The sequence below is a fragment of the Acinetobacter sp. FDAARGOS_515 genome (assembly GCF_003938865.1).
Lineage (GTDB): Bacteria > Pseudomonadota > Gammaproteobacteria > Pseudomonadales > Moraxellaceae > Acinetobacter > Acinetobacter ursingii.
Genome location: NZ_RKIX01000003.1, coordinates 1,326,067 through 1,383,737, shown reverse-complemented (window position 1 = coordinate 1,383,737; position 57,671 = coordinate 1,326,067). Strand labels below are relative to the sequence as shown.

Annotated in this window: 49 protein-coding genes, 3 pseudogenes and 1 riboswitch (2 of these 53 only partly in view); of the genes and pseudogenes, 16 read left to right on the top strand and 36 right to left on the bottom strand. The window is 41.2% G+C overall.

The features are described 5' to 3' along the window. Positions 1-393, top strand: a pseudogene (locus EGS47_RS07985) (ATP-binding protein) (its annotated part extends 185 nt beyond the left edge of the window); the annotation flags it as partial. 147 nt (positions 394-540) lie between these two features. On the opposite strand, the gene EGS47_RS07980 reads toward EGS47_RS07985, so the two are convergent. Continuing rightward, entirely contained in the window at positions 541-1,083 is a 543-nt protein-coding gene (locus tag EGS47_RS07980) for an NAD(P)H-dependent oxidoreductase (RefSeq protein WP_044435697.1), read from the bottom strand. Positions 1,084-1,203: 120 nt separating this feature from the next. On the opposite strand from EGS47_RS07980, the gene EGS47_RS07975 reads away from it, so the two are divergent. From EGS47_RS07975 to EGS47_RS07960, 3 genes are all read left to right on the top strand, one after another. Then, the gene (locus EGS47_RS07975) at positions 1,204-1,542 is read left to right on the top strand and encodes a winged helix-turn-helix transcriptional regulator (RefSeq protein WP_119686387.1); all 339 of its coding nucleotides are present in this window, start codon (positions 1,204-1,206) and stop codon (positions 1,540-1,542) included. Between the two features lie 102 nt (positions 1,543-1,644). Continuing rightward, positions 1,645-2,777, top strand: a protein-coding gene (locus EGS47_RS07970; protein WP_223235881.1) for an IS3 family transposase whose coding sequence is annotated in 2 segments (ribosomal slippage) — positions 1,645-1,897 and positions 1,897-2,777 — 1,134 coding nt in all. Because the reading frame shifts where the segments join, the coding sequence is not laid out codon by codon here. Positions 2,778-2,977: 200 nt separating this feature from the next. Beyond that, positions 2,978-4,303 carry an ISNCY family transposase gene (locus EGS47_RS07960; RefSeq protein ID WP_125269517.1) on the top strand — a complete coding sequence of 442 codons (1,326 nt, stop codon included), beginning with the start codon at positions 2,978-2,980 and terminating at the stop codon, positions 4,301-4,303. Between the two features lie 286 nt (positions 4,304-4,589). Here the strand turns inward: EGS47_RS07960 and EGS47_RS07955 are convergent, their stop codons facing one another. Together EGS47_RS07955 and EGS47_RS07950 are read right to left on the bottom strand one after the other, a co-directional pair. Beyond that, positions 4,590-4,877: a helix-turn-helix transcriptional regulator gene (locus EGS47_RS07955; protein WP_323807940.1), complete on the bottom strand. Its 288-nt coding sequence runs from the start codon at positions 4,875-4,877 to the stop codon at positions 4,590-4,592. Beyond that, positions 4,877-5,608: pseudogene (locus tag EGS47_RS07950) on the bottom strand (IS5 family transposase). Before EGS47_RS07950 ends, EGS47_RS07955 begins: the two are co-directional and overlap by 1 nt. Positions 5,609-6,651: 1,043 nt before the next feature. On the opposite strand from EGS47_RS07950, the gene omp33-36 reads away from it, so the two are divergent. Next, on the top strand, positions 6,652-7,554 hold the full coding sequence (gene omp33-36, locus EGS47_RS07940) for a porin Omp33-36 (RefSeq protein ID WP_125269516.1): 903 nt from the start codon (positions 6,652-6,654) through the stop codon (positions 7,552-7,554). Positions 7,555-7,610: 56 nt separating this feature from the next. Here omp33-36 and EGS47_RS07935 read toward each other — a convergent pair whose 3' ends face one another. Then, on the bottom strand, positions 7,611-9,581 hold the full coding sequence (locus EGS47_RS07935) for a BCCT family transporter (RefSeq protein ID WP_125269515.1): 1,971 nt from the start codon (positions 9,579-9,581) through the stop codon (positions 7,611-7,613). A 198-nt stretch (positions 9,582-9,779) separates the two neighbouring features. Next, positions 9,780-10,460, bottom strand: coding sequence for an ion channel (locus tag EGS47_RS07930; protein WP_125269514.1), 681 nt, complete (start codon positions 10,458-10,460; stop codon positions 9,780-9,782). Between the two features lie 190 nt (positions 10,461-10,650). Between EGS47_RS07930 and EGS47_RS07925 the strand changes: the two genes are divergently transcribed. Next, a complete protein-coding gene (locus EGS47_RS07925; protein ID WP_104795301.1) occupies positions 10,651-11,025 on the top strand; it encodes a hypothetical protein in 375 nt (124 codons plus the stop codon). Between the two features lie 106 nt (positions 11,026-11,131). Here the strand turns inward: EGS47_RS07925 and EGS47_RS07920 are convergent, their stop codons facing one another. Both EGS47_RS07920 and EGS47_RS07915 read right to left on the bottom strand, forming a co-directional pair. After that, positions 11,132-12,847 carry a cation acetate symporter gene (locus tag EGS47_RS07920; protein WP_010588677.1) on the bottom strand — a complete coding sequence of 572 codons (1,716 nt, stop codon included), beginning with the start codon at positions 12,845-12,847 and terminating at the stop codon, positions 11,132-11,134. Positions 12,848-12,849: 2 nt separating this feature from the next. After that, entirely contained in the window at positions 12,850-13,182 is a 333-nt protein-coding gene (locus EGS47_RS07915; protein WP_004985785.1) for a DUF485 domain-containing protein, read from the bottom strand. A 182-nt stretch (positions 13,183-13,364) separates the two neighbouring features. Between EGS47_RS07915 and EGS47_RS07910 the strand changes: the two genes are divergently transcribed. Together EGS47_RS07910 and EGS47_RS07905 are read left to right on the top strand one after the other, a co-directional pair. Then, positions 13,365-16,862: a PAS domain-containing hybrid sensor histidine kinase/response regulator gene (locus EGS47_RS07910; protein ID WP_125269513.1), complete on the top strand. Its 3,498-nt coding sequence runs from the start codon at positions 13,365-13,367 to the stop codon at positions 16,860-16,862. A gap of 399 nt (positions 16,863-17,261) precedes the next feature. Further along, a complete protein-coding gene (locus tag EGS47_RS07905) occupies positions 17,262-18,029 on the top strand; it encodes a hypothetical protein (protein ID WP_125269512.1) in 768 nt (255 codons plus the stop codon). 97 nt (positions 18,030-18,126) lie between these two features. Here EGS47_RS07905 and EGS47_RS07900 read toward each other — a convergent pair whose 3' ends face one another. From EGS47_RS07900 to EGS47_RS07890, 3 genes are all read right to left on the bottom strand, one after another. Continuing rightward, positions 18,127-18,483 (bottom strand): hypothetical protein, encoded by a 357-nt coding sequence (locus EGS47_RS07900; protein ID WP_125269511.1) that lies wholly within the window; start codon positions 18,481-18,483, stop codon positions 18,127-18,129. Between the two features lie 79 nt (positions 18,484-18,562). Beyond that, complete coding sequence (locus tag EGS47_RS07895; RefSeq protein ID WP_416376711.1) at positions 18,563-19,834, bottom strand: ammonium transporter; 1,272 nt, start codon at positions 19,832-19,834, stop codon at positions 18,563-18,565. A gap of 325 nt (positions 19,835-20,159) precedes the next feature. Further along, positions 20,160-20,810 carry a response regulator gene (locus EGS47_RS07890; protein WP_004985802.1) on the bottom strand — a complete coding sequence of 217 codons (651 nt, stop codon included), beginning with the start codon at positions 20,808-20,810 and terminating at the stop codon, positions 20,160-20,162. A 370-nt stretch (positions 20,811-21,180) separates the two neighbouring features. Between EGS47_RS07890 and msuE the strand changes: the two genes are divergently transcribed. Continuing rightward, positions 21,181-21,924 (top strand): FMN reductase, encoded by a 744-nt coding sequence (msuE, locus tag EGS47_RS07885; RefSeq protein ID WP_125269509.1) that lies wholly within the window; start codon positions 21,181-21,183, stop codon positions 21,922-21,924. A 30-nt stretch (positions 21,925-21,954) separates the two neighbouring features. Beyond that, the gene (sfnG, locus tag EGS47_RS07880; protein ID WP_125269508.1) at positions 21,955-23,064 is read left to right on the top strand and encodes a dimethylsulfone monooxygenase SfnG; all 1,110 of its coding nucleotides are present in this window, start codon (positions 21,955-21,957) and stop codon (positions 23,062-23,064) included. A 133-nt stretch (positions 23,065-23,197) separates the two neighbouring features. Here the strand turns inward: sfnG and EGS47_RS07875 are convergent, their stop codons facing one another. Next, the gene (locus EGS47_RS07875) at positions 23,198-24,376 is read right to left on the bottom strand and encodes an acyl-CoA dehydrogenase family protein (protein ID WP_125269507.1); all 1,179 of its coding nucleotides are present in this window, start codon (positions 24,374-24,376) and stop codon (positions 23,198-23,200) included. Positions 24,377-24,514: 138 nt separating this feature from the next. Beyond that, positions 24,515-26,458 carry an acetate--CoA ligase gene (acs, locus tag EGS47_RS07870; protein ID WP_125269506.1) on the bottom strand — a complete coding sequence of 648 codons (1,944 nt, stop codon included), beginning with the start codon at positions 26,456-26,458 and terminating at the stop codon, positions 24,515-24,517. 301 nt (positions 26,459-26,759) lie between these two features. Here acs and EGS47_RS07865 point away from each other — a divergent pair, with 301 nt between their 5' ends. Both EGS47_RS07865 and EGS47_RS07860 read left to right on the top strand, forming a co-directional pair. Then, positions 26,760-27,344, top strand: coding sequence for a DUF805 domain-containing protein (locus EGS47_RS07865; protein ID WP_125269505.1), 585 nt, complete (start codon positions 26,760-26,762; stop codon positions 27,342-27,344). 85 nt (positions 27,345-27,429) lie between these two features. Then, entirely contained in the window at positions 27,430-28,422 is a 993-nt protein-coding gene (locus EGS47_RS07860) for a mechanosensitive ion channel family protein (protein WP_005005638.1), read from the top strand. On the opposite strand, the gene EGS47_RS07855 is transcribed toward EGS47_RS07860, so the two are convergent. From EGS47_RS07855 to prfB, 5 genes are all read right to left on the bottom strand, one after another. After that, the gene (locus tag EGS47_RS07855) at positions 28,399-29,106 is read right to left on the bottom strand and encodes a 16S rRNA (uracil(1498)-N(3))-methyltransferase (RefSeq protein ID WP_005005626.1); all 708 of its coding nucleotides are present in this window, start codon (positions 29,104-29,106) and stop codon (positions 28,399-28,401) included. The genes EGS47_RS07860 and EGS47_RS07855 overlap by 24 nt on opposite strands. Beyond that, positions 29,103-30,404: a 3-deoxy-D-manno-octulosonic acid transferase gene (locus EGS47_RS07850; RefSeq protein WP_005005624.1), complete on the bottom strand. Its 1,302-nt coding sequence runs from the start codon at positions 30,402-30,404 to the stop codon at positions 29,103-29,105. The genes EGS47_RS07855 and EGS47_RS07850 overlap by 4 nt, the downstream gene beginning before the upstream one ends. A 91-nt stretch (positions 30,405-30,495) precedes the next feature. Continuing rightward, complete coding sequence (locus tag EGS47_RS07845; RefSeq protein WP_005005621.1) at positions 30,496-31,566, bottom strand: alkene reductase; 1,071 nt, start codon at positions 31,564-31,566, stop codon at positions 30,496-30,498. 30 nt (positions 31,567-31,596) lie between these two features. Then, the gene (locus EGS47_RS07840; RefSeq protein ID WP_004985826.1) at positions 31,597-31,896 is read right to left on the bottom strand and encodes an ArsR/SmtB family transcription factor; all 300 of its coding nucleotides are present in this window, start codon (positions 31,894-31,896) and stop codon (positions 31,597-31,599) included. 138 nt (positions 31,897-32,034) lie between these two features. After that, a protein-coding gene (prfB, locus tag EGS47_RS07835) for a peptide chain release factor 2 (protein ID WP_119686381.1) occupies positions 32,035-33,130 on the bottom strand; the annotation gives its coding sequence in 2 pieces (ribosomal slippage) (positions 32,035-33,057 and positions 33,059-33,130; 1,095 coding nt in all). Between the two features lie 456 nt (positions 33,131-33,586). On the opposite strand from prfB, the gene EGS47_RS07830 reads away from it, so the two are divergent. From EGS47_RS07830 to EGS47_RS07820, 3 genes are all read left to right on the top strand, one after another. After that, positions 33,587-34,360, top strand: a complete 774-nt coding sequence (locus EGS47_RS07830; protein ID WP_005005618.1) for a putative porin — start codon at positions 33,587-33,589, stop codon at positions 34,358-34,360. 217 nt (positions 34,361-34,577) lie between these two features. Beyond that, the gene (locus tag EGS47_RS07825) at positions 34,578-34,955 is read left to right on the top strand and encodes a hypothetical protein (RefSeq protein WP_004985833.1); all 378 of its coding nucleotides are present in this window, start codon (positions 34,578-34,580) and stop codon (positions 34,953-34,955) included. Continuing rightward, positions 34,952-35,170 (top strand): helix-turn-helix transcriptional regulator, encoded by a 219-nt coding sequence (locus EGS47_RS07820; protein ID WP_004985834.1) that lies wholly within the window; start codon positions 34,952-34,954, stop codon positions 35,168-35,170. Before EGS47_RS07825 ends, EGS47_RS07820 begins: the two co-directional genes overlap by 4 nt. Before the next feature lie 87 nt (positions 35,171-35,257). Here EGS47_RS07820 and recJ read toward each other — a convergent pair whose 3' ends face one another. The 14 genes and pseudogenes from recJ to EGS47_RS07755 form a co-directional block, all read right to left on the bottom strand. Continuing rightward, positions 35,258-36,961: a single-stranded-DNA-specific exonuclease RecJ gene (recJ, locus tag EGS47_RS07815; RefSeq protein WP_005005615.1), complete on the bottom strand. Its 1,704-nt coding sequence runs from the start codon at positions 36,959-36,961 to the stop codon at positions 35,258-35,260. A 19-nt stretch (positions 36,962-36,980) separates the two neighbouring features. Then, positions 36,981-37,955, bottom strand: a complete 975-nt coding sequence (locus EGS47_RS07810; RefSeq protein ID WP_005005613.1) for a HaeIII family restriction endonuclease — start codon at positions 37,953-37,955, stop codon at positions 36,981-36,983. Next, entirely contained in the window at positions 37,955-39,037 is a 1,083-nt protein-coding gene (locus tag EGS47_RS07805; RefSeq protein ID WP_005005610.1) for a DNA cytosine methyltransferase, read from the bottom strand. The genes EGS47_RS07810 and EGS47_RS07805 overlap by 1 nt, the downstream gene beginning before the upstream one ends. Before the next feature lie 150 nt (positions 39,038-39,187). Next, a pseudogene (locus EGS47_RS18900) lies at positions 39,188-39,268 on the bottom strand (hypothetical protein); the annotation flags it as partial. Continuing rightward, on the bottom strand, positions 39,269-39,925 hold the full coding sequence (gene pdxH, locus EGS47_RS07800; RefSeq protein WP_005005604.1) for a pyridoxamine 5'-phosphate oxidase: 657 nt from the start codon (positions 39,923-39,925) through the stop codon (positions 39,269-39,271). A gap of 13 nt (positions 39,926-39,938) precedes the next feature. Continuing rightward, positions 39,939-41,276: a phosphoglucosamine mutase gene (gene glmM / locus EGS47_RS07795; protein ID WP_005005603.1), complete on the bottom strand. Its 1,338-nt coding sequence runs from the start codon at positions 41,274-41,276 to the stop codon at positions 39,939-39,941. Positions 41,277-41,397: 121 nt separating this feature from the next. Continuing rightward, the gene (gene guaB, locus EGS47_RS07790) at positions 41,398-42,864 is read right to left on the bottom strand and encodes an IMP dehydrogenase (RefSeq protein WP_004985847.1); all 1,467 of its coding nucleotides are present in this window, start codon (positions 42,862-42,864) and stop codon (positions 41,398-41,400) included. 119 nt (positions 42,865-42,983) lie between these two features. Beyond that, positions 42,984-44,000, bottom strand: a complete 1,017-nt coding sequence (locus EGS47_RS07785; protein WP_044435651.1) for an AI-2E family transporter — start codon at positions 43,998-44,000, stop codon at positions 42,984-42,986. A gap of 102 nt (positions 44,001-44,102) precedes the next feature. Continuing rightward, positions 44,103-44,903 carry an MBL fold metallo-hydrolase gene (locus EGS47_RS07780; protein ID WP_119686380.1) on the bottom strand — a complete coding sequence of 267 codons (801 nt, stop codon included), beginning with the start codon at positions 44,901-44,903 and terminating at the stop codon, positions 44,103-44,105. 149 nt (positions 44,904-45,052) lie between these two features. Further along, positions 45,053-45,628: a TMEM165/GDT1 family protein gene (locus tag EGS47_RS07775; RefSeq protein ID WP_004985854.1), complete on the bottom strand. Its 576-nt coding sequence runs from the start codon at positions 45,626-45,628 to the stop codon at positions 45,053-45,055. 76 nt (positions 45,629-45,704) lie between these two features. Then, a riboswitch (yybP-ykoY riboswitch) is annotated at positions 45,705-45,828 on the bottom strand. Positions 45,829-45,932: 104 nt separating this feature from the next. Next, the gene (locus EGS47_RS07770) at positions 45,933-46,310 is read right to left on the bottom strand and encodes a hypothetical protein (protein ID WP_119686379.1); all 378 of its coding nucleotides are present in this window, start codon (positions 46,308-46,310) and stop codon (positions 45,933-45,935) included. A 237-nt stretch (positions 46,311-46,547) separates the two neighbouring features. Further along, positions 46,548-48,557, bottom strand: a complete 2,010-nt coding sequence (locus EGS47_RS07765) for a 2-oxo acid dehydrogenase subunit E2 (RefSeq protein ID WP_125269504.1) — start codon at positions 48,555-48,557, stop codon at positions 46,548-46,550. Between the two features lie 3 nt (positions 48,558-48,560). Next, entirely contained in the window at positions 48,561-51,275 is a 2,715-nt protein-coding gene (aceE, locus tag EGS47_RS07760; RefSeq protein WP_004985864.1) for a pyruvate dehydrogenase (acetyl-transferring), homodimeric type, read from the bottom strand. 245 nt (positions 51,276-51,520) lie between these two features. Beyond that, complete coding sequence (locus tag EGS47_RS07755) at positions 51,521-52,216, bottom strand: M23 family metallopeptidase (RefSeq protein ID WP_004985866.1); 696 nt, start codon at positions 52,214-52,216, stop codon at positions 51,521-51,523. Positions 52,217-52,326: 110 nt separating this feature from the next. Between EGS47_RS07755 and EGS47_RS07750 the strand changes: the two genes are divergently transcribed. After that, on the top strand, positions 52,327-52,770 hold the full coding sequence (locus EGS47_RS07750; protein ID WP_005005601.1) for a hypothetical protein: 444 nt from the start codon (positions 52,327-52,329) through the stop codon (positions 52,768-52,770). Between the two features lie 97 nt (positions 52,771-52,867). Here EGS47_RS07750 and lpxC read toward each other — a convergent pair whose 3' ends face one another. The 5 genes from lpxC to EGS47_RS07725 all read right to left on the bottom strand — a co-directional run. Next, positions 52,868-53,770: a UDP-3-O-acyl-N-acetylglucosamine deacetylase gene (lpxC, locus tag EGS47_RS07745; RefSeq protein WP_004985869.1), complete on the bottom strand. Its 903-nt coding sequence runs from the start codon at positions 53,768-53,770 to the stop codon at positions 52,868-52,870. Positions 53,771-53,879: 109 nt separating this feature from the next. Next, positions 53,880-55,061, bottom strand: coding sequence for a cell division protein FtsZ (ftsZ, locus tag EGS47_RS07740; RefSeq protein WP_034699341.1), 1,182 nt, complete (start codon positions 55,059-55,061; stop codon positions 53,880-53,882). Positions 55,062-55,229: 168 nt separating this feature from the next. Continuing rightward, complete coding sequence (ftsA, locus tag EGS47_RS07735; protein ID WP_119686377.1) at positions 55,230-56,492, bottom strand: cell division protein FtsA; 1,263 nt, start codon at positions 56,490-56,492, stop codon at positions 55,230-55,232. Positions 56,493-56,556: 64 nt separating this feature from the next. Next, on the bottom strand, positions 56,557-57,411 hold the full coding sequence (locus EGS47_RS07730; protein WP_004985872.1) for a cell division protein FtsQ/DivIB: 855 nt from the start codon (positions 57,409-57,411) through the stop codon (positions 56,557-56,559). A gap of 3 nt (positions 57,412-57,414) precedes the next feature. Continuing rightward, positions 57,415-57,671, bottom strand: the 3' portion of a protein-coding gene (locus EGS47_RS07725) for a D-alanine--D-alanine ligase (RefSeq protein WP_004985873.1). It continues 673 nt past the right edge of the window; the window shows 257 of its 930 coding nt (coding positions 674-930); its start codon lies off the right edge, out of view; it ends in the stop codon at positions 57,415-57,417.

Below are 57,671 nucleotides of genomic sequence, written 5' to 3'. Positions count from 1 at the left end.
CTTTATTAGGCTCTTCAGGTACTGGCAAAATGCATCTTAGTGCTTCGATTATCCGAAATATATTACACAGCAGTTTTTGCTCAGTGAGGTATTTTATTAGTGCAGAGATTGCACAAAAGATGATGGATTCATGGTCAGATCATAGCTCTAGCGAAGATGAAATTATTCGGCAATTAACGAGTTTTGATTTATTGGTGATTGATGAATATGGACTACACGATCGCCATGAGAAACGTCTGGAAATGGAGCATAAAGTTTTATACAGTCGTTATGATCAGATGAAGTCAACCTTACTCATTTCTAACTTTTCTCTTGCTCAATTTGAGAGATTTAGGAACCAGACTTTGGTCTAGACTGCATGAAAATGGTTTGATGATTGTACCGTGCTATTAGGATGACTATCGGAAACGTTAAAAAGATCACTCATAAATAGAAAGTGTCCGCTATCATAACTGTTAAGCGGACTTTCTATTTTGGGCTTACAATGCTAACTTTTTATAAGTCGTATTATGTTAATTTTAGATATTCTTCACTTAACACTTAGCCACTATTAGCTAAGTGTAGTAGTTTCTGAACATAATCAACTGCGCTTTGATCAACATCCTCAGAAGTTGGATTACTTTCTGTACCGTAAAATGCATAGATTGGTTGGTAATCAGCCTCGACATATAAAGCGGTTAACTCAAAAGGATAAAGTGCTTGATTTAACGGTAACTGATATCGTCCTGTATCCGAGTAATCTTTTGATTTAATACCAGCAGAAACAGCAAGCATAATTTTTTTATTTTTCAGCTTATCACCTGTTGAACCATAAGCCCAACCATATGTAAAAACTTCATCTAACCACTGTTTAAACAATGGTGGACAGTTAAACCAATAAATAGGAAATTGGAATATCAAATTTTCATGCTCTTCAATAAGGGACTGTTCCTTAGCAACATCAATTACTCCATTTGAATAAGCCTTATAAATTTCATGAACTGTAAATTCATCAGGGTGTTTTCTTAGCTCTTCCGCCCACCGTTGATTTACAACAGATTCATTGATTTGAGGATGTGCGACTATTACTAACGTCTTCTTCATCGTTGAAGTACTCTATTTAGTTTTAAAATTGATGAAACAATTATATATTTTCGCTTTACTAAATATAAGTACGGTACTTAATGTTATATACTATACAGAATGATAGTACAGGAATTTAAAATGAGTGAATGTGTTCCATCAAATACTTCCCTAACACATACAGGGTTTGGATATACTCTTTCTCTGATTAATGGAAAGTATAAAATGATCATTATGTACTGGCTTTATGAATATAAAGCAGTAATGCGATTTAACGAGCTACAACGCTCTATAGGTAACATTTCATTCAGAACTCTTAGCAATACGCTTAAAGAAATGGAGAGAGATCACCTTATTATTCGTAAGGAATATCCTCAAATACCTCCAAAAGTAGAATATAGCCTTTCCGAACGAGGATTATCTTTAATCCCTTTATTGGATATGATGTGTGAATGGGGAGAACGCAATAAAAATCTTTAAAATTAACTTATTTAAGAGGTGGATCAGGAAATTTGAACAACACTTATAAGTGATATTTTGCTCCCCAAATGATGTTATAAACATCAATATATGGAGTATTTTATGGCACGTAGACCAAGAAGAAATCATTCAAATGATTTTAAAGCTAAGGTAGCACTTGCTGCGATTAAAGCAGAAAAAACACTTGCTGAATTGAGTGCTGAATTTGATGTTCATCAAAACCAAATTATCGACTGGAAAAATCAACTGATTTCAGCTTCCTCGCAAGCTTTCGATCAATCAAAAGCTCCAACAGAACCACCCATCGATCTAAAAAAACTACATGCAAAAATCGGTGAGCAGGCATTAGAAATTGATTTTTTAGAAGGTGTGTTGAAGAAACTGGGCCGCTTCAACCACAAAAGTTAATCGATGACTCACTTCAGATTTCAGTATCTAAGCAAGCTCAGCTGCTGAAAGTCTCCCGTGGTTGTTATTACTATCGCCCAAAACCTGTGAGTGCATCAGATCTGAAGCTAATGCGGTGTATGGATGAGTTACATATGCAATACCCTTTTGCAGGTAGCCGGATGATGCGTGATTTGTTGAATCGTCAAGGACATCATATAGGACGACGTCATACACGTACTTTAATGAAGAAAATGGGCATTAATGCGTTATATTGCAAACCAAATTTAAGCCAGGCTAATCAAGCTCACCGCAAATATCCATATCTGCTCAAAGGATTGGCTATTCAGCGCAGTAATCAAGTGTGGTCTACGGATATAACGTATATCCCTATGGCAAAAGGCTTTGTTTATTTATGTGCTGTGATTGATTGGCATAGCCGCAAGGTACTTGCGCATAGAGTATCGATTAGTATGGAGGTTACATTTTGCATAGAAACATTAAATGAAGCTATTGAAAAATATGGTCGACCTGAAATATTTAATACAGACCAAGGCAGTCAGTTTACCAGTGATGCATTTATTGATGTATTGAAATCAAATGGCATTCAAATCAGTATGGATGGTAAAGGTCGATGGGTTGATAATGTGATGGTTGAACGATTATGGCGGAGCGTTAAATATGAAGAGGTGTATCTCAAAGCCTACAGCAATGTTTTGGATGCGAAGAAGCAATTAAACGCATATTTTGAATTTTATAATTTGAAACGACCTCATTCGAGTCTGGACAAAATGACTCCAGATGAGTTTTACTATGACCAGCTACCACAACAAAATAAGGTAGCTTAACTAGAGCAGAGTATCACTTATAAATAAGCTTTTAGTTGTTCAAACATGTGGGACCACCTCTTTTAACATAATACGGCTTATACGAAGTCGCTATGTAACTCCAAAATAGAAATGTCCGGTTTCTCCAAAGTAAAAATGTCCGCTTTTAGAATATGCACTTTTGCAATTTCGTTAGCGGACGGTTTGATATGTTGGTGTCTATGTCGGATAAAGAACTTAAACGATTGTCGGTCTTGCAGGAAATCTGCGATCAACGCATAACTCAATCCCAGGCTGCTCAGCTACTTCATATTTCAGAACGTCAGATCAGACGCTTACTGCAGAAATACAAAGCTCAAGGTCCCGCTGCATTAGCCCATGCCGGTCGTGGCCAAATCAGCAATTCCAAACTTCCTGAAGAACTCAGACTCAAGTGCCTCAATATTGTTTCTGACCAACTCCATGGTTTCGGACCCACTTTAGCGCATGAAAAGCTCACCACCGTACATGGATTCGATCTTTCAGTAGAAACCCTGCGTTCCTGGATGATTGCAGCTGACTTATGGATTCCTCGATCCAAGCGCCTGAAACGCCCGTATCAGCCTCGTTACAACCGGGATTGCTTTGGTGAACTGATCCAAATTGATGGCTCATATCATGACTGGTTTGAAGGACGCGCTGCTAAATGCTGTCTGCTGGTGTTTATCGATGATGCTACAGGAAAATTGCAGCATTTACGCTTCTGTGAATCAGAATCAGCCTTTGATTATATGATTTCAACACGCTTGTATGTTGAGCAGCATGGTAAGCCGTTGGCATTTTACAGCGACAAACATTCAGTCTTCAGGGTGAATCAAAGCAGCAAGAAAGACACCAAGATTACCCAGTTTGGACGCGTACTCAGTACCCTGAATATCGATATCATCTTCGCCAATTCACCACAGGCCAAAGGCCGTGTGGAACGTGCCAACAGAACCCTTCAGGACCGTCTGATCAAGGAGATGCGTCTGGAAGGTATCAGCTCGATTGAGCAAGCTAATGTCTGGCTACCCTGCTTCATTGAGCAGTTCAATCAGAAGTTCGCCAAGATGGCTTTTAATCCTAAGGATCTACATCGGCCTATCACTGAAACAGCCGAAGAATTAGATGATATTTTTACTTGGCGTGAACCCCGCAGAGTCACGAATAGCCTGACGATTACTTATGATAAATGCGTATATCTCCTGGAAAACACCGAAGAAAATCAAAGGTTGATCGGTAAGTATCTTGAGTTCCTGGAATACCCGGATGGTACTGTAGCCCTCATGCATGATGGCCGAAAGATCAATTACAGCCTCTTCGATAAATTAAGTCAGCTGAATCAGCGAGAGATTGTTGAGAATAAACGGTTGGGTGCTGTTCTGAATCATATCCAACAACAGCATGAAGAACTGGAACAACAAAACAAACGCAATCGTTCTCAAAAGATGCCAAGCAGACGTGCACAGAAAATAGCAATCAAAGAACGAAATCTAAATCCTGTGCTTGACTTGGAATTGTCCATATAGGACATTTCTATTTGGTTATTAGGTAGGACATTTCTACTTGGGAATGACACGCTATATTAATTTTATTTAAAACAATTGTTTGTATTAATTTTAAAAGCCCAATCTCTCCAGATCGGGCTTTTTTATGGATTTTTCACGCTCCACGCCTATTCTTTGATCAAAGTTCCACAACGTTGCTTAGCTTGAGTAAATATTCAATTTTGTATTTGTTTAAGTTGTCGAGCAAAAGCTAAAAGCTCAATCTTTTTATCTTCATCTAGACTATAGAATATTTAATTCAATTCTGCTAAGTCATCTGTGGGTGCATAAAAAAAGATAATGGGAATTCCAATATCTTTGCTATCTGCGAAGCCAGCAGAACGTCAAGAGTATGCTTACCTCTTTCGTATTGATTCATTCGGGCACTACTAGCCGATGATTCATCGATACCCGCTAAAATACCAAGCTTTTCCTGAGATAGCCTTTTAACTTTACGTGCAAAACGTAATCGTGTTGCAAATATACTTGAAATATTCAATTCCATTAGGGTGTGTTGACATTTCACGATCAAATACTGATCTATAAAGATAGCCATCAAAATATGCAAGCTAGAGCAACTGAACTTCCATAATTTCTTTTGAGCTTATCATACCGAGTGGCTATTCCTCTAAATTGCTTTAATCTATAAAACATGTTTTCAACTAAATGCCTGATCTTATATAAATATCAGTCCATATGATCGTTATTTGATTGACTATTCGATTTTCTAGGTATATTCGCTTTAGTGTCTGTCTCTCTAATCTGTTCTCTTAATGGTTCTGAGTCATAGCCCTTATCTGCACATACCATGTCTGTTTCGGTTAAGTCTAATTTCGATATTAACTATGGTGTAATTTTAACATCATGCGTGGTTCCATCAGTAATCATAAAATCAATAGGGCGACCATGCGCATCAAAAATTAAGTGTATTTTTGAGGAGTTTCCTCCCACACTTTTAGAAATGGCTTGATTCGCGATACCCGCGAAATGTTGATGAACACGAACATGAGAGCCATCAATAAAAATCCACTCCATCTCTGAATGAGATGCCAATAACTTAAATAATATAAGAAACTTCCCACTGTTTGACCAACGATTAAAGCGTTTAAAAATTGAATTAGATTGGCCAAAAACAGAAGGAATATCTCGCCAAGGACAGCCTGTTCTCATTCTATATAGAATAGCTTCAATAAAATTACGTAAATTTGGGTTGTGATGAATAGATAAATTACGCAAAATAGCTTTCAACTTTTGCCAGTGTTGATCTGTCAGCATGGTACGAGGCATAGCGAATAGTAAAATTGGCTTTGGCGATTTAATTTTACTACTTCGCTTTTTTTTTATACTAAACGTATCAACACCCCCTAATTAACAATGAAAAAATATGCAGCCTATCCAACTCTGTGAATCAGATGAATATCACTTAAAACAGCGCAATAAAATAGAAAAAAACTATTAATAAAATTAAAACTATCAATTTTACAGATTATAAATCTAAATTCATAATTAACACATATTCCGAAGTTAATCTTAAAGCAGAGATAGAGCAACTTCCTCAAGGATGTTTCTCCTAACTAACATCCTTTTCAGCCCAACCACTCTCTTATCGGTTGGTTTTTTTTTATCTTCAGTTTTATTACCCAAATCTCTTTTTATAGTCATTTTCATTTATCAAAGATCAAGCAAAAAAAAAGCCCAACCTTGGGGAAAGCTGGGCATATAAAAAGTAAAACTTTTAAAACAATTCGTTTGAGAAACCAAAATCCGACTAAACCAGTCAACATTTCTTGATGCAATTATCTAAAAAAATTTGATCGATGTAAAGCGCATTTATATAAATTACTATGTTTTTTTCCTGATTTTTACCATTCTTTACAGAGCGGCATCACACTTCTTCATCTTGATGATTAATGTTTTAACAATTTTATCTTTTTAAACCAAACAAACATCATTCGATTTAATTTTTTAGTGTGATAAATTTCACATTAATATGCATAAACATAATAAATTTGGCATGATATTCAATTGAAAGAAAAATATTTAAAAGTTTTTATCAATTAAAATTAAATTAATAATTTAATTTTACAATCAAAAAAAACGCTTCTTTTTACGCTTACTTACATTTTTTGGGTAGCAATCAAGCTTCTAGCTAATTGTAAAAATAGTAATTTTTTCAGGTTGACAGGATTTATTTTAAATGATCACTTTTTATTCAGATACTTAGCTGGCCCGAGAGCCTTGACTCTGCCTGTTTTTAATATCATTGACTTCATAAATTGTTACAATACAATGACCGCAGCTTAATTTTCTTGTTAACGCTGGAAACTACTATGAAAAAACTCGGTTTAGCCACTGCTTTACTTTTAGCCATGACCGGTGCTCACGCATATCAAGTTGAAGTTCAAGGTCAATCAGAATTTGTAGATACGACTGCGAATGATAAAAACTTTACAGGTGACCTTAACGGTACATTCTATTTAAAGGATGTTGATGCATCTAAAGGCCCTTTAGCTGAAGCCGCATTTTTGAACCAGGCTTCTAGCGTTTCGCTTGGTTATAGCTATCAGCAATATGATGTGAAAGATGGTATTAATTACCACATTGGCACTTATGGTGCAAAAGGTGAAGCTTATCTTCCAACACCTTATGTTCCTGTTTATGCAAGTGCATCTTATAACCATACCGATGCTGATGGTAAAAATGAAATTTCTCGTGATGACCACGGTGACCGTTACTCACTTGAAGTTGGTGCAATGTTGCTTCCTAACTTCTTAATGGCTGTCGGTTATACCAGTGTGGCTGATCAATTCTCTTTAGATACTTTTGGTATCATGAACAATGGTATCTACTCGGCAGTCAATCAAACTGCTGCGATTCAAGACGATCAAGATGCTGTGACTGCACGTGCGAAGTATGTGGGTCCAATCGACGGTACGAATATGGCAGTCGGTTTTGAAGTTGCTGGTGCATTTGGTCAGGAAAATCAATATGGTTTAAAATCTGATCTTTACTTAACACCAAAACTCAGCGTTGGTGCAACATTTATTGGTAATGATGGCGAAGCAAACATTAAAGGTGATGATTTAGGTCGCTTTAGACAAGCTTGGGGAGCGAATGTAAATTACTTCATTACTCCAGCTGTTGCGGTGGGTGCATCTTACCTGAAAGCAGATGTTCAAGGTTCAGATATTGATACGCAAACGATCGGTTTGAACGCTAAAGTTCGTTTCTAATAGATTCTGACTTTACAAAAAAAGAGAGGACTCAAATTGAGTCCTCTCTTTTTGCGTTAGGTGGTTCGCACAACATTTAAGAAATATAAATGGCGTTCATATTGATCAATAATGTCCTGAATCAAATCTTCTTGTGTCCAGTCCATCACATCATAATTCTGCCCACCCTCTCGTAGAAACACCTCTGCCTGAAAATATTCTTCATTTTCGGTAGGTTGATCTTTCACCATGAAGCTTGGTGGCACTGTTTCACGTGAAACCACATTATAAATAAAGTTAATTTCATCGTGGTGATCCACTTTCAACACCAAACCATTTTCAGTGTTTTCTATTTTTGCTGTCAAATGTCGACGACGGAATTCTTTTTGAATACTTTCAAAGGCCCTATTCACTGTCGTCTGAATATATTCATCCACTTCCTGCTTGGAATGCGGATAATGCATAATCAAGCCTAAACGCTGTTGCCAACTACGCGGATTTTGAATCGCGCGGGGCGTAGTACGCGCCTCTTGGATTGACTGCATTTTGGTACTGTCAATCCTCAGTGCTTTAATTAAACCCCAACAAATCAATAACATGATCACCGTGAAAGGCAAAGCACTCATGATGGTTGCCGATTGCAAGGCGGTTAAACCACCTGCCAGCAATAAAATAATGGCCAAGGCTGCCATGACCACAATCCAGAACAGACGTTGCCATACAGGTGAATCATCGGATTGTGCAGTCAGATAATCAACCACCAGTGCACCAGAGTCTGCGGATGTCACAAAAAATAGAATCACCAGAATCGTGGCCAGCAAACTCATTACACCAGATAGAGGCAATGTGCCCAAAAACTCGAATAATGCAACCGATGAATCGCCTTGTATCGCGGTAAGTAAACCTATATTTCCATCATGTAAGACACTATAAAGCCCCGCATTGCCCATAAATCCCATCCAGATCAGGGTAAATCCAGTCGGAATAAATAAGACGCCAATGATAAACTCACGAATGGTGCGACCTTTGGACACTCTGGCAATAAACATTCCCACAAATGGTGACCATGAAATCCACCATGCCCAATACATAATCGTCCAGCCACCAATCCAGCCTGTAGGTTGATAAGCATAAAGATTAAAAGTCATATCAAACAGGTTAGAAACATATTGTCCTGCATTTTGGATAGTCGTTTGCAGCAGATAAATCGTTGAGCTGGCAAAAAATACGAACAGCAATAAAATGACAGCCAATGCCAAATTAAGTTCAGCAAGACGTTTAATCCCTTTATCGAGTCCTAATCCGACAGACAGACTCGCCATAGCACTGACCACAACAATCAGGATAATTTGTGAAGTCGCGGAGGTTTGCAAACCAAATAAATAGTTCAGACCCGAACCAATTTGAGTGACACCAAATCCGAGCGTGGTCGCCACCCCAAAAATAGTTCCAATCGTTGCAAAGGTATCTACCGCATCGCCTGCTGGCCCATAAATTTTCTTACCAATCAGGGGATAGAGTGAGGAACGAATTTTTAGAGGAAGATTATGTCGATAGGCAAAGTAGGCCAGTGACAAGGCTACAATGGCGTAGATCCCCCATGCATGTAAGCCCCAGTGGAAAAAGGTAACACGCATCGCTTGCTGTGCAGCAAGAATGGTTTCAGGCTCTCCTGTCGGGGGCGTGACATAATGCATAATCGGTTCTGCCACACCAAAAAACATAAGCCCAATCCCCATCCCCGCAGTAAATAACATGGCGAACCATGAACTATTACTGTATTCGGGTTGACTATGATCAGGACCGAGTTTGATTTTACCACTTGGAGAACATGCAATAATAATCAGCAAAATCAAAAAGAAAGCAACTGACAAGACATAAAACCAGCTAAACGACTCAGTAATCCAGTCTTTCAACTGCTGAGTCAATAATTCAAAGGAATTGGGTGCAATAATGACAATTGCGAGAAAGATCGCGATAATTGCGAGTGTACTGAAAAACACATTTGGATTGATATTACTCATCCAAGATGACGTTTTGGAAGGCATAGATCCCCCAGATTATTTTTTAATAAAAACGTGATCTCTCGATCACAGAAGACAACACAAAAAAGTGGCAAGAATATATAAGAGGATATTGATCTTAAAAAGTAAGAGCCGCTATCTCTCTCACCCTTTGTATTTTATGGAGATTTTTCATTGGAAACGTTGTAGAGCTGTAACAAAACTTTATTGATCGTTATAAATTCAATCTTTTGGACTGTGTCGCGTGTACTGCAATGCAACTAAACGAGTAACAATCACTGCCAAATACATAACCCCTCCAAACATCTGGATAATCGCAATGACTCGGGCTGCTGCACCTGAAGGCACAATATCGGAAAGACCTGTAGCGGATTGCAGACTAAAGCTTAAAAAAAGGATGTCTAACCAGCTTTTTATGCCTATATGTTCAGGCTTAATAAAACTGTTAGGATCGATCAACTGACAAATATTGTAGAGGAAAGCAAAGCCCCATGCCAATAAAGTAAACACCGCTCCAGCCGCAAACATTTCATCTTTGGTCAAATAACGATCGGCAAACATATAACGTAATAAACCATAAGCCGCATAAAAATAAGCCAGACTCTCAAAAATATGAGCTGTAATTTGTATGGCTGGTTCGCGATAACCTAGCAAAATCAGAATTGAAAAAAGTAATGCACCACTCACAAAGAATAAGCCCAGCGCAGTAAAAGCAGGTGATTGGCGTATCACTTTGGCAATAAGCAATAATGCCAATGCACCCAATACCCAGCTGATGGCACGATAAGAAATATGACTATCATGGCTAATAGATGAAAGAATTAAAATAAAAAACTGAACGATCAATAACCATGCTGAAGGTAATAAGCGAAAGCCTTTCCAAAAATCTCTGAATGCCTGCATGTCATATCCTATATTTTTTGTTCTTTTATCAAAAAATTTGTTTTAAAGTTTTTCTATCTTCTCTTGCCCTATCACCAAGAGTAAAGATCATCTATGTAAAAATGTTTCACAGAAAATGATCAAAACACTGTAACTTGTTACAGTCGACTATCGCATAATATTTTTAAATAATTCAATAAGGTTATAACAAATGAAACGCGCTTCAGTTTTTCTCAGTTTGAGTCTGGTTTTAGTATTGACCGCTTGTGGTAAAACCAATCCAATGCTGGAACAGCATCCTGACTATATTGGGAACTGGCAAAGTAATACCGACAGCTTAAAAATTGAAAAGAATGGTCAAGTAACCTTTAAACACAATGAACATCAGGATCAGAAAACCTCAGATCGTGAAGTCAGCCTGACAGAGCACTCCGATATCAAAGCCAGTATTACCCAATTTGATGAGCATAGTTTTGAAATTGGACAAGGTGATCTAGGTAAAAGTTTTACTGTTGAGCATGCGCCCTATCAAGAAAATGGCCAATGGAAAATGCAAGTGAATGGTCAGATCTATACTAAAAAATAAGTAACAACAAAAATAATGTCGCTCAATTGATCATTGATAAATTTGATCGCGTAAACGCAAAAGTCCTCGTTAGAGCGAGGACTTTTTGCTTGAAGAATTTTAAAGTTTAATGATCTGAAGCACCTGAGATACCAACACCTGTCATTGAGCGAACATATTGTGCATCAAATGCTTTACGTTCTGCTTTGGCACGTGCTGAATGATCTGTGATTGAGAAGAACCAGCAACAGAAGAATGACAGTGGCATTGCAAAGATTGCAGGACCATTAAATGGATTGATTGGTGTATCAGAGATCTTTAAGGTATCTACCCACACAGCTTTGGAGAGAATAATCAGAACAACCGCAGTTAATAAACCGACGACTCCACCAATAACCGCACCACGTGTTGTTAAACCTTTCCAGAACATCGACAAAACTAGAATTGGGAAGTTGGCACAACATGCAACTGAGAAAGCCAATCCCACCATGAATGCGACGTTTTGCTTTTCAAACAAAATCCCTAAAATCATCGCAAAGATCGCAAGACCCATGGTTGCAATTTTAGACATGCGTAATTCAGACTCAGGTGTTGTTTGACCTTTTCTAAAGACGTTGGCATACAAGTCATGTGAAATTGCAGATGCACCGGAAAGAGTTAAACCTGCTACAACCGCGAGAATCGTTGCGAAAGCCACCGCTGAAATAAAGCCCATGAACAAGTCGCCGCCCAATGCATCACTTAAATGCACTGCTGCCATGTTGTTACCACCAACGAGCTCTAATTTACCTGTCACCGCAGCTTTTGCCACATCAAGGAACTGTGGATTGTTTGAGACAAACAGGATTGCACCAAAACCAATAATAAAGGTCAGCAAATAGAAATAACCAATAAAACCTGTTGCCACAACCACTGATTTACGTGCTTCTTTCGCATCTTTTACAGTAAAGAAACGCATCAAAATATGTGGCAGACCTGCTGTACCAAACATTAAAGCCAAGCCTAGTGAAAGCGCATCAATCGGATTGGATGCCAAGCTACCTGGCCCCATGATTTTGCTCGCCTCTTCAAAGCTGATATGACGCACATTTGAATAGACATCAATCGCTTGGGTAAACATATTACTGAAGCTAAAACCAACCGCTTTCATGACCATGAAGGCCATAAAAGTTGCACCTGAAAGCAATAATACTGCTTTGATGATCTGTACCCATGTTGTTGCTAACATACCACCGAAAATTACATAGGCCATCATCAGTAAGCCCACAATAACCACAGCAATATTATAGTTCAAACCGAATAATAGTTTGATTAACTGTCCCGCACCGACCATTTGTGCAATTAGATAGAATGCAACCACGACCAATGAGCTAAATGCAGCCAAAGTACGTACTGGCTTTTCTTCCAGACGGAACGACACTACATCCGACAGGTTATATTTACCTAAATTACGTAAGCGTTCTGCAATCAGGAATAAAACGATTGGCCAACCCACCATGAAACCCAGTGAATAAAGTAAGCCGTCAAAACCAGAGCTAAACACCATCGCGGAAATACCAAGAAACGATGCTGCCGACATATAGTCACCCGCAATCGCCAAGCCATTTTGGAATCCTGAAATTCCGCCACCCGCAGTATAGAAATCTTTGGTATTGGTGGTTTGCTTGGCTGCCCATTTGGTAATGAACAGGGTTGCGCCCACAAAGATCACAAACATGATAATGGCATGCCAGTTCGTTGCTTGCTGCTGTGCTTGACCCAGATCAGGGCTTGCCATGGCAGCTGTGGACAACATCGCACTTGCTGCTATTGCGGCCTGTGTCTTGAATGAATTCCATTTCATCATTAGTGTAATCCTTTCTCGTGAGTAATCGCCTCAACTTCTTTTAATGCATCTTCATTCAGTTGATCGAGGGTATTATTGGCAATGTAGGAATACACTGCACACAATACAAAGGACAATACGATAATGCCTAAACCTAAAGGAATTCCCCAAGTTGTCACACCGCCACTAAATGAACTCATTAAAAATTCTTTGTTGTAACCGACCAGTAGCATGAAGCCGACATAAACAAACAGCATGATTGCTGTCAATGTCCAACTGAGTCTCGCTTTCTTGCTTACCATTTCTTTGAATTTTGGATTTTGTAGAATTCGCTCTACTTGAACGTCATCCATAAACTACTCCTTTGACAGCGACCATCGATGGGCGCTTTTTAATCCTTTTTCTTTACGCTACTAAATTAACAAGCTTGTATGAGGTTCGTAACTTAGACTTTGGTCGCTAAATTTTGTACAACATGACAAGCTTTGTGACGGCTTAAGGTATGATAGTCCAAGCGTTGAACAGTTTAGGTGCTATGAACAGCTGGCTTATTATTGGGGTATTGGCCCTTTATATTTTAGTCTTATTCCTGTGTGCTTTTTTTGGTGAAAAGCATGCCAGTCGTTTGAGTACACGTGGACGAATGTTGCTGTTCAGCTTAACCTTAGGCGTTTACTGTTCCTCATGGACATTTTACGGTGCGACAGGTGCTGCTGTTCGTGAAGGCATCATTTTCCTGCCGATTTATTTAGGGCCACTGCTATTTATTTGGTTCGGCTACGATATTTGGCGCCGTCTGGGACGAGTCCGCCGCCACCATGCAATTTCTTCCATTGCCGATTTTATTGCTGCACGTTATGGCAAAAGCGGCACTTTGGCTTCGCTTGTCACAATCCTTGCCGTGATTGCCATTATTCCCTATCTGGCCTTGCAGCTACGTGCTATTGCTCTCAGTGCTTCGGTGGTACTTGATCAGGGGCCGCATTTAAATACCACCACCAACAGTGTTCTGTTAATGACTGGCGTTCTGGCCATACTGGCTATGATGTTTGGGACGCGCCAGATTGCCAATACCGAACAACATGGTGGTTTAATGCTGGCGGTGGCATTTGAATCATTCGTTAAACTTTCTGCACTGATCTGTGTCGCATTGTTTTTTATTTTTGAAACGCCGAATAACCTGCGGCAAATCAGTCATGACGTGGCCAAAACTTTTCATGAAGTGCAATTATTTGGTGTTCCTGAAACTTTCTGGATTCAGACTTTACTTGCAGGTCTGGCGATTATTTGCTTGCCACGCCAGTTCCATGTCGCGGTGGTCGAGCTGCGTGATGAAAAACATATTCGTGGCGCTCGGCGTTGGTTTGCGGTGTATCTGATTTTAACCACACTTGCGATTATTCCAATCGCCAGTTGGGCGCTACATGCGGCACCTCAGTTTTTAACGATTCCAGATGTCGCGGTGCTGTCCTTACCCCTTAGTTATAATCAGGAGTGGCTCACCCTGCTGGCTTTTTTGGGTGGTTTTTCTGCTTCTACAGGGATGTTACTTGTGTCTTCGGTAGCACTGTCGATTATGCTAAGTAATGACTTGATCATGCCTGCATTGTGGCGCTTTAATCTGATTTCGCGCCACGATACCCGTTTGCCTCAAATGCTAAAATTTACCCGTCGCATCTGTATTTTAGCGGTGATGTTACTGGGTTTTTTATTTTTTCATTTCTTTAATGATATCGATCAACTTTCTGTTTTTGGCCTATTGGCCTTTAGTGCCGTTGCACAGTTTGCTCCAGCCTTGATTGGAGGATTGTACTGGCGTGGTGGTAGCCGTCAGGGGGTTTATGCAGGGTTAATTGTTGGCTTCTTGATGTGGATGTACACGCTGCTACTGCCTACCATTTTAAGAAGTTTACCTGATCAATATCAGGATTTTTCCTATCACTTTCTTCACTCAGGTCCTTTCGATATTAGCTGGTTACGCCCAGAAGCACTCTTGGGTTTTGAATCTTTCGCACCCTTGACGCATGGGGTGATTTGGGCGCTGGGTCTAAATATTATTTTATATGTCTGGATTTCTCGTATTTATCGTCCAAGTGTGGCAGAACAAATTCAGGCAGAAAGTTTCTTTTATTATGAAACCAAGCCTTTACCTGCACAACATACCTCGACAGATATGAGTTATCTGCATCATGACGCTGCGCGACTGCGGGTAGGTGATCTGATTACACTCGCCAAGCGTATTACGGGTGATCGTCCAACCCAACACGCATTTGCACAATTTAGTAGTCAAAACAATGTCCTCTTAAATGAACACAGTTTTGCCAATGGTATGTGGTGGCGTTTTACTGAACAATATCTGGCGGGAACCATTGGCGCTGCCTCTGCACGAACTTTGCTCACCACGGCCATGGTCAATAATGGTCTGGCTTTGGGACAAGTCGCCAATATTCTGGATCAGGCATCGCAATGGCAACGCTTTAACCAAAACTTGTTGATGACCATGATTGATCACATGACACAAGGCGTGAGTGTGGTCGATGAAAACATGTGTCTGGTCGCATGGAATAATCAATATTTAAAACTATTTGATTATCCTAAAGATTTGGTCTATGTCGGCTGTCCGATTGCCGATCTGATTCGTTATAACGCCGAACGCGGTGAATGCGGGCCGGGTTCCGTCGAAGAACATGTCCGCAAGCGTATTCACTGGATGCAAGTGGGAAGCGCTCATGAATTTGAACGTATTCGTAAAGATGGTCGTGTCATTCAGATGCGCGGCAACCCGATTGAAGGGGGTGGTTTTGTCACCACTTTTGCTGATATTACCGCGTTCCGTGAAAATGAGGCGGTGCTAGAAGCACGCGTCATGGATCGAACTCAACAGCTTGCGGATGCTTTAACTGAACAACAATTGGCACGTGAACAGGCAGACAAAGCCAATATGTCGAAAAGCCGATTTATTGCCGCTGCCAGTCATGATTTGCTCCAACCGATGCATGCGGCTCGTCTGTTTAGTACCGTACTTGAACAAAGTGTGCATAGTGAACAAGAACGTCAAACCCTGCAACAACTTGACCGCGCTCTTTATGGGGCCGAAAGTATGCTATCAGCCCTGCTAGATATTGCCCGACTAGAAGGCGGTTCATTACAGCCGAAACGACAGGCTTATCCTTTGCATGATTTACTGAGTGATTTATCGCTGCAATTTAAATCGATTGCTGCGCAGCGCAATATTCAGCTCAAAGTCCATGATGCCCAATTCTGGATTGATACCGATCCACAGTGGATTCGACGCATTATTCAAAATTTTGTGAGTAATGCCTTGCGCTATACCGCCTCTGGGCGTGTGGTGGTGGGTGTATTGCGTTCAGCTAGAAAACCTCAACATATCCGCATCGGGGTATGGGACACAGGTCCGGGTATTGCGGAAGAACAGCGAATTAAACTGTTTCAGGAATTTGAGCGTTGTGGTCATACCTCGCCATGGGGTGAACAAGGTTTAGGTCTGGGTCTAGCGATTGTACAACGGATGACCAGCCTGCTGGATTATCCTGTAGAAGTTTACTCTGAGCTTGGAAAAGGTTCCACTTTCATGATTGAAGTGCCTACCGTTCCAGCACCACAAAAGACGGTTGCCGCTCTGCAACAGAATACGGCTATTCTGGCAACAGGTTATCGGGTGCTGTGCTTGGATAATGACGAAACCATTTTGGATGGTATGGCCGCTTTATTGTCGAAGTGGGGCTATGATGTATTTAAGGCAACTGAACCAGAACAAGCCTTGACTATTATTCAGACTGAAAATATTCAAGTCTGGTTGATCGATCAACATTTAAATCGAGATCAACTTGGAATGGACTTTATTTTGGCACATCGCCCTACCTCTGTACCTGTGGCACTGATTACCGCCGATTCAGATCCTGAATTACCTCAGCGATTAAAGGAAATGAATATTGTACTGCTGAAAAAACCGCTAAAACCCGCAGGATTACGCGCCTGGTTATCAGGTCTAAAAATTAGTTCAGACACATAAACGTTAAGTCGAGCTTTTGCATTTCAGAATATTACAGTGAGCTTTCAAGATGAAAATTGGCGTTTTATTTTGACAAATAGGCAAAAGTGCTCAGAAAATGAGCCTTTTGCTATTCCCCAATTGACCAAAGTTTCCAATTCACAATCCACTATGGCAAAGTCTCACCAATTTGTAATAAAACATGCGAATAGTTAGTTACAATTACATAATATATTGTTTTTTATAAATATTTAACAATTAAAATCCAGTATAGAACTTTAGTCTAATACCCCTTGCTTTCTGAATACCGCATAACAAGAAGAGTAAAAAGTCGATTCCATGATGCGCGTGAGCTTCACTATTTTGGCTCATCCAAAAACAGCATGGAAATTCGCAGAATTATTTTCAAGGACAAAAATCATGAATATTTCAGAGGCAGTTCCTCACGGTCAACATCAATCACTTCAGTTCTATCGTGAATACAGCGCCAATGCCTTACTCCCAGACATCGACTGGCAAGCGTTATTTCCTCATAGCAAACTTAATCCAACCCATGTGCAAGCCCTAGAAAGTATATATCGCAGTGCAGTGCCTCTGGCATTGAATGTCTTCAATGAACTTCACTTTGATGTATTTGCACCTGCTGCCTATCATCCACAAGGTTTGGGTTTATTTGACAAACTTGCACAGCAAGAAAGTACACTGCTTGCAAGCCTTGAAGCGGAAACTGCGACTCTGGATCATGCGACACGCCACCAAATCTGGAGCATGTTACTCCGTGGTGGTGCAGTTTTAGTCTTTAAGGCGTGGTTAGGTCGTGTTAAAAATAACAATGATGAACTTGATACCACTCAATTTGATGAGCTTTCTGATTTACTGTTCATTAAAACTCCTCCACAGCAACTCGCACAACGTTTAGCTGTCGAAGCCAATGCTGATTTGGATCATATCTTTTTAATGTGTGGCGATGATATTTTCCTTGATCGTTTTAACAGTCTGGAAACAGCGGCTTTATTTGTTGATTTGGGCGTTTATGATGCGGCTTTTTTGAGTTTGCGTGATGATCGTGTTGCAGATTATCTCAAACAAAAAGGTTATGTGACTCAAGAACAAATTGATGATTTGCAATGTGCGCTCAATCCGCTGTATTGCGACAACGTGACCTTAAAACAAGATTGCCTCGCATAAAATCATGCAGTGATCTAAACCCGTTAGACTAAACGGGTTTAGATCATGTTATACATCTGCACCTGTTGTGTCATGGTCATCCTCGTACAGACACCTCTTAACGTAATGCACCAATATAATGATGCGGTACCTCTTCCTGCTGAAGTTCGGCTTGTAATTCTGGACTTGTGCTTCTCAATCCAGAAAGGTTACTTTCGATCTTTGAACTAGCTTTTAGACTTTGAGTGGTAGCACCATTTAAAATCTTGTCTAATTTTTCCGCCAAATTTTTAAGCTCACGATCATCCACCGATGCAGCCAAGTGCATGATTTCTTGAGCATAGTCATTATTTTTTGCCATATAGACGGCATCCACCACTCGTCCAGTTTCACGGCGCAACCTGACATAAAGCTGAGTCGCCAAGCTAAATAATTCATTATTGACCAATGGATCATCTGTATAGATTGTTTTCATGTTCTCACTCCTGATTGATTTAAACCACAATGCCCTGTGCGATTTTTCACAGGGCATCGATATGGCTCGCATTGCCTGTTTAAGGAATGTGTTCTCCGTGCTGAGCCAGATCCAATCCAAGTTGTTCCTGTTCTTCATTCACTCTAAGTCCTACAATCTTGTCGAGAATAAACAAAATAATGAATGAAATCAGTGCACTGTAAATAAAGGTTACGATTGCACCAAGTGCCTGTACGCCGACATGCGCTTCTACGCCTGATAAAGTTTTTTGCGCAAATACACCCGTGAGAATGGCTCCTACAATGCCTCCTACACCATGAATCCCGAAAACATCTAAAGAATCATCGGCTTTGAGTAATCGTTTTAGACCTGTGGCTCCCCAGTAACAGCACACACCTGCCAAGACACCGATCATCAGCGCACCGCTAACGCCGACAAAACCAGAAGCTGGTGTAATCGCCACCAGTCCTGCGACAGCGCCAGAACATGCCCCTAATAAAGTGACTTTTTGACGCGCTAAATATTCAACCAAGCACCATGTCAAAGCCCCTGCTGCGGTCGCAATTTGAGTCACTAACATCGCCATACCTGCACGGCCATCGGCTGCGCCTGCCGAACCTGCGTTAAACCCAAACCAGCCGACCCAAAGCAATGAAGCGCCAATAAAGGTGTACATCAAATTATTTGGAATAAAAGGTTCGCGACCATAACCACGACGCTTGCCTAACATATAAGCACAGACTAGCCCTGCGGCACCTGCATTAATATGCACCACCGTGCCACCTGCGAAATCCAGTGCACCTAGTTGAGCCAACCATCCACTTGGTTCCCAGACCCAATGGGCAACTGGCACGTAGACTAATAAAATCCAGAACACCATAAACAAGATCATGGCTGAAAAACGCATTCGTTCAGCAAACGCCCCTGTAATCAACGCAGGTGTAATGATGGCAAAGGTCAACTGGAACATGATCCAGACGCTTTCTGGAATACTGGGCGCAATATGACTCACCGAAAGCTTTTGTTGTACTAAATTGAAGTCAACTCCATTCAACATGACCCGATCCAGTCCACCAATAAACGGTGAATGAGGCGTAAACGCCAGACTATAACCAATGACCACCCATAAAATAGTAGAAATACTTACAATCGTTAGACTTTGCAAAGAGGTTGCCAATACATTCTTTTTACGCACCATTCCTGCATAAAACAAAGCAATACCTGGAATGGTCATCAATAAAACCAGTGCAGTTGAGGTGAGCATCCACGCTGTATTTCCTGCTCTAATTGTACTCATATCGGTCATATATGGTGCAGTTTCTGCCCAGCTCTGCTGGGTCGTACAAACCATGCTTAATAGTGCAATCGCTGCATATTTCAATTGATTATTCTTCACATGTATCCCCTAAAGCCATTTGTATCTGCCTTTTTTGTAATTACTATTTAAATGCTGACTAGACTGGATTTAGCAAAAAACGCGCCAATGATTTCTGTTTATTTCTTTTTTTAATTGAATTAGTTAATTTAATATCAATAAGTGTGATGAATTTAACGTTTTTCCAAAATATAGTTTGGATTCCAATTTTCCTAAACCATGATTCATGCATTTTCATGCGATAAAAAAAGGATCTCGCTAGAGATCCTGAATACATAAAATAAATGCTTTTTCACATGCTTTATTTTCTTTTTTCTTCAATATTTAAAGCATTAATGGCCAGAACTGCCTGAGTACGATTTTGCACGCCTAACTTTCTGAAAATTGCGGTGACATGGGCTTTGATGGTTGCTTCTGAAACATCCAGTTCATAGGCAATTTGTTTGTTCAACAACCCTTCAGCCACCATCATCAAGACACGGAACTGTTGTGGTGTGAGTGACTGAATACGCTCTGCCAGTTCAGTTTCATCAGCAGCGCGCGGGTCAAAACTCACATTATTCGGTAAGTTTGGCGGCAACCAGATTTCACCTTCCAAGACCTGACGAATCGCTTCCCCAATATGGCTCGGATGAGCTGACTTTGGAATATAACCCATTGCCCCATGTGCGATGGCACGTTGAATAATCGAGGCTTCTTCGTGTGCAGAAACCACAATAATCGGAATGGAAGGATACTGCGCCCGCACATGAACCAGCGCTGAAAAGCCAGACGCTCCTGGCAAGTTTAAGTCCAGCAACACCAAATCAGGTTCAGAACCACTTTCCAGACGCTCATAAAACTCATTGACGGCAGCAGTCTCATGAATCTGCGCCTGAGGAAAACTATATCGCACAGCTTGAATGAGAGCATGACGAAACAGCGGATGATCATCAACGATTAATATATTCATAAGCGAAATGAGAAATCTTTGGCACGGTCAGATTAATTCTAACCATACTCTGGCTATTAAGGATATGTCATATTATCCCAATTTTTGTCCAAATGTCGGATCAGTCGTTCATTTTGATCAATTTTTTCCATTTTTACGGTCAGGAAAAAGTTCAGCAATTTTTGATATAATCCCAGTTTGAAATATTATAAATATATGATTTTATATTATATTTATAATATTCAATTAGTTATGCTTATAAAAATCAAGATTATCGTCATGTGAGCGATATATCAAAAAAAAAGATAAGTTTTGGTCATTTCCTTATTTTACCTAAACCGCTCAATAGGAATTAATAAAGACAGTTTTATTAATGTGATTGAGTTTATTCATGTCTAGTTCTCATGCTTCGTTAAATCCTTTAAATATTGTTGCGGTTTCTGGTGGTTTAAATACCCCTTCTAAAACAGAAGCACTGGTTCAGGAAATTTTAAATGAACTGGGTGAAGCCACCCCGATCAATGTCCATTTTATTAAATTTAGTGAAATTGGACATTTATTAGGAGGTGCAATTTATCGCAATCAATTACCACAACGGGTTCAGGATGATTTAGCCAAAGTTGAAGCTGCGGACGCACTCATTGTGGGTACTCCCGTTTATCGCGCTTCATTTACGGGTTTATTTAAGCATTTTTTTGATTTTGTTGAACAAACTGCATTAGTGGATGTTCCTGTGCTTTTGGCAGCATCAGGCGGTAGTGATCGCCATGCATTGGTATTAGAACATCAGTTACGTCCCTTGTTTAGCTTCTTTCAGGCCCAAACTTTACCGATTGGTGTCTATGCGACAGATCGCGACTTTACCGCTGAGTACACCATTAAAAGTGAATTATTGCGCGATCGCATTACGTTAGCAGTCGCCCGTGCTTTACCTATTTTGGAATGGGCACCTGCCAAAGGTCAACGCGCTGAAGTGATCAAATCCAAAACTGAGCAAGCCAATCAAAATCTGGGCATTAATAAACAAATTGAACAGGATGAAGTGCTTCCCTCAGCAGCAGTTCCAAGTCTGGATGCGGCTGAATCACGCCTACATCATAAAATTAATAAAAATTTAAAAACCAATGTCGCTTAAGACGACGAAACACTTTTAGAGGGTTTGACCATGTCAGAATTTTCTTCCCAGCCGATTCAATTTGCTTATTGGGTTCCCAATGTCAGTGGTGGACTTGTGGTCAGTAATATTGAACAGCGTACAGACTGGAGCTACGACTATAATGTGCGTTTGGCTCAGGTAGCCGAAGCCAATGGCTTCGATTACGCCCTGACTCAGATCCGCTTTACCGCAGGTTATGGGGCAGAAAATCAACATGAGTCGGTCAGTTTTAGTCATGCCCTCTTGGCCAAAACTGAAAAGCTTAAAGTGATTGCTGCGATCTTACCTGGCCCATGGAAACCCGTTTTGGCGGCCAAACAACTGGCAACCATTGATTATCTGACTAATGGACGAATTGCCATTAATGTGGTGAGTGGTTGGTTTAAGGGTGAGTTTGATGCGATTGGAGAAGAATGGCCTGAACATGACCAACGTTATGTGCGCTCTGAAGAATTTATCCGTAGCATCAAGGGTATCTGGACAACGGATAACTTTAGTTTTGATGGTAAATATTACCAATTTAAAGATTATACCCTCAAACCAAAGCCGATTCAGAAACCGAGCATCGAAGTCTTTCAGGGTGGTAGTTCACGTGCTGCCCGCGATATGGCGTCACGGGTTTCAGACTGGTACTTCACCAACGGCAATACTGTAGAGGAAATTCAAAAACAAGTGGATGATATTCGTGCCAAAGCCAAAACAAATAATCATCAGGTTAAAATTGGGGTTAATGCCTTTATCATCGCTCGCGATACGGAAGCAGAAGCACAAGCCGTATTACAGGAAATTATTGATCAAGCCAACATCGAAGCAGTCAATGCCTTTGATGACGCAACCCGTCAGGCAGGCGCAGCCAGTCCTGAAGGTGAAGGTAACTGGGCAAAATCCACTTTTGAAGATCTGGTGCAATATAACGATGGCTTCAAAACCAATCTGATTGGGACACCTGAGCAAATCGCCGAACGGATCGTGGCACTCAAAAATGTTGGTGTTGATTTGATTTTATCTGGCTTTTTACATTTTATTGAAGAAGTAGAATATTTTGGTGAAAAGGTTCTGCCTTTAGTTCGTGAATTAGAGTTACAACAACGAGTACAAACGACTGCGAAGTCGGCTTGAGTCAAATAAGCTTGAATAAAAACAATAAGAAATATGCTGTAGCCTAATAATAATCACTCGACCTCAGGACTCGGCTTGAGGTCTTTTATTTTCATTAAATCGATTGTTAGATGAAGTGTGCTATGCACTTTTTTTAAGAATAAAAACTCGGCTCAGGGACTTTTCCCGTCAACACCCACTCGCCCACTTCCTGATATTTGTAGTCGATCGGATCATGTAAGGTTTGAGTGCGTACATTGCGCCAGAAGCGATCCAAATTGAGTTGTGCAGTTGTGGCACGTGCGCCCATCACCTGAAAAATATTCTGAGTAATAAAAAGACTGCTTTGCGTCGCAGCAATTTTAGCTGTGGCAATCGCAACAGATACTTCGCCACGTTGCGGTGCCGTTAATTGTTCTCCCTGCTGCCATGCGTGTTGTAACAGTTTGACTGCTTTTTCTGTCAACAAACGAACACTTTCAAGCTGAACATAAAATTCGGCAAAATGCTTTTGAATATAGGGATCTTGGATTGCAGTTTCAGCACTTGATTTAAACCATGCTTTTTGTGACTGAACGGCTTGTCTGGCAGTTTCAAATGCCCCTTCGGCCACACCCAAAAATAAATGCACAAATATTAATTGAGCAATCAATGGTCTTAAACTGGCATAAGGCGTACTTAAAGGGCCAGGATTTAACAATAATTCATCTTTAAAAATTTTTACTTGTTCAAAATGCGTTGTACCACTATCGGTTTGACGTTGTCCCATATTGTTCCAGTCGCCTAGAAAACAAATACCCTCGCGTTGACTTGGAATCACTCCGATGCGTAATTGATCGTTTAAATAACCTGAACAGAGCAAAAAGTCAGAGTCCATTGAACCAGAACAAAAGCTTTTATCTCCATGAAACAAATATTCATCTTCACTCAGTTGCTCGATTTGTACACGCTGATCTAGCGGATTAAGTGCATTTCCCCAAAATAATTGTTGCTGCGCCGTTTGTTCAAACCATTTGGCATATTGTTCAGGTTGGGAAAATAATTGTACGGTCGCAATCAGTAAATGATGAAATCCATAAACATGTGCCAATGAACTATCAGCCTGTGCAATGATTCGAATCGTGTTAAAAATGGTTGGCCAGTCTGCTCCAATTCCTCCATATTGTTGAGGAATCGATAAGCTCAATAATCCACTGGCACGGAGTTGATCGCGCTCAGTTTTTGGATTACCACCTTGTTTATCACGCGCCGCTGCTGTCTTTTCAAATTCAGATGCCAGTGTTTGGGCAATTTCAATCGGATCGTTGTGCAGTGAAAAATCAACGGCATTCATGTTTTTCATCCTTGCTTTATTTTTTAAATCAGTTCGATAGCCTAACAAACTTGAGCCTGTTGCTTTATCACAATCTTGAAGATACTCAGCATCAAAATAAAAATACCGTCTTGGTGACGGTATTTTTAGCAATCAAGATCAACGATCTGGATAAACGGTGGCAATCAAATGCTCCACCACCGCGGGTTCTGCCAGTGTTGAAGTATCACCCAGACTGTCCAGTTCGTTCGCCGCAATTTTACGTAAAATACGTCGCATGATTTTTCCTGAACGGGTTTTCGGCAAAGCAGGCGCCCAGTGCAATGCATCAGGGGTGGCGATCGGTCCAAGTTGTTTACGTACCCATTGGACTAATTCTGTCCGTAATTCTTCAGACTCAGCGACTCCTGCCTGTAAAGTCACAAAGGTACAAATGCCTTGTCCTTTAATTTCATGTGGCATTCCCACAACGGCAGCTTCAGCAACATGCTCATGAGCGACTAAGGCACTTTCAATTTCAGCAGTTCCCAAACGATGTCCAGATACATTTAACACATCATCGACACGCCCAGTAATCCAGTAGTATCCATCTTTATCACGCCGCGCACCATCGCCCGTAAAATAACTGCCTTTAAATGTGGAAAAATAGGCTTCAATAAAACGATTCGGATCGCCCCAAATCGTTCGCATTTGCCCCGGCCATGAGTCCTTAATGATCAAATTTCCTTCGGCTTCGCCCTCAAGTTCGTTGCCTTCTCCATCTACTAGCGCAGGCTGTACTCCAAAATAAGGGCGTGTTGCAGAACCAGGTTTTAAAGCTGTAGCCCCTGGAAGCGGAGAAATCAAAATCCCTCCTGTTTCGGTTTGCCACCATGTGTCGACCACAGGGCAACGAGCCTCACCTACTACATTGTAATACCATGACCAAGCTTCAGGGTTAATCGGTTCACCGACCGTTCCTAAAAGTCGCAAACTGCTACGATCACTTTCGCGGACATAGGCATCACCTTCACGCATCATGGAACGAATAGCCGTTGGTGCAGTATATAAAATCGTGACATTATGCTTATCAACAATATGCCCAATGCGCGCCCATGTTGGATATTGCGGAACGCCCTCAAACATTAAGGTCGTCGTTCCGTTAGACAAAGGTCCATAAAGCAGATAACTATGTCCTGTAATCCAGCCTACATCCGCAGTACACCAGTAAATATCGTCCTGTTTTAAATCAAAAACCTCTCTAAAGGTCGAATTCACATAGACCAGATAGCCGCCTGTGGTATGCAACACGCCTTTGGGTTTTCCTGTTGAGCCAGAAGTATAAAGAATAAATAAAGGATCTTCGGCATTCATCGGTTCAGGCGGGCAAATCTCATCAACTTCTGTGATCACTTCGTGATACCAAAGATCACGCTCTTGTTGAAAGTGGATTGGATTACCTGTGCGATGCACCACAATCACATGCTCTACGCTCTGGGTTCCATCGAGTTTTAGTGCTTCATCGACACTTTCTTTTAAAGGAAGTTGTTTCCCACCACGCATTCCCGCATCGGCAGTAATGACCAGTTTGGCTTGACTGTCTTCAATTCGACTCGCCAATGAATCTGGAGAGAATCCACCAAAGACCACACAATGCACCGCACCAATACGCGCACAGGCCAGCATGGCAATCGCGGCTTCGGACACCATTGGCATATACAGCACCACACGGTCGCCTTTGGAAATACCATATTTTTTTAAAACATTGGCAAAACGACAAACTTCTTCGTATAACTCTTTAAACGAAATAATTTTATGCCGTGAAGGGTGATCACCTTCCCAAATAATCGCAGGTTTATGTGGATGTTCTTTGAGATGTCGATCGAGACAGTTTGCACTGACATTTAACTCACCATCAGCGAACCATTCGATCTTAAAATTGTCGGTGTCATAACTAGTATTTTTGACCTGGGTAAAGGGTTTGATCCAATCCAGTCGTTTCGCTTCGGCTGCCCAGAACTCCTCAGGTTGCTCAATCGATTTCTGGTAACGCTCAAAATAATCCGCCTCAAGCGTTCGCGCTGTTTTTTTAAACTCTTCAGGTACTGGATAGATGTCATTCATGCTGTTCCCTTCCTTGATGTTTGATCTCTCATCACGAGATTTTGTCAGTCATTTACTTATTGATTTTTATTCCGCCTTAAGCAGTATGAACACAGCATAAAAGTGCAAACAATAATGCTTTGGTCTTAGTTCAACATAGCCTAATTTTTTAGTTCAGACATTATCTTTTCGAATAAAATTATTGATTTTTTGTGTACTTAGCTATACTTTTTTTAATGAAGATTTCAAACTGTAGCTTCACTAAAGCTTAAGAACTGTAACATTTCATCCGAATATAACCATTCAAAAAAATGAGGACCATATGACACAGCCATCTTCCAATTCTCCTTTCTTTGCCAGAAATAGTATTGAAATAAAAGATAATCCTTTATCTCCCAATGGGCGTTTTAATCGTCTAAGTTATCTAGGTTGGTATGGTTTTTTAAATATTGTGACCGTAGTTGCCTATTTAGCATTAGGCGTTTTTGTGGGCGCGTTTAGTCTAAGCACCTTTTCCATTAATGATCGAGTCATGGATTTGTTTAGTGGCGCGATGGGCATCGGCATCTTGGTGTTATGGGCAATCGTTGCCTATTTTCATATCGTTTTTTTAGTTCGTCGTTTACATGATGCCAATCGTAGTGGTTGGCTGTGCTTATTGATTTTAATTCCGCTCGTACAATTTCTATTTATGCTTTATGTGCTTTTTGTTCCAGGAAGCAAAGGCTTGAATGATTATGGTGCACCGCGTCCGTCAGCCGTATGGGAAAAAATTCTGGCGTGGCTCATGATTATTGTCATGATTTTAAGTCTATTTTCTGTTGCCAGCCTGATTTCATTCATGTCTAGTACAGGCGAACTGCAAACCCCAACAGAGATCGTACAAAAAGGTACAAGCTATTTCTAATCTCTATTGCAACCTAGTTGAGGGATATAGGTGATCGTACTACACTATCGCCTTGTTTTTTAAAGCTGGTATTTGGGAAATCAATGTGGCCGAAGATAATAAACTGAGCGATGTCGCAACCGATACCGCTCAACTGATTCAACAAGCGGGTGAGAAAACCACAAAATCGGTCATTCAACATACTGAAAAATACCACGATGCCTATACCGCGATTGATAAAATCGTGGATAGCTTCTGGGAACGTGTGCCTTACTTATGCATTGCTTTGGCCGTTTTTTTGATTTTTTGGCTTTTAACCAAAGTCTTTAAATTTTTTATCGCCAAAACCCTCAGCAATCGCAGTTATACCCGCCAGAATCTGGTCTTGGTACTGAATCGTGTCGGTAGTGTTTTGATCATGTTTGTGGGTTTCCTCATTGCACTGGTGATTGCCATTCCCGGTTTTACCCCAAGTCAACTGGTCAGTGCGCTAGGGATTGGTTCGGTGGCGATTGGTTTTGCCTTTAAGGATATTTTCCAGAACTTATTATCAGGCGTTCTGATTTTATTGGGTGAACCATTTCGTATTGGCGACGATATTATTGTCAATGGTATGGAAGGAACCGTCGAAGATATTCAAATCCGTGCGACTTTTTTACGTTCGCCTGATGGTCGCCGTTTAGTGATTCCAAATGCAACGGTTTATACCAGCGCTATTACGGTGAATACTGCTTATCAACGTCGACGTTGCCAATTTGTGGTGGGTATTGGCTATGAAGATGATGAACAAAAAGCAAAATCGATTATTCTGGATATTCTGAATAATAACCGTAATGTCCTGAGTCAGCCTGCATTTAGTGTCAATGTCACCGCATTGGCCGATTTTTCAGTTAATCTTACCGTTCAATGGTGGGTAGACACGACAGAAACAGGGATTTCAGCTTCGATTAGTGAGATTCAGGCTGAAGTCAAACAGGCATTTAGTGCAAATGCCATCAACATTCCTTACCCGATTCAGGAACTTAAAGTCCATCAAAGTGCACCAGAATTACTCAATACAGCAACAACTGCAGAATCAAACAGACAATCTTCCCAATAAATAGGAAATAGCGGTTTCTGTTCTTAAAATACGGTTGCCTAAGTGATACGCTTGGCAGCCGTTTTTGGTCAGTAAATCTACCTCATAAGGAATAAATCCACCTTCTGGCCCAATAATGATGCTGCAAGGATGATCAATTGCATAGGGCATGGCAGTTTCTGCATAAGGATGTGCCAAATAAGCAGGTCGATCTTTATCGATCATTTGCGGCAAAATATCTTCAACAAATGGCTTAAAACGTGGGTATAACTCAATTTCGGGAACAACCACATCTCCTGCCTGCTCCAAGCCTAAAGTCACATAATGATCCAATTGTTTTAAAAAAGGCGTTTGCCAATAACTTTTATCCACACGATAACTGTGGATAAGTATCAACTTGTCCACACCCAATGTCACGCTGTCCATCACAATACGACGTAACACTTTGGGTCTGGGCAATGCCACAATTAAAGTCACGGGCAATTTGGCAGGCACTTTTTCTTGTTGAATCGGTTCAATCCAGATTTTATCGAAATCAATTTTTTTTATTTCAACGAGATAGCGTGTCTCATTGCGAATCCCAACTTTGAGCCGATCACCGACATTCAATTTTAAATGCTGAATAATATGCTGATATTGTCTGGACTGGTGAATGACCCACAATGTCTCTTTAACATCCTCGGGTTCCAATAACACAATATTCATGCATCCTTCACCTGTTGATCCAGATAGTGGTCGATTACAGCGATATGGTGTAGTAATGACCCCTGATTCCGCGCTAACACTCGTTGTGCCTGAGCTGCCATATGTTTTGCAGCCTCTTGATCATATAAATAATGTCGAAACGCTGCCACTGCCGCCTGTGCATCGGGTGCAATGTCAATCGCCTGTTCAGCAACACATTCATCCACGATATTTTGAAAATTAAAATAATGCGGGCCAATCACGGTCGGCACATAAAGCGCCATCGGTTCCAAAATATTATGTCCGCCCCCCGGTTGATTGAGCGAACCACCGACAAAACAGACCTGACTTAAGGCATACCATGACCATAATTCACCCATACTATCAGCTAGATAAACTTGAGTGTCGGGTTGAACGTTCTGACCCAAACTACGTCGTTGAGTGTTTAGATTGAGTTTCTGGCATAATTGAAAGACTTCATCAAAACGCTCAGGATGACGCGGTACCACGATACATAATAAGGCAGGATTATTTTGTAAATCCTCTCGCAGTGCCTCAAGTAATAATTGTTCTTCTGGCGCATGGGTACTGGCAAGTGTAATGATTTGACGTTCTTTCAATCTCCATTGCTGTTGTATTTGCTCGGCTTGCTCAAGAAAATGGGGGGGGGCTGAAATATCGAATTTGATATTACCTACTATTAGTGCTTTTTGTGCGGCTAAACCCAATTCAATATAGCGCTGTTGGGTGGGTTGATCCTGTGCCAATAAAATATCTATTTTACTCAGCATCGCTCGGGTTAAACCCGCTACTCGTGCATAGCCTTTAGCCGATTTTTCAGAAAGCCGAGCATTGAGTACCATCACTGCAATCTGATGTTGTCTGGCTTGATCGATTAAATTTGGCCATAATTCTGTTTCGACTAAGGCCAAAAAACGTGGCTGGTATTTTGCAAAAAACTGTTGCAGCAGATCAATTTGATCCACAGGCAAATATACCGCCTGAAATAGATCCAGATACGGTTCTTTTAAAAATAAAGATTTGGCGCGCGTCTGACCTGTTTTGGTGGTATTGGTCACCAGAACGGGATAACCCAATTTTAAATAATGTTCAATCAATGGGTGCGCGGCATTGGTTTCACCCACTGAAACTGCATGAAACCATAAGGCATGACGATTTTTAACAGGCTGAAATGGCCCAAAACGCTCCAGACATTCCTGTTGATAGAGTGCATCTGTTTCAGCGCGCTGTTTGATCTTCCAGCGATAAAAAGGCTTGATACACGCCAATAAAAAGTTATACCAAAATGGAGTCGCCAAATAGTTTGATCTCAATTGATTTTACAGGGCTTGAATATAACAGAGCGGCACACTTTTGTTAAAGTGTGCCGCTCTAAAGAAAATGGACTGTTTAAGCTTCGAGGGTATGCTCAGCTAAAGCCGGATAATCGGTATATCCCAATGCACCTTTAGCATAAATGGTTTCTGGATTTAACTCATTGAATGGCAGATTCTTCTCCAGACGTTCCAATAAGTCAGGATTGGCAATATAGGCTTTACCAAAAGAAACCGCATCTGCTTCACCTGATGCCAAAAGCTGTTTGGCTGATTCAGGCGTTAGGTTTTCATTGGCGATCCACGCCCCTGTAAATTGCTGACGCAATTGTGGGCTAATACTGTCTTCAGCTTGATATTCTCTTGAGAAAACAAAGGCAATCTGGCGCTGACTCAGTTGTTGCATCACATAGCCAAAGGTTTCCAGTGGATTGGCATCCCCCATGTCATGCGAATCTGCTCGCGGTGCAATATGCACGCCAACACGTCCTGCACCCCAAACCTCAATAAATGCATCGACTACTTGTAACAATAAGCGCGCTCGATTTTCAAGGCTACCGCCATACTCATCTTCACGTTGATTAGTGGTACTTTGCAAGAATTGGTCAATCAAATAACCATTTGCCGCATGCAACTCCACTCCATCAAAACCAGCAACTTTGGCTAACTCCGCGGCATGTTTATATTGCGCGACAATCTCCTGAATCTCTTCAATCGATAATGCACGTGGGGTTACATATGGACGTTTTGGTCGTAATAAACTGACGTGTCCAGCTGGTTGAATGGCACTTGGTGCAACGGGTGTATCGCCATCCAAAAGATCTGGATGAGAAATACGTCCCACATGCCAAAGCTGAACCACCATTTTTGAGCCTTGTGCATGGACTGCCTCTATAATTGGCTGCCATGCTTGTGCCTGTTGCTCTGACCACAGTCCTGGTGTTTCTGCATAACCGACTGCTTTAGGGGCAATCAATGTCGCCTCAGTCAAGATCAGACCTGCATTGGCGCGCTGGGCATAGTATTCCTGCATCAATTGATTAGGAACACGAGTTTCACCACTTCGTGCGCGGGTTAAAGGAGCCATGACCAGACGATTTTTAATTTCAAAATCGCCAATTTTCAAGGGAGAGTTCAATTCAGCCATAATCGCCTCGGCTCACACTGTTTGCTTGAGTTACAGTGCTTGTTTTAAATGATCGAGATATTGCTGAATCAATGCTTCATTACGCGAAAAATAAGACCATTGACCATATTTTTCGACCTTAATCAATCCTGCCTGTTGCAATACAGACAAATGATTGGACATGGTAGATTGGGAGACATTGCCTAAACGTTCAATGTGACCCGCACAAACACCACGTTCAAAATTGCCACACTCTTCTACCGACAAATAATGAGCTGGCTGCTTTAACCATTGCAAAATTTGCCGGCGAGTCGGATTGGCTAAGGCTTTAAAAATCGCATCTACATCCATAAACCTTGCTCATGGGTTAAATGACAAAGCATTGTTCAACACCTGATCTCATTATATCGAATAATTTAGATATTAATATCTATTTTTATAGATATATTGTCATCGCATGTAAATTTGCTTTGCCAATTGACTTGTAACTTAGAGACCTTGTTTTAAACTGGCTTCAATAAATTTGTCCAGATCACCATCCAGTACAGCGCCAGTATTGGAGTTCTCAACCCCAGTTCTTAAGTCTTTAATACGTGAATCATCCAGCACATAAGAGCGGATTTGACTGCCCCAACCGATGTCAGATTTGGAGTCTTCCAGTGCCTGAGCAGCTTCATTACGCTTACTCATTTCCAGCTCATACAATTTGGCACGTAACTGTTTCCATGCATGATCACGGTTCGCATGTTGCGAGCGCTGATTTTGACATGCCACCACAATCCCTGTTGGCGCATGGGTTAAACGCACCGCAGAATCGGTTTTGTTAATGTGCTGACCACCCGCACCTGAAGCGCGGTAAGTATCGGTACGCACATCGGATGGATTGATTTCAATTTCGATATTGTCATCAATTTCAGGTGATACAAACACCGCGCTAAATGAAGTATGACGACGATTACCACTATCAAAGGGTGATTTACGTACTAAGCGATGTACACCCGATTCGGTGCGTAACCAACCATAGGCATACTCACCCTCTACACGGATAGTCGCAGATTTAATGCCTGCCACATCGCCATCTGACTCTTCCATCAATTCAGCTTTAAAGCCATGACGTTCAATCCAGCGCATATACATCCGTAACAGCATCGATGCCCAGTCTTGCGCTTCTGTACCGCCAGACCCCGCCTGAATCTCGACATAACATGGATTTGGATCCATGGGGTTGCTAAACATCCGACGGAATTCTAGCTTGGCCAGTTCTTCTTCAGCGGTGGCAAGTTCAGCGTCCACATCCACCAGTAAGCTTTCATCATCAGCTTCAACCGCCAAATCCAGCATGGCTTTGGCATCTTCAAGTTGTTCAGCCAAACCATCCAGCACATTAATTATATTTTCAAGCTCGCCTTTTTCTTTGGCCATCGCTTGAGCGCGACTCTGGTCATTCCAGATCGCAGGATCTTCTAATTCACGCAGGACTTCTTCTAAACGTTCTTTTTTCAGATCGTAGTCAAAGATACCCCCGTAGTGTTTGACTACGATCAGTTAAATCTTTTAATTGGTTTAGATAAGGATTAATTTCCACGCGATTATGCTCACATCAAAAATAAATAGCGCATTATTTTAGCATAAAGTGTTTTTTAAGACATGATATGAAACATGATCACTGCGATGAAAACCTCAGACCGCACACTGAAAAAACTTAAAATAAGCTGAATAGCTTTCTGTATTCGGCTTCATTATTGCTATTTATTAAAGCATTTTACTCTCCATCATGATGTGCATCTGAAAATCTTGACTCACAAAAATGCCTCTTTATTGAGCAAAATATTACAATACTCACAAAACTACGTATCTTTTAATAAAACAAAACATTCAATTATTTTATTTAATTACAATAACTTATATTTAAAAATTTACATTGCAATTACATTATTACACTACAGTTACTAAGCCAAGATTGACGCACCATAATTTTCCAATACACTCTAAGTTGTAACAAAAGATTTACTTTTTTAAAAACTTTGGAGGGGAGATTTCCATGAAAAAATTAGCAATTGCATCTGCTTTATTATCCACATTGGCCTTTGTAGGCATTGGTACTGCACATGCCTATCAGGCTGAAGTCGGCGGTTCTTATACCTATAATGACTGGGATGACTATGATGCAACTCATCAGTTTGGTTTAGATGGAACTTACTATTTTAACCCTGTACAAACCCGTAATTCACCACTTGCAGAAGCCGCGTTTCTTGACCGTGCTAGTAACGTGAGTGCCAACGTTAAATATGCAGACAACGATGGCGTAAAAGATACTAACTACGGTATTGGCGCTGAATACTATGTTCCAAATAGTGACTTCTATGTGAGTGGTCGTATTGGTCGTGAAGAATTTGAAGTCGATAACAGCCCAATTGATAGTAAAACAACTCTTTACGGCGCTGAAATCGGTTACTTACCAACACCAGGTTTGTTACTTGCTTTGGGTGTAACAGGTTATGACCAGAAAGATGGCGATGATGGTGCTGACCCAACTATTCGTGCCAAATATGTGACTCAAGTCGGTCAACATGATGTAAACCTTGAAGCATACGGTGCATTTGGTGATCTAGATGAATATCGTGTTCGTGGTGATTACTATATCGATAAAACACTTAGCGTAGGTGCAGATTACTACAATAACGACTTAACAGATCGTGATGAGTGGGGTATTAACGCGAAGAAATTCCTCAATCAACAAGTCAGCGTTGAAGGTCGTATCGGATTTGGTGACAACTACAACACTTATGGTGTTCGTGCTGCTTACCGTTTCTAATTCAAAACAATCCTTAAAAAAAATCGCTCAAATTGAGCGATTTTTTTATTTTAAAATTTAATGAATATAACTTATTTATTTCAGTCAGCATTGTCCCCCATCTTTTATTTAATTTTTATTTTAGTAAACGTTTACACCTCCAAAATGTAAATAAAACTTTACATTTTTATAAATTACGAATACTCTTAATGTAAAGCAAACTTTACATAGGTATCCAATGAATAAATCTCGTGCTGTTCTGGAATTAGTTTTAGCCATTACATTTTATGTGGTGATCTTAATTATTTCATTAAAAGCACTTACTCATATTGAAAATCAATCGTTAAAAGTCTTGGTTTCTTTACTTCCCGTGCTTCCCGTTATACTGGTGATCTGGGTTATTATTCGTCAATTTATTCGTTTTGATGAATTACAGCGTAAAATTCAATTACAAGCACTCGCCATTAGTTTCCTCGGCACCGCATTCCTTACTTTTAGCTACGGCTTTTTGGAAAATATTGGATTTCCCAAACTGACCATGTTTATTGTCTGGCCTATGATGGGAACCTTTTGGTCAATGAGTACAATTATAGGTTCTTGGTATTACAATCGATGAGAAATAAGCTTCCTACACTACGCAAAAATCAAGGATTATCGCAAAATGATTTGGCTGTTTTGCTGGGTGTGTCTCGCCAAACGATTAATGCCATTGAAAAAGGCCGTTATGACCCGAGTCTGTCTCTGGCATTCAAATTATCAAGACAGTTTAAATTAACAATTGAGGAAATATTTCCTCAAGATGAAAACAGCTCAGATCACGCTATTGAATAAATAAGAACGCTTTCATTTCACATAAAAAGGGCAAAATAAAAGCAAGTTCGTTATTTAGCCTACTTTTATGTTGTTTTCTAAATTCAATTATTGTTCTAAATAAATAATCCGTAGCTGTAAGCTGACCGAACCATTAAATTGATTGCGCTCCAGTTCATACACCAGCCGTACACTTTCTTTCATTGGATTGAATTCAAATTTATCTTTTGCATTAAAGGCAATAGCATCCACTGTTGCACCATGATCCAAAGCCAGTTTAAGCTTCAAATGACTCTCTTTGAGCCAGCGATAATCAAGTACTCCAAACTCCCCTTCAAACTGAGGTAAGGGAAATTTATGTCCCCACGGTCCGAGCTGTTCGATCTGACTCAGTGTTTCCAGATCAAAAGCGTGATGCGGCAAATGACCATCTGTCCATAATGTGGCCTGAAATAATTCCTGATCCATATCCGCGAGCAAATCGGTGAAATGTTGTTTAAATGCCTCAAAATGATCTTTATGCAAAGTTAAACCCGCTGCCGCAGCATGACCACCAAAATGACTAATTAACTCTGGATGGCGCTCCGCCACACGTTCAATTGCATCACGGATATGAATACCATCAATAGAACGTGCCGACCCCTTAATATGCTGCCCATCTTCATCTGGCGCAAAGACAATACTGGGACGATGAAATTGTTCTTTTAAACGACCCGCCACAATCCCGATCACCCCCTGATGCCAACTTTGTTCGAATAAGACTAAGGCAGAAGGAATGCTCTCTGTCTCCAGTTGAAGCTGCTCCAGATAACTGAGAGCCTGTTGCTTCATACTGGTTTCAACTTGACGGCGTTCAACATTGAGCTGATTCAGTTGTACTGCAATCTGATAAGCCTTGGCATAATCATCTGCCAATAAACATTCAATGCCGATATTCATACTGTCCATGCGTCCAGCGGCATTGATGCGTGGGCCGAGGACAAAACCCAAATCCTGCGCTTTTAAACTGGCTGCATCACGTTTCGCGATTTCTAGCAAAGCCAATATGCCTAGACGACATTGTTGTTGCTGAATCCGCTTTAGACCTGCATCGACTAAAATTCGGTTGTTATAATCCAGACTCGCCACATCTGCATAGGTTCCGAGTGCCACCAAATCCAGATATTGACTTATTTTAGAACTGCTTTTATTCAGCTTGCTGCGGTAGGTCGCTAGATTTGCCAGTAAATAAAAAGCCACACCGACACCCGCCAATGCCTTACTTGGAAATTCACAGCCTAGTTGGTTGGGATTGACCACGGCTTCAGCCTGTGGCGTAGCTTTGGTGGTTAGATGGTGGTCGGTGATAATGACCTGCATGCCTAATTCATGACAACGCTCAACACCTGCATGACTGGAAATCCCATTGTCTACCGTAATCAATAAATCTGGCCGAAAAGTGTGATCTGCCAACTCTGCAATGGCAGGCGTTAAGCCATAGCCATATTTAAAGCGGTCAGGAACGAGATATTCAACTTTTGCGCCCATATCACGCAGTACCAAGATCATTAATGCCGTACTGGTGGCACCATCTGCATCATAATCCCCGACAATCACGATCTTTTGTTGCTGATCAATCGCCTGATCAATCAATTGAATCGCTTTGTCCAGATCTTTCAACTGCGGCGCAAGCAAATGTTTAAGTTTTAAATCAAGCTCATCATTTGAATTGACCCCACGACGTGCCAGAATTTCAGCAATAAAAGTCGGCACACCCTGAAACTGTTCAGGATGTGTCAATAAAGGGCGTTGTTTAATTTGAAATTGGGTCATTTACAATATTTGTCGACTTTTAACTTACAAATAATTGAGTTACATGAAGAGAATGGGGCGCTGAAACCAAATTAATATCAAACTTTAATGAGGGCTCAATTCTTGAACTTGCATTATGAATTCTAAAAGAAATTTGCCATCCTTCATTTAATGTGACTAGTAAGGTTGTATGTGAATTTTCTTTATATACAACTTCTATTAATCTATTTGGGAGTTTAAGTTTTGGAACTCTAGCTTTAGGCTTAATACTTTTGAATGGTAGATTCAACGTACCATGCAAGTTATAAGATTGAATTTCAACCTTATTACTTCCCTTAATAACTTTATAAAAATCTTTATTGCCTATCAAATACTCTACCAATCTTGCGGCAACAATCCCGGGATTTTCCTTGTCTAGACGAATTAACTCTTCTTTAAAAGCATCCAAAACTGGTATATATACAGAACTATGATAATCTCCTAACGTTTCCCATTTTTGGGTTGATTTACTAGTTTTCTTGATTTGAGCTAGATGATCAAAGATTGGTTTGATTTTACTAAAATAAGTATTAGTACAAGATAAACCTAACCATTTCTGACCAAAATCAATATCATTGGATAAACGAGAATGTTTTACTGCTCTATGATTATTCTTTGCGGATATACCAATTTCCCAATTTTGTGAAGAACGTAATGCCAAAACATCACGGACATCTCCTGACTCCCCAGCCTTATCAGCAACAATTTCTAATTGTAATACATCCTTTATATCAATTTGATTAGATAGACGTGGCTCTAGATCAATCAAATAATTAATAGCAAAACTTGCAATCAATCTAAATTTATCTTGTTCAGCTTCAAGGAAACTATTAAAACAATTCAATGCTGTGTTATATGGTTCATTCTCAATAATCTCTATTACTGAAACAAGAGATGTCAAACGAGCTTGAAATTCAAGTAATACCGCATATTCAAAAGCTTTGCCATTAATTGTTTGCTTTGCCACTTTCACCATTATGCAGACATCCTGTTTACAATCTCACTTAATTTTTCTTTTACAACAGCCCCATTAACTTCTTCAGAAAACGTCCTATTAGTTGATATCTTTATTGCATTTAAATCACTATAAATTTTTTCTGCTAAGGTTTTTCCCATTTTTACTGGAACAGCATTTCCAATCATTTTATAGGCAGCACTAACTTTTTTGTAATCAAAGAAAAAATTATCTGGAAATGTTTGAATTCTTGCACATTCACGAATACTTAATCTGCGATACAGATGCTCTTGTCCTTTTATAAATTCACGGATATTTTGCTCTACAAACTTCATCTTAGGCGCTTGTGGATGCAATGGAGCATGCCGACCACCAGCTTGAATTGTAAAAGAAACCTCATCCCATGATCTAACTCTATTTCTTGACATATAAATGGATGAAAATCCACCAGTCATATATTCATGATTTAGGACTTTACAATCAGCTCCATTCGTGAGGTTTCCATCTTTCGCTGGTAAGACATTTTCACTTAAATCACCAATTGCTTGTGCTAATGTAATTTTATCAATAGGTGTTATTGGTTTAGGAAACTCAAATCTCTTACCTAAATCTTCTCTATAACCTACAAAAAAAACTCGCTTTCTATCTTGGGGAACACCAAAATCTGCAACATTCAAAAGCTCAAAAGAAAGTTTATACCCAATCTCTTGGAACATTTGTTTGATATGTTCCAAAGCTTCTTTGTGTGCAGGTAATAACATTCCGGAAACATTCTCTGCTAGAAAGAATTTTGGTTTTTTGTCAGCAAGAATTCTCATAAATTCATAAAAAAGCTGTCCTCTTTTGTCCGTAATACCACGTTTTGACCCAGCTTCTGACCAACTCTGACAAGGTGGACCACCAATGATTCCATCACAATCAGGTACTTCATCTGATGAAATATCAACGATGCTTCTCTTATCTAAAATTGTATTCTTATGATTTAGCTCGTAGGTTGACCAAATTTCTTTATCATATTCATTCGCCCAAACTACATCAAAGCCAGCTTGCTCAAAACCCAAATCCAGACCACCAGCTCCTGCAAAAAACGATACGACTTTCATAAACTGATACTTTATACTGAACAACTTGAGTAATGATCTAACCATTATTGCCAAATTGCAATTTAAAACTGAAATCATTGCGACAGAGAACGTCGTTTAATACTAAAAACTTACATCAATAGCTTTAAAAAATAATCAGACAACCCAATTCTGAGCAATAAAAGTCGGCACACCCTGAAACTGTTCAGGATGTGTCAATAAAGGGCGTTGTCTAATTTGAAATCGGATCATCTAAGGCATTAAACGCTGTAACTTCCATGTACCATCCACTTTCGCATAACTGAGTCGGTCATGTAAACGGTTGGGTCGACCTTGCCAAAATTCATAATAATCAGGCTGTAGGCGATATCCCCCCCAAAACTCGGGTTTAGGCAATTCAGCTTTGTCACCCACCTGACCATGGAGCTGATTAAAACGCTGCACCAACACATCACGACTTTCAATGACACCACTTTGTGGCGTACTAATGTGTGCCGCAATCTGGCTATCACGTGGACGCTTATGATAGTAATCAATCGCTTCAAGTTCAGGGATTTTATTAACTTGACCACCAATCCGAATCTGTCGTTCCAGATCATGCCAATAAAACATCAGCTCGACATAAGGATTTTCAGCTAAATCCTGTCCTTTTTGACTGTCATAGTTGGTATAAAAATCATAACCAGCTTCTGTTGCACCACGCAGCAACAGCGTCCGTACATGTGGGCGACCTTGAACATTACAGGTTGCCACCGACATGGCATACGGCTCATGAACTTTTGCTTCTAGTGCGTAATTAAACCACTGTAAAAATTGCTCATGAGGATTTGGACTGACTTGATTTTCATACAGCTCACCTTTTTCATAACTGAGACGTAATTCACTCAGGTCTTTAATCAGGTCACTCATATGATTTCCCCTTTCATGCAGCAGTGGCGTGAAAACGCACAGCTTCAGCCAAATGATTGGCAAGCGCTGTCACTTCTTCTTGTTGATCACCTTCGACCATCACTCGAATGACTGGTTCTGTGCCTGATTTACGAATCAATAAACGACCACGACCTTTCAGTTGTGCTTCGGCTTTTTCAAACTCTGCCACCAAAGCAGGTACCGCATACGGATCGATCATTTGATCAAGACGAACATTGACCAAGACTTGTGGAAATAGTTTAAAGTCAGCGACCAATTCATGCAGCGCTTTTTCTTGTTCAACCATCACGGTCAGCACTTGCAATGCCGCAATAATTGCATCACCCGTAGTACTTTTATCTAAAGTTAAAACATGACCTGATGGTTCCCCACCAATCACCCAATTATTTTCCTCAAGCGCTTGCAGCACATAGCGGTCACCCACTTTGGCACGAACGAATGGCACTTGTGCTGCTTCCAGCGCCAATTCCAGCGCCATATTGCTCATGACTGTTCCCACAATACCCGCAGGCTTGTTGTTGGCCTGAGTCGCCAAAATATACAAAATATGATCGCCATCAACCTGATGACCAAATTGATCCACCATAATCACACGATCCGCATCGCCATCAAAAGCAATGCCAAGATCGGCTTGATGCTCTAGCACTGCTTTTTGTAACTGTTCTGGATGGGTCGAACCACAATGTTCATTGATATTTAGACCATTTGGTTCGTTGTATAAGGCCACGACTTTGGCGCCCAATTCACGAAACACCGCTGGTCCGACGCTATAAGCTGCACCATTGGCACAATCCACCACAATTTTTAAATTACGCAGGTCAAAATGATAGGGAAACGTCGATTTACAAAATTCGATATAACGTCCATTGGCATCTTTAACCCGAACGCTTTTCCCCAGATTGGCGGTATTTTCGATCTGGATGTCATGCTCTAATTCTTGATTGATTTGTTCCTGTAAATGATCAGGTAATTTTTTGCCTTCACTGGAAAAAAACTTAATACCATTATCATAATAAGGATTATGCGATGCTGAAATCACAATCCCCGCGTGTGCATGTAAAGCACGCGTTAAGTGAGCAATCGCAGGCGTTGGCAATGGCCCTAATAAGTGCACATACACCCCAGCCGCATTCAGACCTGCCTGTAAAGCGGCTTCCAGAATATATCCTGACAGTCGTGTATCTTTGCCTAATACTACCAATGGTTTGGCTTTAGGATTGGTGCGTACCAGAACCTTACCTGCGGCAAATCCTAGTTTGAGTGCAAACTCAGGGGTAATCGGCATTTCTCCAAATTTTCCACGAATGCCATCTGTTCCAAAATAACTCATGTTCTACTCACTTATTATGGACTGCTCGATCACAGCCTTTCTCTCATTGTGTTTACTTTACACCAAAACAAAAATGCCGTCAGTGAACTGACGGCATTTTCATGTGTAGCGATGGTGAAATTTAACCCACCCGATAATTCGGGGCTTCTTTGGTAATGGTCACGTCATGCACATGTGACTCTTGCATCCCCGCAGAGGTAATTTTCACAAACTTGGTATTCTGACGCATCTCTTCAATATTGGCAGAACCTGTGTAGCCCATCGATGAACGTAAACCACCCATCATTTGATGCACTATCGCACTCATTGGACCTTTATAAGGAACACGACCTTCGATACCTTCTGGTACCAATTTTTCAACACCCGCTTTGGCATCCTGAAAATAACGATCCGATGAACCAGTCGCGCCAGACATTGCACCTAATGAGCCCATCCCACGATACGCTTTATAGTAACGCCCTTGGAAAAATTCAACTTCACCCGGTGCTTCTTCGGTACCCGCCATGAGTGAACCGACCATAATCGTACTGGCACCCGCAGCAATGGCTTTTGCCAAGTCACCTGAATAGCGAATACCGCCATCAGCGATCAATGGAATTTGTTCTTTCAGTGCAGAAGCGACATTATCAATCGCTGAAATCTGTGGAACACCGATACCCGCAACGATACGTGTGGTACAAATCGAACCTGGTCCAATCCCGACCTTCACTGCATCCGCACCTGCATCGAGCAACGCTAAAGCCGCATCACCTGTTGCGATATTGCCACCAATGACCTGAACTTGTGGGTAGTTTTGCTTCACCCAACGCACACGCTCAATCACGCCCGCAGAATGACCATGCGCAGTATCCACCACGATCACATCGGCCCCTGCTTCAACTAGCGCTTCTACACGTGCTGGAGTTTCAGCACCTGTACCTACCGCAGCACCCACGCGTAAACGACCTAATTCATCTTTACATGCATTTGGATACAGTTCAGCTTTACGGAAGTCAGTCACCGTAATCAAGCCTTTCAAGGCATGGCTGTCATCCACCACCAATACTTTTTCAATACGATGTTTTTGCAATAAAGCTTGAATATTTTCTTTAGATTCGCCCTCTTTCACCGTCACTAAACGGTCTTGGGGGGTCATGATATTGCTAACCGGCTGATTTAAGTTCGTTTCAAAACGTGTGTCACGCCCTGTCACAATCCCAACCACTTTGCCATCTTTGACCACAGGTACGCCACTAATATTATTGGCCTGTGTAATGGCAATCAGTTCACCTACTGTCGTTTCAGGGGTCACCGTAATCGGGTCTTTCACCATGCCTGCTTCAAACTTTTTGACACGACGTACTTCTGCTGCTTGCGCGGCAATATCCATATTTTTATGCAAAATACCAATACCACCGTTTTGAGCCATAGCAATCGCCATACGTGACTCAGTCACAGTATCCATTGCAGCCGAAACAAGAGGAATATTAAGTTGAATACCGCGGGTCAAACGTGTCTTTAAGGAGACATCTTTTGGAAGAACTGTAGAGTAGGCAGGGAGTAATAAGACATCATCGAAGGTTAACGCTTCTTGAACGATGGTCAGCATAACAATCTCACTGGTAGTTTCCGTGCGCTATTATAAACAAATTTGCCATTAAATTTCATTTTTTATTATGGGAAATTTTATGACATCTTTGTTTTGAGTTTAAATTGAATAAACTCGCGCTAAATGAGTCCCGCCTGTTTCATTTCATTTTTAAAATAAGAATAATAAATAGGAGCAACGATCAAACCAGCCAGACCAAAGACCGCCTGAAAAAATAACATTGCAATCAAGAGTTCCCATGCATTGGCATTGATGCGTTGGCCTATAATTTTGGCATTTAAAAAGTATTCAAGCTTATGGATCGATACCAAATAGATAAAGGCAATCGTGGCAGCCGTAAACGAAATACTAATGGCAGAGAGTATGACCAATGTATTTGAAATCAAATTTCCCACAACAGGAATCAGTCCAAAAATAAAGGTTAAAATCACCAGTGTTTTGGCAAAAGGTAAATGCATGCCGAGTAAGGGTAAAACCGCTAAAATAAATATACCTGCCAAAAAAGTATTCACAATTGAAATTTTAATTTGAGCAAACACTACATTTTTAAAAGCCGTATAGAGTACGTTTAAACGTTGTAGGCATTGGTGCTTAAAGCTGGGTACATTTTCACTGTCTTCAATGGGACTTAAAGAAACCAAAGCCCCTAAAATCATCCCAATAATCATGGTTACAAAGGCATGTAAAGCATCTGTGCCTGCATGTTGTAAGGTCTCCACATGATTTTTCAGCCACTCAAAGGCGTACTGCTTCATATCATCCAGACTTTCAGGAATATAGCCTGAAAAATATTGACCAAACTCCTGTTGAAAGCGTTCAAGTAGAGTGTCCAGATTTCGGCTCATGGTGACCAGTCCACCGTCTTTCAGATCATGCACCACATACGCAATAGAACCAAAAACCAGAAACACCAAAATACTGATCACCACGATATTAAAAATGGCAACTGCAATAATTCGCCCATATTTGCCACTGGAAAACTTTTCAGCATACGGACTTAGTTTGGTGAGAAGCGCATAAACCAAGAAACCAGATAAAAAAGCCACCAATAGATGTAATGGAATCAGAATGAGTAATGCAACAGTCATAATGATATAGCTGGCGATCTGGCTTTGTCGCTCATTCAATAGTGTCATTCTGTTTTCCTTTATTATTGTAAAAAGTAAAATAACAATAAGATCGCTTAACCTTACTGCTATTTTAAAACAGAGTCACTATCAAAATCTGTTATGAATTGATCATTTAACAGGATATGCAAAATTGGTCTGATCCATAAGATCAATCCCACAGGGTAAGTCTTCTATCCAGTCCAAAAACGCATGAACCTGTGCCTTTCCAACAAATGCTGTTCCGTGTTGAGGCACGATCATTTCGACATCCATCTGACGAACCATATTGACCCATAGACGAATGACGCGATTGGAACACATATAACGCTGATGAAAGCCTTTCATGTTTGGAATATGTTCAGCAAAATTTTCTATCGGTTTTGCAGCATCATCCACCATCGAAGCCCCCATATCACCTGAAAATAGAATTTTCGAGATCGGATCATAAAACTGGAAGTTACCCACAGAATGTAAAAAATGTCCCGGCACCACCACAATATGACTATTCCCCAAAGGCAACACTTGACCCTCATCAGGCAATTCAATCAGCCGATCTAGCCAATGCCCTTTCATCCGTTCACTCATAAACGTTGAACTTAAATGCGGTAAAAATCGTGCCCAAAGTTTTGAAGCCACCACTTTGGCATTCGTATAGACCAGCCAACGAGGCATAGAGGTAATAATATCTGGATCCTGATGCGAGGCCATGACATAGTCCAGATTTTCCAGACGGGTATATTTATTCAGTTCCATGGTTAATGGCATATAGGTCAAATCGCCACCAGGATCCAAGACAGCGGCGCGTTGCTGATCAATAATCAAAAATTGATTTGCCTGTACCCCTTCACCTTTGACTAAGCTACTAAAGCGAATACACCGATGCCCATCACGATCAAATAACACTTGTGAAGTTGTATGTTCAAATGTCATACCCCAATTCCCCAATTAAGATAAATTTTAGTTTAATTCCATAATAAAACAATGGGATTCTAATTGCGATAAAATTATGACTTGTTTAGGACTGGAAATCGGGCATAAAAAAGCACCTGCGAACAGATGCTTGATCATTTATATTTGTTTTAAAAGAAATAATGCTGAACCAAGGTTGAAATACCGACGATCAGAAAAATCGCAGCACCAATTTTATGAATCAGCGAGATTGGCAAACGATCTGCCATTTTGTTGCCTATAAATACGGCTGGCGCATTGGCAATCATCATACCCACGGTCGTACCCAGCATTACCCAAAATACGCTATCGAAACGGGCGGCTAAAGCGACTGTCGCAATTTGTGTTTTATCTCCAATTTCAGCCAGAAAAAATAAGATAAAGGTGGCGCCAAACACACCAAAACGTTGCCATTTATTAATACTATCGGTTTCATCATCCAGTTTATCTGGAATTAACATCCAGAGTGCCATTCCAATAAAACCAATCGCCAGCACCCATACCATCACCGTTGGGTTTAAGACTGTAGTGAGCCATTGACCCAACACCGCAGATAGACCGTGGTTGATAGTCGTTGCCAACAAGATTGCAATCAGAATAGGAACAGGTTTGCGGAACCGGGCAGCGAGTAAAAGCGCGAGAAGCTGGGTTTTGTCGCCCATTTCAGCAAGGGCAACAACAGAAGTCGAAATCAGGAATTCTTGCATATCTGTTCTCTGGCTAGCATATATACCTATGACCTATCGCCCCTGCTAGCCAAAAGTGCAGAACGATAAATCAAAGGTCTTGCCAACTAAAGAACGCGCAAACGTTCAAGCTATGATGACCATGTTCGGTGGAACAATTATGTTGATCATCACCCAATTACTTTGCGTAACTGGAGGCTACTCCCCAATGAAGTAGCCTTATCATATCAAATTAAGAAAATAATTCATATTATTTTGAGTAGATTTTTAATACAGAACGAATCATCTTTTGAATACAAAATCAAAATTTTTGACTTGATTCGATCTATTTCTCCTCATCTCGCGATATAAATGGAGCAGGATTTGGACTAGGATGCTCTGGATGACGATCTTTTAAATTTTTCTCTAACTGCTCTGCATCAATTTTTTCCACAGCTTCACGTATCGCTTGATTGCCCTGACTGTCATCCTGACCAGTATCTGTTTGTTCACTTGATTGATTAGAATCTTGGTTTGATTTCATTTTTTTCTCCTGCTTAAATTCTTCATCTAATTCAGCACTATCGGTTAAACCTTCGAGTTGCTGTGATGAAAATTCATCATTTTCCAAAATATTGACATCCAAATCGTTGGCTTTAATCTTGTCGCTTTGCAAACGATCAGAATCTACTTCTAAATTTTTTTGATCATTCTGGTTTGTCATTACTTTACTCCTAGACTGTTTTAAAGGTGTTTTTTTAATTGCATCTCATTGCGTCACTTCTCATCATTTATGTTAGTGCATCCCTGTGTAATGTTTAGATCAATCCTGTATTAAACATACTAAAAAAATGTTTATTTACTGATCTCATGTAAACAAAAATCGAAAACCATATCGATCGTTCAAATGACCTAAACATAAAAAAACCTCGCCAAAGCGAGGTCTTTTTCAATACAGATTTTAAATCAACAGTGTGCGAATATCTTTAAGCAGTTGAGTAAGCTTATGGGTAAAACGTGCAGCATCTGCGCCATTGATCACACGGTGATCATAAGACAACGACAATGGCAGCATTAAGCGCGGATCGAAGTCTTTGCCATTCCATACAGGCTGCATGGTTGCAGGTGAAATACCCAAAATCGCGACTTGTGGCCAGTTCACCAACGGCGTAAATGCCGTTCCACCAATTGAACCTAAACTGGTAATGGTGAAGTTAGCGCCTTGTAAGTCTTTCGGCGATAATTTCTTATCGCGTGCTTTTTGACTGAGTTCACCTAATTCAACAGCTATTTGCTTAATCGATTTCTGATCTGGGTTACGCAGCACAGGTACCGTTAAACCATCAGGTGTCGCGACTGCAATCCCCATATGAATTTCATTACGGAGCAAAACTGATTTTTGATCATCAGCCAAGTGTCCAGCAAAATAAGGCTCTTCTTTGAGCAAGTGCGCAACTGCTTTCGCAATAAAAGCTAAAATCGTCAGACTCACGCCTTGCTTTTTAAAGCCATCTTTTAACTCACCACGCCATGCTTCAAGCTCGGTAATATCTGCCAAGTCAAACTGAGTCACTTGCGGAATAAAATTGTTGAGTGACAATTGCGGTACTGACACTTGTTGTAAACGCGTCATGGTTTTGATTTCACCGCCGCCAAAAGCAGTAAAATCTGGCAATGCTGGTAATCCAGAAGCAACAGGTGCCGCAGAAGTCGTTGCCGTTGACACAGGAGCCGTCATACGCTGTTTCACATGGGCATAGATGTCTTCTTTCATCAAACGCCCATGCTCACCAGATGCTTTGACCTGTGCCAAAATTACACCCAGCTCACGTGCAAGCTTACGCACCGCAGGTCCTGCATAGACTTTAGCATTTTCAGCTTCTTGTGCCTGACTCAGCTTGCTTGCCGAATCAACCGCAGCAACCTTTGGTTGTTCGGCAGGTTTTTTAACACTTTGGGTTTTGACTGAACTCGTTTGGGCAGCAGGTGCAGCAGCTTGCGCTTTGACTTGAGGTGCTGATTTTGCTTCACCTTCAATCGTTGCCAGCGCAATGCCCTGTTTAACCTCTTGTCCAACGCTGACATGAATCGCTTTGACCACACCCGCGATACTACTAGGCACTTCAACTGAAGCTTTATCAGATTCGACCACACACAAACTTTGTTGTGCGTCTACACGATCACCCACTTGTACTAAAATTTCAGATACCGTGGCTTTATCAACACCCAAATCAGGTACGTTAATTTCCTGTTCACCTGAGCTAACCGTTTCCTGTGTATCCGTTTCATCTTCAACAGTTGTTGAAGTGGTCTCGACAGGATGCGCTACGGTATTTTCATTTGCCGTAGCTGTTTGTTCAGTTGTCTCTTCACTTGCAGCGTGTGTTTTCACTTTAAGTAAAAGCACACCTTCTTTAACACTGTCACCCTCTTTCACTGCAACACTTTCAACGGTTCCAGAAACAGGGCTTGGCACTTCAACCGATGCTTTGTCGGATTCAAGCAAAATCAGACTGTCATGTTCTGAAATTTCATCGCCCACTTTGACTAAGAGTTCCGCAACTGTGGCCTTTTCTACGCCAATATCTGGCACTTGCACCTCAACCACAGTGGTTGCACCAGATGAAGTGGATGCCGTTGGTTGGGTTGCTGCTTGCTCTGGGGTTTCAGATGTCGTCGATTTAGGAGTTGCCTCTGCTTGAACAGGCGCCTGTTCTTTAGATGCAGCTTCATTACTTTGACTGGTGCCACTTTCTAATTCAATGAGGGCAGTGCCTTCAGTTACCTCGTCACCCTGATTGACCAAAATACTTTTGACCACACCAAAAGCTGTGCTTGGAACCTCAACAGATGCCTTATCTGATTCAAGTAAAATCAGACTGTCATTTTCAGAAATCTGGTCGCCAACCTTGACTAAAATCTCGGCAACCGTTGCTTTTTCTACGCCAATATCAGGTGTTTTCACTTGCATGTCTTAGTTCCCCTCACCTGATTGTTCTTGGTAAGCTGCAACAGGCTGAACTTCAGGATGCGCTTGCGGAGCCCAAGCGACAGGACGATCAGTTTCAAGTTCAAAGCTTGAAATGGCATCTTTCACCAAACGGTTTTCAACTTCACCTTCATCTGCCAGTTTTTTCAATGTGGCAACCACGATGTGTGCTGCATCAACGCCAAAGTAACTACGCAAATTACCCCGTGTATCTGAACGACCATAACCATCTGTACCCAAAGTCACATAAGGACGGTTATCTGGCAGATAAGCACGAATTTGTTCGCTATAGGCGCGCATATGATCGGTTGCTGATACCACAATACCATCTGTGCCACGCAACTGCTGAGACACCCAAGATTCTTTGGTGACTTCAGTCAGTGGATGCAAACGGTTGTATTCATCACACGCCATACCATCACGAGCTAATTCGTTAAAGCTGGTGACACTCCAAATATTGGAATGAATCTGATATTCTTCACGCAAGATCTTGGCTGCTTTAATCACTTCACGCAGAATCACACCCGAACCAAGGAGCTGCACAGTGGCCTTGTCATCTTTTTCAAACAAGTACATCCCACGCTTGATGCCTTCTTCAGCACCTACTGGCATTTCTGGATGTTCATAGTTTTCATTCATGACTGTGAGGTAATAAAACACTCGTTCCTGATTAACATACATACGCTGTAAACCATCATGCACCACCACAGCCAACTCATAACCAAAGCAAGGATCATAAGCTACACAGTTTGGAATGGTACTGGCCAGAATGTGAGAATGACCATCCTGATGCTGTAAACCTTCGCCGTTCAAAGTTGTACGACCAGCCGTTGCACCGAGCAAGAAACCTTGCGCCTGTGCATCACCTGCTGCCCATGCAATATCACCTATACGCTGGAAACCAAACATCGAGTAGTACATATACATTGGAATCATAGGCAAGTTATTGGTTGAATAACTGGTGCCCAACGCCGCCCATGCACTCATGGCACCCGCTTCGTTGATCCCTTCTTGCAACATATGACCGTCTTTCGCTTCACGATAGTTCATGAGCTGTTCATTGTCTTCTGGCGTATATTTCTGACCATGCGCAGCATAAATACCCAATTGACGGAACATGCCTTCCAGACCAAAAGTACGTGCTTCATCAGGTACAATTGGAACGACACGGTCTTTAATGGCTTTTTCTTTCAACAACGCCGCAATCAAACGCACCATCACCATGGTGGTCGATTGTTCTTTTCCATTACTACCACTAAGGACGCTATCGAAAATCGAAATATCTGGAATGGCTAACGCTTCACTTTCCTTACGACGTGCTGGCAGATAGCCCCCTAATGCTTCACGACGCGCCTTCATATATTTAAGCTCTGGCGAGTTTTCTGCTGGACGATATAGCGGTAATTCTTCAAGTTGCTCGTTGGTAAATGGCAGATTGAAGCGATCACGTACATACTTGAGTGAATCAACGTGCATTTTTTTGATCTGATGGGTCTTGTTGACGGCTTCGATCTCATCCGACAAGCCATAACCTTTTACGGTTTTCGCCAAGATCACGGTTGGTTGACCTGTACTCTTCATCGCTTCAGCATAGGCTGCATAGACTTTATATGGGTCATGACCACCACGATTCAGATTATCAATATCTTCATCGCTTAAGTTTTTCACCAACTCTTCAGCTTCAGGATACTTACCAAAGAAGTGTGCCCGTGTATACGCTCCACCCTTGACCTGATAACGCTGATAATCACCATCAACCGCTTCTTCCATCACGGCTTTTAATGCGCCTGATTTGTCATTGGCTAATAACGGATCCCAATGACGACCCCAGACCACTTTAATCACACGCCAGCCCGCGCCACGGAATAAGGACTCAAGCTCCTGAATGATTTTACCATTACCACGCACAGGGCCATCCAGACGCTGTAAGTTACAGTTCACTACCCAGATCAAGTTATCCAGTTTTTCACGACCTGCCAGTGAAATGGCACCTGTACTTTCAGGCTCATCCATTTCACCATCACCGAGATACGCCCAAACTTTACGATTTTCTTCTTTAATTAAGCCACGGTTCATCAGATATTTTTGAATATGGGCCTGATAAATCGACATGATCGGTCCCAGACCCATCGATACGGTTGGGAACTGCCAATAGTCAGGCATCAAATAGGGATGCGGATAGCTAGATAAACCATTGCCATTCACTTCACGGCGGAAGTTACTCAATTGTTCTTCAGTCAAACGACCTTCAAGAAAAGAACGGGCATAAATACCAGGTGCACAGTGACCTTGGTAATAAATCATGTCGCCGCCAAAACTATCACTATTGGCACGGAAAAAATGGTTAAAGCCTACATCATACAAGGTGGCTGAAGATGCAAAACTGGCCAAGTGACCACCCAGATCATCACCAGTTTTATTGGCGCGTAATACCATTGCCAATGCATTCCAGCGAATAAGCGCACGAATACGACGCTCCATATCCTGATCGCCTGGCATGGCAGGTTGTTCTTCTACTGAAATGGTATTTAAGTAAGGAGTATTTAGGCGCTGAATAGGCACATGCTTCGCAATTGCGCGTTGATAGAGCTTTTCGAGTAAAAAAGCAGCACGTTCTGTACCCATATGCTGCAAAACGGAATCGAAAGCATCTTGCCATTCTTGGGTTTCTTGTGCGTCGGAATCACCATAAAACGCCATAACTCACCTTTTCCTTAGTCTACGGTTAGTCCATATTTTTATCATATTTGGGGTGGCGCAAGTTAGCCATGCCAGTGAATACAGATTGACAGCATTATTTAGATAATAAATAGTTGTTGACTTTTAATTACTCAAAATAACAAAAAATCGCCAATATAGGCGATTTTTTATACACAATATTTTAAATCTAATGCTAACTTAAATAATAGAAATATTGCACGGAGTAAGCATGACCAATAAAGCTATTATGGAAGCAAGGCGAGGTAACTAGATGGATTTTTACGTTCTCCATCACGTACTACTTCAAAATGTAGATGAGGGCCTGTACAACGTCCAGTACAACCGACATTGGCAATATGCTCACCTGCTTGAACTTGATCACCTGCACGCACCATGATGCGTGATGCGTGAGCATAACGAGTCAAATAACCGTTCCCATGATTGACTTCAACGTATTGACCATAACCTGTGCCCCAACCTGCTTTGGTCACGATACCGGGACCCGTTGCATAAATAGGCGTACCACTTGGCGCAGCTAAATCAATACCAGAGTGTCCACGTGTTGTGCCCATCAACGTACGCATACCGTATTCAGATGAAATACGAGTCATCTCAGGTAATGGGTGTTTGATCAGCCATGAAGAATAGGGATTGTTACTTGAAGCTGAGAATCTAGCTGAGTTACCAGTTTTCCCATATTTTTTTTCAAGAGATTCGTTATTTAATTCAACTGTTTTCTCGCGTAGCGTCACCGATACTTTGGCTGATGCGGGTAAGTCAAGATCATCAGGATGAGTGTAAGAGCCTTGCGAAAGTGTACGAGACAATGCTTCTAAGCGGTCTGGTGCATCTTGGCTATTCAGTGTTTGATAATCTGCGAAAGCAACTGATGCAGCAGAAGCTGCCAGTGAAAAAGCAAGTAGTATACGTCTCGAATGCATAAAAACCTCTTGAACTGTTCTTAAAAAGTTTCTTGCGTGATCTCGTCCTTGATATCTATTGAAATGAACGTTTAAGATGACCGTAATCTGATGAGGAAAACTCTATCCCGATGACTGATCCTAAAAACGTGTTTCAACAAACAAGAAAACACATAAAAACAGGAAACCTAACGTTTCTTACAACGCAAGTCGCACAATGGCAAAGACTTACGAAACTTATTCAGCCCCTACTGCCGCAACCAGAAAAATGGCAGGTGGTCTGTTATCAGTATGGTGTTTTGACGATTACAGGCGAAAATCAGGCCATGATCAGTCAGCTCGGATATCTTCAAACACAATACATTTCTAAGCTCACTCAAATCGAAGGACTACAGGATTTACAGAAACTTCAGCTTCGTTTAAGAAATACATCTCAAAATCAGCATCAAAGTCATGTAACTGAAGTCACTTCTTTATCACCAGACACCCAAGAAATGTTACGAAGTGCTGCTGAATTAGTGAACGACCCTAAGCTTAGCCAAGCTTTGTTACGTTTGGCAAGCAATAAAAAGTAACAACCATTTCAAAATATAAAACTGTGCTTAATTAATATTGTGACACACTTAACACAATTCAAAGTTACAATATAACATACCCCACTAAGACAATGACTTAGCTCACACTTACATAAGGAATCGGGCAGTCTATTTCGTTATCAAATGTTACAATTTCGTAATTATCTGGATCACTTTGAACATTGCGTAATAATTGATTGTTGAGTGCATGACCTGATTTATAACCATCAAATTTGGCAATAATTTGATGTCCCATTAAATATAAATCACCGACTGCATCCAAAATTTTATGACGGACAAATTCATCAGAAAAACGCAAACCCTCTTCGTTCACGACACCCGTATCATCCACCCCAATCGCGTTATCCAGACTTGCACCTAACGCTAAATTATTGGCTTTTAGATAATCCAGATCTTTCATAAATCCGAATGTGCGCGCCTCACTAACTTCATAGACGAACGTTTCAGTGGAAAAGTCGATGGTGGCAGATTGATATTCTTTGGCAAAAGCAGGATGATCAAAATCAATGGTAAAATTTAGTTGGAAGCCTTCGTGCGGACTAAATTTGGCACGTTTATCATCAATTAATGCTTCAACAGGCTTTAAAATTTTAATAAATTTTTTCGGTGCATTTTGCTCGACGAGTTCGCCTTGCATCAGCAGATAAATAAATGGGCCTGCGCTCCCATCCATAATCGGAACTTCAGAAGCTGATACTTCAATGATTAGATTATCGATCCCCAAACCTGCGATTGCACTCATCACATGTTCAATCGTGCCCACCTTGATGTCATCCTGAACCAGATTAGAGCACATAAAAGCTTCCTGAATCAGTAAAGCATTGGCCTGAATATCCACAGGTGGATTTAAATCAATGCGACGAAACACGATTCCCCCATCAATAACATGCGGCAGAAAATTGATCATCACTTTTTGACCACTATGGAGACCAATTCCACTGGCTTTCACCACACGTTTGAGGGTACGTTGTTTCAACATGCTACTCTAACTTCAATTTAAAACCGCTATACGTTAGCACATTTAGCTATTGATAAAAAACAAAAAAGGCAGTGTAAATACACTGCCTCCTTTTAAATGTTTGATTTTATTACTTGCGCTGTTGATTTTTTAGATAGTCCTGAATACTCATCGGAGATGAGCGTGGCGCTGCACCCGCAGTAGTTGCTGCTGGCGCTTCAGTATTTTGACGTTTATTGATCGCAGGAACATCATCTTCATCTGTTGGATGCGAACTTGGTACTTGGACGTGTCCAACACCTGAACGTTTTCTTGGCTGTTGTTCTGCATCAGATGCATTACGGGTTAAACCTGTTGCAATCACAGTGACACGAAGTTCATCACGTGCATCAGGATCAAATACTGTACCGTAGAAAATTTCACCTTCGTCCAGATCCACAATTTGATTGACGACATCGGTAATAATTTCAGTTTCACGTAAGGTAATATCATCACCACCGGTAATATTAATTAACACGCCTTTGGCATTAATAATATTGACATTATCCAGTAGTGGGCTGCGAATCGCTTGCTCAGCCGCCTGACGTGCACGATCTTCACCACGACCCAAACCAGCACCCATCATGGCATAACCACGAGTACTCATGGCAGTTTTCAAATCCGCGAAGTCGAGGTTGATGTGACCACGATTCACAACTAAGTCGAAGATACTACGAACCGCATTTAATAACACATCATCTGCTTTTTTGTAGGCATCTTTCATTGAGATGTCGCCATACACACTCAGTAAACGCTGGTTGGGAATAATGATGAGTGAGTCAACATGAGACTCTAGTGCATCAATGCCTTTTTCAGCAGAACGCTGACGACGACGACCTTCAAAATTAAAAGGTGTAGTCACGACACCCACGGTTAGGATGCCCATTTCTTTAGCCACTTCAGCAACTACTGGCGCAGCACCTGTACCTGTACCACCGCCCATTCCAGCAGTCACAAACACCATGTCGGTGCCTTCAAGATGTTGGCGAATCACTTCACGGCTTTCTTCAGCCGCAATTTGACCCACTTCAGGATTGGCACCTGCACCCAAGCCACGGGTACTTTGTTCACCTAACTGAATTTTAAACGGCGCATTCATGCTATCCAGCGCTTGCTTATCTGTATTGGCACAGACAAACTTTACGCCCTTAATATCGGATTGCACCATGTGCTGTACGGCATTACCACCACCACCACCAACACCAAATACAGTGAAACGGGCTTGTCCGTTACTATCGCTTAGTTCATCTTCTATAAATTCAAATGATGCCATGACCTTTAAGGTTCCTAATTTCAATAAGTGGCAGTCACTTCAGCCCGTATACTGCCTTAATACTTCAAAAAACAATAGATTTTAGAATGCTGTGCAATACTTCCCTTGTCAAGTATGACAATTTTCTCTTACAACTTCCAAACAATATTCCCAATAAATATATACATCTTAAAAAATAGCTTTTAACTTGCTATTCAAAGTATTCCAGCCATTGACTACACGATCCACAAATGTGCGGTCATTGACCTCATCTGCTTCTTCAACTGCATCTTGCAATTCGCTTTGGCTAAAAAGCAAAAGTCCCGCTGCTGTTGCATACATTGAGCGGCGTAATGCGGCTTGATGTTGATCATCAGCATACACCTGTAAAGGTGGATTACCCAAATGTGCAGAAACACCAAGCATACGTCGTGCCAGACTCACCATGCCTTCGATTTGACAGGCATCACCAGTCAGAACGACACCATGATATAAACCACTCAGCGCGCCTGTACGTTCAAGCTCTTCACGTATCTGGGTAAAAATCTCTTCATACCGTGCAATAATGATTTCAGCAAGCTCTATGCGACTAATGGTTTGCGGCCCATCAATGGCCTGTACCTGAATCATATGATCAGGTTTGACCACACTCAAATCGACGCAGCCATGTAAAATCTTAATACGTTCTGCTTCTTCAGTCGTCGTTTGTAACACGGCAGCGATATCACGTGTGACATTTTCTCCACCGCGCTGTAATGTGCGTGCCAAAGCCAGACGACCATCAAGATAGACCGCAATATTGGTGGTTCCTGCTCCAATATCCAGCAAGCAGACGCCATATTCTTTTTCGTCTTTGAGTAAACTGGCTTCCGCAGTTGCCAGACTAGATACCACCATTTTTTCGACACCAATATTGGCGCCTTTCATGGCACGATCCAGATTTTGCATGGTACTAATCGGCATCATCATCAGTTGATAATGCCCCGTCATACTGTGCGCTGACATATTAATCGGGTTTTGTACCCATTCAGGTTCGTCATCCAGCTCAAAACCTAACGGCACAGCACTGGCCAGATAATAATCTGGTGTCACATGACTGGCTTTAGCCAATTCTAATGCGCGCACCACTTCATTGGTACTAATCGTATGGTCAGATTTGGCAATTGGGGTACGACCAGAGGCATAAAAACTTTGTAATTCTGTACTTGGAATCGATACCCACGCGGTATGTACGCGACATTCCGCCATATTTTCTGCTTCGGCAACGGCATTTTTAATTGCAGCAATCACTTTATCAAGGCTAACAATTTTTCCTTTATTCATACCTCGGTTCGGCGCGTTTGCCATCCCGATGACCTGAATATTATCCGGTGCGTGAACTCTACCAATTAAAACTGAAACTTTATGTGTCCCAATATCAATCGCAACAATCGAGGGAACAGCTTCACTCATTACTCACTACCACTTGTTCGTTGTTTAGTATGGGCAAAAATGCCTGTTATTTTAAAACCACATATTATGGCTTCGTGGTTATTCCACCTGCAACATTTGTGTCATCATTGGTTACAACAAACTGACCATTGACAATTTTGGGTGGTATAGCGTTCTTCCATTGTAGTGATAATCCATTTCGGTATCGCAAATCAATGGCAGAGATTTTAGGCCACACGGGTTTTAGGTCAGTTTGCGCAAGATGACTCAGGCGCTGCAACTTACTCATGGTTTGATCCTGATCCACAATGACCCTTAAACCTGAATCAAACTGCATAAACCAAGTCATTCGTTCAGTTAAATATAACTCTTTTAACCTTAGATTGACGGGATGAAATAACTGGTTAATTTCGTTATAACGACGCATCATGGCTTTAGATTGACTGAGCGGACCATGCAACATCGGCAAATTTGGATGATTTTGTGGATCTGCTTCGCTAAACACATCCCCGCCATCACTCAACAATCGTCCAGTGCCCCAACGCGCAATCGCATGACGTGGCAATACACGGACTCGAATACTATTGGGCCAAGCACGTGATACAACCACACGATCTACCCATGAAATCTCAAGCGCTTTATCTCGGACTTGCTCAAGATCCGAAGTAAAGTAATTATCTTTAACAATAGGCTGAATGTGTTGAATGAGTTGTTGTTGTTCTGTTGTCGAGTGAGTACCGACGATACTTAATTCAGCAATTCGCGCATCGGTAATAACTTTATACAAGCCAAAGATACCTAAACCGAGCACCACAAATGCGACCAGCAACAATAACCACCCACCCGCATTGACTAACTTTTGCTTAGGCGAAGGCGGTTTTTCGTGGATGGAAGTAATGGCCGCACGACGACGGCGCATGGATGCTGGAAGTTGAGCCATAAGTTAGTGAGCCGTACCTTGAAGCGTTTGTTCTAAAATCGCAACACATAACTCATCAAACCCAACCCCCACCGCTTTGGCGGCTTTAGGCACCAATGAGTGACTGGTCATTCCCGGCACAGTATTAATTTCTAATAACCAGAAATTCCCTTGTTCATCCTGCATAGCATCAACACGCCCCCAACCACTTGCACCTACCGCCTGAAAGGCACGTAAGGTGAGTTGTTGCAGTTGCTTTTCGTCTGATTCGCTAAGGCCTG

What these genes read in the sequence shown, in the direction of transcription:
- msuE (WP_125269509.1), top strand. Translation starts at nt 21,181, where the DNA reads ATGTCTAGTTCTCATGCTTCGTTAAATCCTTTAAATATTGTTGCGGTT.
- ftsA (WP_119686377.1), bottom strand. Translation starts at nt 56,492, where the DNA reads ATGAGTGAAGCTGTTCCCTCGATTGTTGCGATTGATATTGGGACACAT.
- EGS47_RS07750 (WP_005005601.1), top strand. Translation starts at nt 52,327, where the DNA reads ATGACTGATCCTAAAAACGTGTTTCAACAAACAAGAAAACACATAAAA.
- EGS47_RS07905 (WP_125269512.1), top strand. Translation starts at nt 17,262, where the DNA reads ATGAATATTTCAGAGGCAGTTCCTCACGGTCAACATCAATCACTTCAG.
- glmM (WP_005005603.1), bottom strand. Translation starts at nt 41,276, where the DNA reads ATGAGTTATTTTGGAACAGATGGCATTCGTGGAAAATTTGGAGAAATG.
- EGS47_RS07765 (WP_125269504.1), bottom strand. Translation starts at nt 48,557, where the DNA reads ATGCAAGTGAAAACACCTGATATTGGCGTAGAAAAAGCAACGGTTGCC.
- EGS47_RS07730 (WP_004985872.1), bottom strand. Translation starts at nt 57,411, where the DNA reads ATGGCTCAACTTCCAGCATCCATGCGCCGTCGTCGTGCGGCCATTACT.
- EGS47_RS07820 (WP_004985834.1), top strand. Translation starts at nt 34,952, where the DNA reads ATGAGAAATAAGCTTCCTACACTACGCAAAAATCAAGGATTATCGCAA.
- acs (WP_125269506.1), bottom strand. Translation starts at nt 26,458, where the DNA reads ATGAATGACATCTATCCAGTACCTGAAGAGTTTAAAAAAACAGCGCGA.
- EGS47_RS07780 (WP_119686380.1), bottom strand. Translation starts at nt 44,903, where the DNA reads ATGACATTTGAACATACAACTTCACAAGTGTTATTTGATCGTGATGGG.
- EGS47_RS07895 (WP_416376711.1), bottom strand. Translation starts at nt 19,834, where the DNA reads ATGGTTTGTACGACCCAGCAGAGCTGGGCAGAAACTGCACCATATATG.
- aceE (WP_004985864.1), bottom strand. Translation starts at nt 51,275, where the DNA reads ATGGCGTTTTATGGTGATTCCGACGCACAAGAAACCCAAGAATGGCAA.
- EGS47_RS07805 (WP_005005610.1), bottom strand. Translation starts at nt 39,037, where the DNA reads ATGAAAGTCGTATCGTTTTTTGCAGGAGCTGGTGGTCTGGATTTGGGT.
- lpxC (WP_004985869.1), bottom strand. Translation starts at nt 53,770, where the DNA reads ATGTTGAAACAACGTACCCTCAAACGTGTGGTGAAAGCCAGTGGAATT.
- recJ (WP_005005615.1), bottom strand. Translation starts at nt 36,961, where the DNA reads ATGACCCAATTTCAAATTAAACAACGCCCTTTATTGACACATCCTGAA.
- EGS47_RS07915 (WP_004985785.1), bottom strand. Translation starts at nt 13,182, where the DNA reads ATGGATGACGTTCAAGTAGAGCGAATTCTACAAAATCCAAAATTCAAA.
- EGS47_RS07975 (WP_119686387.1), top strand. Translation starts at nt 1,204, where the DNA reads ATGAGTGAATGTGTTCCATCAAATACTTCCCTAACACATACAGGGTTT.
- EGS47_RS07980 (WP_044435697.1), bottom strand. Translation starts at nt 1,083, where the DNA reads ATGAAGAAGACGTTAGTAATAGTCGCACATCCTCAAATCAATGAATCT.
- EGS47_RS07930 (WP_125269514.1), bottom strand. Translation starts at nt 10,460, where the DNA reads ATGCAGGCATTCAGAGATTTTTGGAAAGGCTTTCGCTTATTACCTTCA.
- EGS47_RS07955 (WP_323807940.1), bottom strand. Translation starts at nt 4,877, where the DNA reads ATGGCTATCTTTATAGATCAGTATTTGATCGTGAAATGTCAACACACC.
- EGS47_RS07830 (WP_005005618.1), top strand. Translation starts at nt 33,587, where the DNA reads ATGAAAAAATTAGCAATTGCATCTGCTTTATTATCCACATTGGCCTTT.
- EGS47_RS07785 (WP_044435651.1), bottom strand. Translation starts at nt 44,000, where the DNA reads ATGACACTATTGAATGAGCGACAAAGCCAGATCGCCAGCTATATCATT.
- EGS47_RS07810 (WP_005005613.1), bottom strand. Translation starts at nt 37,955, where the DNA reads ATGGTGAAAGTGGCAAAGCAAACAATTAATGGCAAAGCTTTTGAATAT.
- EGS47_RS07865 (WP_125269505.1), top strand. Translation starts at nt 26,760, where the DNA reads ATGACACAGCCATCTTCCAATTCTCCTTTCTTTGCCAGAAATAGTATT.
- ftsZ (WP_034699341.1), bottom strand. Translation starts at nt 55,061, where the DNA reads ATGGCATCATTTGAATTTATAGAAGATGAACTAAGCGATAGTAACGGA.
- EGS47_RS07925 (WP_104795301.1), top strand. Translation starts at nt 10,651, where the DNA reads ATGAAACGCGCTTCAGTTTTTCTCAGTTTGAGTCTGGTTTTAGTATTG.
- EGS47_RS07960 (WP_125269517.1), top strand. Translation starts at nt 2,978, where the DNA reads ATGTCGGATAAAGAACTTAAACGATTGTCGGTCTTGCAGGAAATCTGC.
- EGS47_RS07900 (WP_125269511.1), bottom strand. Translation starts at nt 18,483, where the DNA reads ATGAAAACAATCTATACAGATGATCCATTGGTCAATAATGAATTATTT.
- EGS47_RS07890 (WP_004985802.1), bottom strand. Translation starts at nt 20,810, where the DNA reads ATGAATATATTAATCGTTGATGATCATCCGCTGTTTCGTCATGCTCTC.
- EGS47_RS07910 (WP_125269513.1), top strand. Translation starts at nt 13,365, where the DNA reads ATGAACAGCTGGCTTATTATTGGGGTATTGGCCCTTTATATTTTAGTC.
- EGS47_RS07770 (WP_119686379.1), bottom strand. Translation starts at nt 46,310, where the DNA reads ATGACAAACCAGAATGATCAAAAAAATTTAGAAGTAGATTCTGATCGT.
- EGS47_RS07775 (WP_004985854.1), bottom strand. Translation starts at nt 45,628, where the DNA reads ATGCAAGAATTCCTGATTTCGACTTCTGTTGTTGCCCTTGCTGAAATG.
- EGS47_RS07935 (WP_125269515.1), bottom strand. Translation starts at nt 9,581, where the DNA reads ATGCCTTCCAAAACGTCATCTTGGATGAGTAATATCAATCCAAATGTG.
- pdxH (WP_005005604.1), bottom strand. Translation starts at nt 39,925, where the DNA reads ATGAGTGACCTGATTAAAGACCTGAGTGAATTACGTCTCAGTTATGAA.
- EGS47_RS07825 (WP_004985833.1), top strand. Translation starts at nt 34,578, where the DNA reads ATGAATAAATCTCGTGCTGTTCTGGAATTAGTTTTAGCCATTACATTT.
- EGS47_RS07845 (WP_005005621.1), bottom strand. Translation starts at nt 31,566, where the DNA reads ATGGCTGAATTGAACTCTCCCTTGAAAATTGGCGATTTTGAAATTAAA.
- EGS47_RS07755 (WP_004985866.1), bottom strand. Translation starts at nt 52,216, where the DNA reads ATGCATTCGAGACGTATACTACTTGCTTTTTCACTGGCAGCTTCTGCT.
- EGS47_RS07840 (WP_004985826.1), bottom strand. Translation starts at nt 31,896, where the DNA reads ATGGATGTAGATGCGATTTTTAAAGCCTTAGCCAATCCGACTCGCCGG.
- EGS47_RS07875 (WP_125269507.1), bottom strand. Translation starts at nt 24,376, where the DNA reads ATGAATGCCGTTGATTTTTCACTGCACAACGATCCGATTGAAATTGCC.
- omp33-36 (WP_125269516.1), top strand. Translation starts at nt 6,652, where the DNA reads ATGAAAAAACTCGGTTTAGCCACTGCTTTACTTTTAGCCATGACCGGT.
- sfnG (WP_125269508.1), top strand. Translation starts at nt 21,955, where the DNA reads ATGTCAGAATTTTCTTCCCAGCCGATTCAATTTGCTTATTGGGTTCCC.
- EGS47_RS07855 (WP_005005626.1), bottom strand. Translation starts at nt 29,106, where the DNA reads ATGAATATTGTGTTATTGGAACCCGAGGATGTTAAAGAGACATTGTGG.
- EGS47_RS07920 (WP_010588677.1), bottom strand. Translation starts at nt 12,847, where the DNA reads ATGAAATGGAATTCATTCAAGACACAGGCCGCAATAGCAGCAAGTGCG.
- guaB (WP_004985847.1), bottom strand. Translation starts at nt 42,864, where the DNA reads ATGCTGACCATCGTTCAAGAAGCGTTAACCTTCGATGATGTCTTATTA.